The organism is Micromonospora sp. LOL_014 (genome assembly GCF_048060245.1).
In the GTDB taxonomy this organism is placed as follows: domain Bacteria; phylum Actinomycetota; class Actinomycetes; order Mycobacteriales; family Micromonosporaceae; genus Micromonospora_E.
In genome coordinates this window covers 55853-113115 of record NZ_JBHMIP010000022.1, presented here as the reverse complement: position 1 = coordinate 113115, position 57263 = coordinate 55853, and the positions used below count along the sequence as shown (strand labels likewise).

At 71.1% G+C, this 57263-nt stretch carries 51 protein-coding genes and 2 pseudogenes (2 of these 53 running past the window's edge); 21 read left to right on the top strand and 32 right to left on the bottom strand.

Going from position 1 to position 57263, the window contains the following annotated elements; genetic code table 11:
- The 5 genes from ACFHW1_RS19790 to murD form a co-directional block, all read right to left on the bottom strand.
- A protein-coding gene (locus tag ACFHW1_RS19790) for a Uma2 family endonuclease (protein WP_416554971.1) crosses the window boundary here: on the bottom strand, positions 1–550 show its 5' portion. The gene continues 17 nt to the left of window position 1, outside the view; 550 of the gene's 567 nt are visible here — the first part of the coding sequence; the start codon lies at positions 548–550; its stop codon lies beyond the left edge, outside the window.
- Positions 551–624: 74 nt separating this feature from the next.
- On the bottom strand, positions 625–2127 hold the full coding sequence (locus ACFHW1_RS19785) for a CoA-acylating methylmalonate-semialdehyde dehydrogenase (protein WP_416554969.1): 1503 nt from the start codon (positions 2125–2127) through the stop codon (positions 625–627).
- Positions 2124–3455: an aspartate aminotransferase family protein gene (locus tag ACFHW1_RS19780; RefSeq protein WP_416554967.1), complete on the bottom strand. Its 1332-nt coding sequence runs from the start codon at positions 3453–3455 to the stop codon at positions 2124–2126. Before ACFHW1_RS19780 ends, ACFHW1_RS19785 begins: the two co-directional genes overlap by 4 nt.
- Positions 3456–3598: 143 nt before the next feature.
- Positions 3599–3838, bottom strand: coding sequence for a hypothetical protein (locus ACFHW1_RS19775; RefSeq protein WP_416554965.1), 240 nt, complete (start codon positions 3836–3838; stop codon positions 3599–3601).
- 6 nt (positions 3839–3844) lie between these two features.
- Positions 3845–5242: a UDP-N-acetylmuramoyl-L-alanine--D-glutamate ligase gene (gene murD / locus ACFHW1_RS19770; protein ID WP_416554963.1), complete on the bottom strand. Its 1398-nt coding sequence runs from the start codon at positions 5240–5242 to the stop codon at positions 3845–3847.
- Positions 5243–5341: 99 nt separating this feature from the next.
- On the opposite strand from murD, the gene ACFHW1_RS19765 reads away from it, so the two are divergent.
- Complete coding sequence (locus tag ACFHW1_RS19765; RefSeq protein WP_416554961.1) at positions 5342–6700, top strand: hypothetical protein; 1359 nt, start codon at positions 5342–5344, stop codon at positions 6698–6700.
- A gap of 33 nt (positions 6701–6733) precedes the next feature.
- Here ACFHW1_RS19765 and ACFHW1_RS19760 read toward each other — a convergent pair whose 3' ends face one another.
- The 6 genes from ACFHW1_RS19760 to ACFHW1_RS19735 all read right to left on the bottom strand — a co-directional run bounded on the left by ACFHW1_RS19760 (position 6734) and on the right by ACFHW1_RS19735 (position 22874).
- The gene (locus ACFHW1_RS19760) at positions 6734–7036 is read right to left on the bottom strand and encodes a hypothetical protein (RefSeq protein ID WP_416554960.1); all 303 of its coding nucleotides are present in this window, start codon (positions 7034–7036) and stop codon (positions 6734–6736) included.
- A gap of 10 nt (positions 7037–7046) precedes the next feature.
- A complete protein-coding gene (locus ACFHW1_RS19755) occupies positions 7047–18185 on the bottom strand; it encodes a LamG-like jellyroll fold domain-containing protein (RefSeq protein WP_416615896.1) in 11139 nt (3712 codons plus the stop codon).
- 323 nt (positions 18186–18508) lie between these two features.
- Complete coding sequence (locus ACFHW1_RS19750; protein WP_416568346.1) at positions 18509–18634, bottom strand: hypothetical protein; 126 nt, start codon at positions 18632–18634, stop codon at positions 18509–18511.
- Between the two features lie 525 nt (positions 18635–19159).
- Positions 19160–20914 (bottom strand): SulP family inorganic anion transporter, encoded by a 1755-nt coding sequence (locus ACFHW1_RS19745; RefSeq protein ID WP_416615894.1) that lies wholly within the window; start codon positions 20912–20914, stop codon positions 19160–19162.
- Entirely contained in the window at positions 20911–21498 is a 588-nt protein-coding gene (locus ACFHW1_RS19740; protein WP_416568348.1) for a rhodanese-like domain-containing protein, read from the bottom strand. Before ACFHW1_RS19740 ends, ACFHW1_RS19745 begins: the two co-directional genes overlap by 4 nt.
- 47 nt (positions 21499–21545) lie before the next feature.
- On the bottom strand, positions 21546–22874 hold the full coding sequence (locus ACFHW1_RS19735) for an MBL fold metallo-hydrolase (protein ID WP_416615891.1): 1329 nt from the start codon (positions 22872–22874) through the stop codon (positions 21546–21548).
- A gap of 162 nt (positions 22875–23036) precedes the next feature.
- Here ACFHW1_RS19735 and ACFHW1_RS19730 point away from each other — a divergent pair, with 162 nt between their 5' ends.
- Positions 23037–23306 carry a metal-sensitive transcriptional regulator gene (locus tag ACFHW1_RS19730; RefSeq protein ID WP_416554949.1) on the top strand — a complete coding sequence of 90 codons (270 nt, stop codon included), beginning with the start codon at positions 23037–23039 and terminating at the stop codon, positions 23304–23306.
- Between the two features lie 89 nt (positions 23307–23395).
- Here ACFHW1_RS19730 and ACFHW1_RS19725 read toward each other — a convergent pair whose 3' ends face one another.
- The 3 genes and pseudogenes from ACFHW1_RS19725 to ACFHW1_RS19715 form a co-directional block, all read right to left on the bottom strand.
- Positions 23396–23539 (bottom strand): hypothetical protein, encoded by a 144-nt coding sequence (locus ACFHW1_RS19725; protein WP_416554947.1) that lies wholly within the window; start codon positions 23537–23539, stop codon positions 23396–23398.
- Positions 23540–23622: 83 nt separating this feature from the next.
- Positions 23623–23721, bottom strand: a pseudogene (locus ACFHW1_RS19720) (hypothetical protein); the annotation flags it as partial.
- Between the two features lie 202 nt (positions 23722–23923).
- Positions 23924–25735 (bottom strand): PucR family transcriptional regulator, encoded by a 1812-nt coding sequence (locus ACFHW1_RS19715; protein ID WP_416615889.1) that lies wholly within the window; start codon positions 25733–25735, stop codon positions 23924–23926.
- Here ACFHW1_RS19715 and ACFHW1_RS19710 point away from each other — a divergent pair.
- Positions 25628–26581, top strand: coding sequence for a TrmH family RNA methyltransferase (locus ACFHW1_RS19710; protein WP_416554943.1), 954 nt, complete (start codon positions 25628–25630; stop codon positions 26579–26581). The genes ACFHW1_RS19715 and ACFHW1_RS19710 overlap by 108 nt on opposite strands.
- Here ACFHW1_RS19710 and ACFHW1_RS19705 read toward each other — a convergent pair.
- The 3 genes from ACFHW1_RS19705 to ACFHW1_RS19695 form a co-directional block, all read right to left on the bottom strand.
- Positions 26578–27336: a hypothetical protein gene (locus ACFHW1_RS19705; protein ID WP_416554941.1), complete on the bottom strand. Its 759-nt coding sequence runs from the start codon at positions 27334–27336 to the stop codon at positions 26578–26580. The genes ACFHW1_RS19710 and ACFHW1_RS19705 overlap by 4 nt on opposite strands.
- Before the next feature lie 169 nt (positions 27337–27505).
- Positions 27506–28645 (bottom strand): SPFH domain-containing protein, encoded by a 1140-nt coding sequence (locus ACFHW1_RS19700; RefSeq protein ID WP_416554939.1) that lies wholly within the window; start codon positions 28643–28645, stop codon positions 27506–27508.
- A 47-nt stretch (positions 28646–28692) separates the two neighbouring features.
- Positions 28693–29151, bottom strand: coding sequence for an NfeD family protein (locus ACFHW1_RS19695; protein ID WP_416554937.1), 459 nt, complete (start codon positions 29149–29151; stop codon positions 28693–28695).
- A gap of 171 nt (positions 29152–29322) precedes the next feature.
- Here ACFHW1_RS19695 and ACFHW1_RS19690 point away from each other — a divergent pair, with 171 nt between their 5' ends.
- The gene (locus tag ACFHW1_RS19690) at positions 29323–30621 is read left to right on the top strand and encodes a serine hydrolase domain-containing protein (protein ID WP_416555021.1); all 1299 of its coding nucleotides are present in this window, start codon (positions 29323–29325) and stop codon (positions 30619–30621) included.
- Between the two features lie 59 nt (positions 30622–30680).
- On the opposite strand, the gene ACFHW1_RS19685 is transcribed toward ACFHW1_RS19690, so the two are convergent.
- Positions 30681–31505: a DUF3097 domain-containing protein gene (locus tag ACFHW1_RS19685; protein WP_416554935.1), complete on the bottom strand. Its 825-nt coding sequence runs from the start codon at positions 31503–31505 to the stop codon at positions 30681–30683.
- Positions 31506–31626: 121 nt separating this feature from the next.
- Between ACFHW1_RS19685 and ACFHW1_RS19680 the strand changes: the two genes are divergently transcribed.
- Complete coding sequence (locus ACFHW1_RS19680; protein ID WP_123602363.1) at positions 31627–32418, top strand: hypothetical protein; 792 nt, start codon at positions 31627–31629, stop codon at positions 32416–32418.
- Between the two features lie 42 nt (positions 32419–32460).
- On the opposite strand, the gene ACFHW1_RS19675 is transcribed toward ACFHW1_RS19680, so the two are convergent.
- From ACFHW1_RS19675 to fabG, 4 genes are all read right to left on the bottom strand, one after another.
- On the bottom strand, positions 32461–33297 hold the full coding sequence (locus ACFHW1_RS19675; protein ID WP_416555019.1) for an HAD-IIA family hydrolase: 837 nt from the start codon (positions 33295–33297) through the stop codon (positions 32461–32463).
- Positions 33237–34277 carry a ferrochelatase gene (locus ACFHW1_RS19670; protein WP_416554933.1) on the bottom strand — a complete coding sequence of 347 codons (1041 nt, stop codon included), beginning with the start codon at positions 34275–34277 and terminating at the stop codon, positions 33237–33239. The genes ACFHW1_RS19675 and ACFHW1_RS19670 overlap by 61 nt, the downstream gene beginning before the upstream one ends.
- 52 nt (positions 34278–34329) lie before the next feature.
- On the bottom strand, positions 34330–35097 hold the full coding sequence (gene fabI / locus ACFHW1_RS19665; protein WP_416554931.1) for an enoyl-ACP reductase FabI: 768 nt from the start codon (positions 35095–35097) through the stop codon (positions 34330–34332).
- A gap of 72 nt (positions 35098–35169) precedes the next feature.
- Complete coding sequence (gene fabG / locus ACFHW1_RS19660; protein WP_416554929.1) at positions 35170–35877, bottom strand: 3-oxoacyl-ACP reductase FabG; 708 nt, start codon at positions 35875–35877, stop codon at positions 35170–35172.
- Between the two features lie 89 nt (positions 35878–35966).
- Here fabG and ACFHW1_RS19655 point away from each other — a divergent pair.
- The 5 genes and pseudogenes from ACFHW1_RS19655 to ACFHW1_RS19635 all read left to right on the top strand — a co-directional run.
- Positions 35967–36683: pseudogene (locus tag ACFHW1_RS19655) on the top strand (histidine kinase); the annotation flags it as partial.
- A 71-nt stretch (positions 36684–36754) separates the two neighbouring features.
- A complete protein-coding gene (locus tag ACFHW1_RS19650; RefSeq protein WP_416555029.1) occupies positions 36755–37267 on the top strand; it encodes a sensor histidine kinase in 513 nt (170 codons plus the stop codon).
- 27 nt (positions 37268–37294) lie between these two features.
- Entirely contained in the window at positions 37295–37960 is a 666-nt protein-coding gene (locus ACFHW1_RS19645) for a response regulator (protein WP_416554927.1), read from the top strand.
- 73 nt (positions 37961–38033) lie between these two features.
- Positions 38034–38867: an alpha/beta hydrolase gene (locus ACFHW1_RS19640; protein ID WP_416554925.1), complete on the top strand. Its 834-nt coding sequence runs from the start codon at positions 38034–38036 to the stop codon at positions 38865–38867.
- Positions 38864–40081, top strand: a complete 1218-nt coding sequence (locus ACFHW1_RS19635; protein WP_416554923.1) for an acyltransferase family protein — start codon at positions 38864–38866, stop codon at positions 40079–40081. Before ACFHW1_RS19640 ends, ACFHW1_RS19635 begins: the two co-directional genes overlap by 4 nt.
- 215 nt (positions 40082–40296) lie before the next feature.
- Here ACFHW1_RS19635 and ACFHW1_RS19630 read toward each other — a convergent pair whose 3' ends face one another.
- From ACFHW1_RS19630 to ACFHW1_RS19620, 3 genes are read right to left on the bottom strand one after another with little or no spacing between them, the layout of a single operon-like run.
- Positions 40297–41247 (bottom strand): VWA domain-containing protein, encoded by a 951-nt coding sequence (locus ACFHW1_RS19630; protein ID WP_416554921.1) that lies wholly within the window; start codon positions 41245–41247, stop codon positions 40297–40299.
- A complete protein-coding gene (locus tag ACFHW1_RS19625; protein WP_416555017.1) occupies positions 41244–42227 on the bottom strand; it encodes a DUF58 domain-containing protein in 984 nt (327 codons plus the stop codon). Before ACFHW1_RS19625 ends, ACFHW1_RS19630 begins: the two co-directional genes overlap by 4 nt.
- Positions 42206–43345, bottom strand: coding sequence for an AAA family ATPase (locus ACFHW1_RS19620; protein ID WP_416554919.1), 1140 nt, complete (start codon positions 43343–43345; stop codon positions 42206–42208). Before ACFHW1_RS19620 ends, ACFHW1_RS19625 begins: the two co-directional genes overlap by 22 nt.
- A 318-nt stretch (positions 43346–43663) precedes the next feature.
- Between ACFHW1_RS19620 and ACFHW1_RS19615 the strand changes: the two genes are divergently transcribed.
- Genes ACFHW1_RS19615 through ACFHW1_RS19605 form a run of 3 tightly spaced genes read left to right on the top strand, consistent with a single transcriptional unit; the run spans position 43664 to position 45945 of the window.
- On the top strand, positions 43664–43888 hold the full coding sequence (locus ACFHW1_RS19615; RefSeq protein WP_416554917.1) for a hypothetical protein: 225 nt from the start codon (positions 43664–43666) through the stop codon (positions 43886–43888).
- 18 nt (positions 43889–43906) lie between these two features.
- Entirely contained in the window at positions 43907–44428 is a 522-nt protein-coding gene (locus ACFHW1_RS19610) for a PH domain-containing protein (protein WP_416554915.1), read from the top strand.
- Between the two features lie 35 nt (positions 44429–44463).
- Positions 44464–45945, top strand: coding sequence for a PH domain-containing protein (locus ACFHW1_RS19605; RefSeq protein ID WP_416555015.1), 1482 nt, complete (start codon positions 44464–44466; stop codon positions 45943–45945).
- Between the two features lie 33 nt (positions 45946–45978).
- On the opposite strand, the gene ACFHW1_RS19600 is transcribed toward ACFHW1_RS19605, so the two are convergent.
- Positions 45979–46752 carry an SIR2 family NAD-dependent protein deacylase gene (locus tag ACFHW1_RS19600; RefSeq protein ID WP_416554913.1) on the bottom strand — a complete coding sequence of 258 codons (774 nt, stop codon included), beginning with the start codon at positions 46750–46752 and terminating at the stop codon, positions 45979–45981.
- A gap of 92 nt (positions 46753–46844) precedes the next feature.
- Positions 46845–47315, bottom strand: coding sequence for a hypothetical protein (locus ACFHW1_RS19595; protein WP_416554912.1), 471 nt, complete (start codon positions 47313–47315; stop codon positions 46845–46847).
- Positions 47316–47483: 168 nt separating this feature from the next.
- Between ACFHW1_RS19595 and ACFHW1_RS19590 the strand changes: the two genes are divergently transcribed.
- The gene (locus tag ACFHW1_RS19590; RefSeq protein ID WP_416554910.1) at positions 47484–48269 is read left to right on the top strand and encodes a helix-turn-helix domain-containing protein; all 786 of its coding nucleotides are present in this window, start codon (positions 47484–47486) and stop codon (positions 48267–48269) included.
- Positions 48260–48448 (top strand): DUF397 domain-containing protein, encoded by a 189-nt coding sequence (locus ACFHW1_RS19585; RefSeq protein WP_416554908.1) that lies wholly within the window; start codon positions 48260–48262, stop codon positions 48446–48448. Before ACFHW1_RS19590 ends, ACFHW1_RS19585 begins: the two co-directional genes overlap by 10 nt.
- Before the next feature lie 86 nt (positions 48449–48534).
- On the opposite strand, the gene ACFHW1_RS19580 is transcribed toward ACFHW1_RS19585, so the two are convergent.
- Together ACFHW1_RS19580 and ACFHW1_RS19575 are read right to left on the bottom strand one after the other, a co-directional pair.
- Positions 48535–49248, bottom strand: coding sequence for a hypothetical protein (locus ACFHW1_RS19580; RefSeq protein WP_416554906.1), 714 nt, complete (start codon positions 49246–49248; stop codon positions 48535–48537).
- A gap of 9 nt (positions 49249–49257) precedes the next feature.
- A complete protein-coding gene (locus ACFHW1_RS19575) occupies positions 49258–49683 on the bottom strand; it encodes a hypothetical protein (RefSeq protein WP_416554904.1) in 426 nt (141 codons plus the stop codon).
- A gap of 78 nt (positions 49684–49761) precedes the next feature.
- Between ACFHW1_RS19575 and ACFHW1_RS19570 the strand changes: the two genes are divergently transcribed.
- From ACFHW1_RS19570 to ACFHW1_RS19555, 4 genes are all read left to right on the top strand, one after another.
- The gene (locus tag ACFHW1_RS19570) at positions 49762–49884 is read left to right on the top strand and encodes a hypothetical protein (RefSeq protein ID WP_416554902.1); all 123 of its coding nucleotides are present in this window, start codon (positions 49762–49764) and stop codon (positions 49882–49884) included.
- Between the two features lie 154 nt (positions 49885–50038).
- The gene (locus ACFHW1_RS19565; RefSeq protein ID WP_416554900.1) at positions 50039–50299 is read left to right on the top strand and encodes a substrate-binding domain-containing protein; all 261 of its coding nucleotides are present in this window, start codon (positions 50039–50041) and stop codon (positions 50297–50299) included.
- A 20-nt stretch (positions 50300–50319) separates the two neighbouring features.
- Entirely contained in the window at positions 50320–50766 is a 447-nt protein-coding gene (locus tag ACFHW1_RS19560; protein WP_416555013.1) for a thioesterase family protein, read from the top strand.
- Complete coding sequence (locus ACFHW1_RS19555; protein WP_416554898.1) at positions 50763–51593, top strand: MBL fold metallo-hydrolase; 831 nt, start codon at positions 50763–50765, stop codon at positions 51591–51593. Before ACFHW1_RS19560 ends, ACFHW1_RS19555 begins: the two co-directional genes overlap by 4 nt.
- Here ACFHW1_RS19555 and ACFHW1_RS19550 read toward each other — a convergent pair.
- Complete coding sequence (locus tag ACFHW1_RS19550; protein ID WP_416554897.1) at positions 51566–52060, bottom strand: RrF2 family transcriptional regulator; 495 nt, start codon at positions 52058–52060, stop codon at positions 51566–51568. The two genes, ACFHW1_RS19555 and ACFHW1_RS19550, sit on opposite strands and share 28 nt — an antisense overlap.
- Before the next feature lie 130 nt (positions 52061–52190).
- Here ACFHW1_RS19550 and ACFHW1_RS19545 point away from each other — a divergent pair, with 130 nt between their 5' ends.
- The gene (locus tag ACFHW1_RS19545) at positions 52191–53441 is read left to right on the top strand and encodes a globin domain-containing protein (protein ID WP_416554895.1); all 1251 of its coding nucleotides are present in this window, start codon (positions 52191–52193) and stop codon (positions 53439–53441) included.
- 39 nt (positions 53442–53480) lie between these two features.
- Here the strand turns inward: ACFHW1_RS19545 and ACFHW1_RS19540 are convergent, their stop codons facing one another.
- The gene (locus tag ACFHW1_RS19540; RefSeq protein WP_416554893.1) at positions 53481–54410 is read right to left on the bottom strand and encodes a carbohydrate kinase family protein; all 930 of its coding nucleotides are present in this window, start codon (positions 54408–54410) and stop codon (positions 53481–53483) included.
- Positions 54411–54774: 364 nt separating this feature from the next.
- On the opposite strand from ACFHW1_RS19540, the gene ACFHW1_RS19535 reads away from it, so the two are divergent.
- A complete protein-coding gene (locus ACFHW1_RS19535) occupies positions 54775–55881 on the top strand; it encodes a lytic polysaccharide monooxygenase auxiliary activity family 9 protein (RefSeq protein ID WP_416554891.1) in 1107 nt (368 codons plus the stop codon).
- 135 nt (positions 55882–56016) lie between these two features.
- Here ACFHW1_RS19535 and asnB read toward each other — a convergent pair whose 3' ends face one another.
- Positions 56017–57263, bottom strand: the 3' portion of a protein-coding gene (gene asnB / locus ACFHW1_RS19530; protein WP_416554889.1) for an asparagine synthase (glutamine-hydrolyzing). Its footprint extends 757 nt past the window's final position; only the last 1247 of its 2004 coding nucleotides appear in the window; its start codon lies beyond the right edge, outside the window; the stop codon is at positions 56017–56019.

Below are 57263 nucleotides of genomic sequence, written 5' to 3'. Positions count from 1 at the left end.
CGACCTCAACAGGAAAAGGCGCTGCCAGCTTCACGAGGCCGGTGAAGACTTCGTCGTCGCGGTAGCGGCCCGTTGCTGGGTCGAGCACGTACGTGTAAACGATGGGCGCGCCAGTGACTACCTGCTCAACACGCCAATAGAACTGAATTCCAGCCCGCGCATACTGACTTGCCTTGACGATCCGGTCGGTCGTCTCCGATCCGGGAGAGACCACCTCGACCACGAGAAGCACATGCTCGGGTCGTGTCGGCGTGACGTCGATGGTGTCCGCCCGGTAGACCGTCACATCCGGACGGCGGTTGTTCAGCGGCACGTCTTGGAGCCGGAGATCGAAGTCAGTGTCCGCGTTCCAATCCGGCCCCGCCGCGAGGTCCAAGGCGTTCGCCAAAATCCTGGCGAGGCGGTTGTGCCGCTTGGAGGCGCTCGGACTCACGAGGACCATCCCATCCACGATCTCGATACCCGCGCACTGCTCTTCTGTCCACGTCGCGTATTGCTCGGCCGTGACCTGCTCATGCATCCAGTCCGGCGCGACCATTTCTACAGTCATACACACCTCCTGAATGACGGTCGGCTACCAGGTCCAAGATACCGTGGCTCCGGATGACTCACCGAAGGGACCGGTCAGGTCTGGGTGGGAAAGCCGAGGTTGACGCCGCCGTGGCGGGGGTCGAGCCAGCGGCTGGTCACCACCTTGCCCCGGGTGAAGAAGTGCACCCCGTCACGGCCGTGGGCGTGGCTGTCGCCGAACAGCGACGCCTTCCAGCCGCCGAACGAGTAGTACGCCATCGGCACCGGGATCGGCACGTTTATGCCGACCATGCCGACCTCGACCTCGTGTTGGAAGCGCCGGGCGGCGCCGCCGTCGTTGGTGAAGATCGCCGTACCGTTGCCGTAGGGGTTGGCGTTGACCAGCTCCAACGCGGCGTCGTACGAGTCGACCCGCAGCACCGACAGCACCGGGCCGAAGATCTCGTCGGTGTAGACCGACATCTGCGGGGTCACCTGGTCCAGCAGGGTCGGGCCGAGCCAGAAGCCGGCGGCGTCGCCGTCGGCCGACACGCCCCGGCCGTCGACGACGACCTTGGCGCCGTCGGCGGCACCGGCGGCCACGTAGCCGGCGACCCGGTCCCGATGTGCGGCGGTGATCAGCGGGCCCATGTCGCAGCCGGGCCGGCGGCCGTCACCGGTGCGGATCCTGCCGAGCCGTTCGACGATCCGGGCGACCAGGTCGTCGCCGACCGGTTCCACCGCCACCAGGGCGGAGATCGCCATGCACCGCTCCCCCGCCGAGCCGAACCCGGCGTTGACCGCCGCGTCGGCGGCCAGGTCGAGGTCGGCGTCGGGCAGCACCACCATGTGGTTCTTCGCCCCGCCGAGAGCCTGGACGCGTTTGCCGGCGGCGGTGCCTCGCTGGTAGACGTGCCGGGCCACCGGGGTGGAGCCGACGAACGACACCGCCCGTACGCCCGGATGGTCCAGCAGTGCGTCGACAGCCTCACGGTCGCCGTGCACCACGTTGCAGACCCCGGGCGGCAGGCCGGCTTCGGTGAACCATTGCGCGAGCAGCACCGCCGCCGACGGGTCCTTCTCGGACGGTTTGATCACGACAGCGTTGCCGCATGCGACGGCGATCGGCACGAACCACAGCGGCACCATCGCCGGAAAGTTGAACGGTGAGATGACCGCGACGACGCCGAGCGGCTGGCGCAGGCTGTACGAGTCGACCTCGGTGGAGACGTTCTCGCTGAAGCTGCCGGTGAGCAGCGCGGGAATCCCACAGGCGTACTCGACGACCTCCAGGCCGCGTTGCACCTCGCCGGCGGCGTCGGCGAGGACTTTGCCGTGTTCGGCGGTGATCGCGGCAGCGAGTTCGTCGCGCCGGGCGTTGATGATCTCCCGGAAGGCGAACAGCACGTTGGCCCGCCGGGACAGCGACACGTCGCGCCAGTCGCGGGCGGCCCGCGCCGCGACCTGCACGACGGCGTCGACCTGCGCGGCGCTGGCGAACCCGACGGTGGCGGCGACCTGCCCGGTCGCCGGGTCGAACACGTCACCGTGGCGACCGTCGCCGCCGGCTGCCAATGTGGTACGGGTGCCGTCGACGAAATGCGGGATCCGGGTCATGCCGCAGCTCCTTCCACAGCGGCCGACACGGAGACGGCGCCGGACACCGACGCGATCGCGTCGACCAGGATCGCCAGGCCTTCGCGGGCCTCGTCGTCGGTGAGCGTCAACGGTGGGCCCATCCGCAGCACGTTGCCGTACAGGCCGCCCTTGCCGACCAGCAGCCCGCCGGCCCGGCAGGCCTCGAACACGGCGGTGGTCGCGGCCGGGTCCGGGTCGTGGGTGCCGGGCCGGACGAACTCGACGGCCAGCATCAGGCCCTTGCCGCGCACCTCACCGACGATCGGGTGCCGAGCCGCCGCCTCGACCAGTCCGGTGCGTAGCAGCTCGCCGGTGCGGGCGGCGTTGGCCTGCAGGTCGTGGTCGCGCAGATAGTCGAGCACGGCGACGCCGGCCGCCGTGCTGACCGGGTTGCCACCGAACGTGGAGAACGAGATCGCCGGTACGCAGTTGAGCACGTCGGCGCGGCCGACGACGCCGGCCAGGGCGAAGCCGTTACCGATGCCCTTGGCGAAGGTCAGCAGGTCCGGCACGACACCGTGCGCCTGGTAGCCCCAGAAATGATCGCCGGTACGCCCCCAGCCGGTCTGCACCTCGTCGGAGATCAGCAGGATGCCGGACTCGTCGAGGACCTTCTTCCACGCGCCGAGCAGCCCGTCGGGGCCGTGCACGAAGCCGCCGACGCCCTGGATCGGCTCGGCGATCAGGCAGGCGACGTCACCGGCGGTCTGGGTGGCGAGGACCTCGCGCAGGTCCTCGACGGCGGCGTCGAGCTGGGCGTCGGGGCCGAGCCGGGCCAGCAGGCCGCGCAGCCGGTCACCGGAGTGCAGCCAGGCCACCTGCAGCGGGTTGAGGGCGCTCGCCGACCAGCTGCGGTGCCCGGTGATGCCCATCGTGGCGTACGACCGGCCGTGGTAGCTGTTGCGGACGGCGAGGATCTGGTGTGAGCGGCGGTAGTTGGTGGCAGCCAGCAGCGCCGCCTCGTTGGCTTCGGTGCCGGAGTTGGTGAAGAAGACCCGGGCGTCGGCGATGCCGGACAGCGCGGCGATCCGTTCGGCCAGCTCCACCTGGTAACGGATCAGGTAGAGGGTGGAGGTGTGCACCACGCCGGTGCCGAGCTGACGCTGTACCGCTTCGCGGATCTCCGGGATGTCGTAGCCGATCATGTTGGTCAGCACGCCGCCGAAGAAGTCCAGGTAGCTACGGCCGTCGGCGGCGGTGACCCGCCGTCCGGAGCCGGCGACGATCTCCAGTGGTTCGGCGTAGTAGAGCGGCATCCAGTCGGGCATCACGGCCCGGTGCCGGGCCAGCAGGTCGTCGGAGGTCATCTGCGGCGCCACCCTTCCCCGGGAGAGTCGGTGCATGCACCTTCCCACCGGGGAACGGGCATCGGCAACTGCCAGCCTGTAGTGGCCGACCCGGCTCGACCTGACAGTCCGTCCCTGGGCTGGTTTGCGGCCTGCGGCTCGCCTCAGTCGTTCGAGGCGCTCGCCCCCGCATCTGCCTCTACTTCCGCCTCCGCGCCGCTGGAGCGTTGCCGCGCCGAGCGCACCCACAACCACACACCGGTCAGGCCACTCGTCACGGCCGCGACGGCGACCACGGCCTCCACCGCCAACGGGAAGTCGCTGAACGGGGACATCCGCTGCATCACCAGCCCGGCGAAGGCGACGGCGAACAACAGACAGGCGATCATCCGGTCACGAATCATGCCGTCCTATATAGCACCGGTGCCCCGTGCCGCCGTTGCCGGCACTGCGGAGTTGCCGGGTGCGGTGTCGCGGACGGCTGCGGTGAAGACCTCGGAGCGGTGTTCGAAGTTGCGGAAGTGCCCGTAGCTGGGGGCTGCCGGGGACAGCAGCACCACGCCACCAGCCGGGGTCAGTTCGCGGGCCAGCCGGACCGCCGCCGGGACGTCGTCGGCGAGGGCGGTGTGTACGCCGGGCAGCCCGGCCAGGGTGTCGACGATCCGGGGGCCGCTGTCCGGCACACCGATCACCGTCAGCTCAAGGTCGGCGACGTGCTCACGCAGCGGTGTGTAGTCGAGTCCCCGGTCGGTGCCGCCGACGATTACGGTCAGCGGACGGCCGACGTACGCGTCGATCGCGTGCATCGCCGAGTACGGGCTGGTGGAGATGCTGTCGTCGACGAAGGTCAACCCGGACGGGTCGGCGATCTCGGCGAGCCGGTGCGGCAGGCCGGCGAAGCCGCTCACGGCCTCGGCGATGGCGTCGCGTTGCGCGACGCAGTCGACGCCGAGCGCGTCGAGTACGGCGAGCGCGACGCAGAGGTTGCCTTCGTTGTGCCGGCCGGCCAGCGGCAGCACCGCCCGGGCGAACAGCGGCTCGCCGGCCCGGTGTAGGTACGGCCGACCGTCCGGCCCGGGTGCCAGGTGGTAGGAATCCGGTAGGCCGACGGTGACGGCGTCACCAAGCCGGGCGGCGGCACCGAGACGCTCGACCAACCTCGGGTCCGTACCGTTGAAAATAACCTTTTCCGGTCCGTACGCGATCAGGTTGAGCTTGTCGGCGTAGTAGCGTTCCTCGCCGCCGTGCGAGTCAAGGTGTTCCGGAAACAGCGACGTCAGCACGGCGATCCGGGGCGAGTCGGTCAGGTCGCTGCACTGGTACGAGGAGAGTTCCAGCACGTACAGGTCGGCTTCGGGCATGGCCAGCAGCGGCACGCCGATGTTGCCGCCGATGGCGTTCGGCCGGCCGAGCGCGGTCAGCAGATGGCTGATCAGGCTGGACGTGGTGGACTTGCCCTTGCTGCCGGTGACGCCGACGGTGCGGGCGGCGTGGTCGGCCATCCACAGCGCGGTGCCGCCGGTGATCGGCACGCCGCGCCCACGCAACTCGACCACCCACGGGTGGGTCTGCGGCACGCCGGGCGAGCGGACCACCACGTCGGCGGCGGCCAGTCGGGCGAAGCCGTCCTCGCCGGTGTGCAGCGGCGCGAGGTCGGCGTCCCAGTCCGGCGGGGCGGCGGTCGCGCTGTCGTCGACGGCGACCAGGGCGGCCGGGGCCTGGGCGGCGATCGCGGTCACCGCGGCCCGTCCCTCGCGGCCGGTTCCCCACACCGCGACGGATCGGCCACGCAGGTCAGCCAGGCGCACCGGTCATCTCCTCCAACGGCCAGCATGTCATCGGGCGCCGGATCATGGGCGCGAACCGGGACTAGTATGTCTGGTCGGTGATCAGTGGAGGAGGCACGGGTGACCCGCGACGAATTGCGACGCTGCACCGCGTTCACCTTTCCTACGCTGGAGTTCGATCCGGTGACCGGGGTGGCCGAGCTGGGCTATGCGCTCACCGGCGGTGACGGCGGTGAGCTGACCTTCGTCGAGCGGATCACCTTCCCGATGCCGCAGGATGCCACCCCGCCGCCGACCGGGCCCGGGTCGACGTTCCGTCGGGTGCTGGAGCTGCTGCACCTGGTCGCCGGGGTCAGCTACTACAAGGCGGCGGCCCCGCCTGCGCTGGTGGCGCCGGCACCGCTGGGGCCCGAGGCGGTCGCGCTGGTCACCGCCGCCTACACCAAGGGCCTGGCCGAGTACGCGTACCGCAACGAGCTGCCGCACGTGCTCGACCTCACCCCGGTGCTGCCGGACGGATCGCCGGCACCGCCGGAGCCGGTGGACACCGCCGACCGGCGGCCGTTGTCGGCGGTCGGCGGCGGCAAGGACTCGATCGTGTCGTTGGAGGCGCTGCGCCGGGCCGGCTTCGACCCGGTGCCGTTCTCGGTCAACCCGAATCCGGTGATCGTGGCGGTCAACGCGGCGTCCGGGCTGACCGCGCTGGCCGCCCGCCGGGCGTTGGACCCACGGTTGTTCAACCTCAACGCGTCCGGGGCGTACAACGGGCACATCCCGGTGACCGCGATCAACTCGCTGATCGCGGTCGGTACGGCGGTGCTGCACGGCCTCGGCCCGGTGGTGATGTCCAACGAACGGTCCGCCTCCGATCCGAACCTGATCTGGAACGGGCACGAGATCAACCATCAGTGGTCCAAGGGTGTCGAGGCCGAAGGGCTGCTACGCGACGCGCTACGCGGCCATGCCGGGCTGACCGAGCCGTACTTTTCGCTGCTGCGGACCCTGTCCGAGCTGCACATCGCCAAGCTGTACGCGGCGTCGACCGGCTACGACCCAGTGGTGACCAGCTGCAATGCCGCGTTCAAGTTGCGTGACCGCAGCGAACGCTGGTGTGGGGCGTGCCCGAAGTGCCGGTTCGTGTTCCTGGCGTTCGCGCCGTTCATGCAGCGGGACCGGCTGGTCGGCATCTTCGGGGTGGATCTGCTGGCCGACCCGGCGCAGTCGGCCGGTTTCCGGAAGTTGCTCGGCGTCGACGGGCACAAGCCGTTCGAGTGTGTCGGTGAGGTCGAGGAGTCACTGGTGGCGTTGCGGATGCTCGCCGAGTCGCCGCAGTGGCGCGACGCGCCGCTGGTGGCCGAGCTGATGGCGGCGGTGCCGGAACAGGCCTGGCCGGCGGTCGGTTCGTCCGACGTACTGCTGCCCGGCGGTCCGCACCACGTGCCGGCGGCGTACGCGAAGGTCCTCACCGCGTTGGGCTGAGACCCGCCACCGCCGGCACACCACACCCCGGGTTCAGGTTTCGGTCGTCCAGTGGCCGGACTGCCGGGAGGGCGCCGGCCGGGCAACCCAGTCTGACCGGTCGGCGTCGTCGCTCCAGTCCGGCACCTCGCCGAAGTAGATGATCATCGCCCAGTAGTGCCGGTCCTCGTGCAGGACGATCTCGTCGTCACCGGAGAAGTCCTGCCCGTGCCACTGCTCGTTGATCCGGGCGACGGCTTCGGCACGCGAGATGCCGAACAGCTCGACCATCTCGGCCGCTGTCGCGTCCAGCAACTCCCGGACCTCGACCGACAGGTCCATCTGATAGACGTCCATGATCATTCTCCTAGGGCTGCAGGGCGTCGGTGAGCACCCGGCCGGCGTTCCTGCCGTAGAAGACGACCTGGTTGCCGGACCAGCGGGGCGGAGCCCCCAACCTCAGGAATCCATCGACGTTCATGAGCATCGGACCCTCGACCACATCGTAGTTGTTGGACAGGTTTCCGCCGGCACCGGTGCGGTAGCGGCGCACGGTGTTGGTCAGGTCCCGGCCGCCGCGCCGGTTGAACGTCTTTGTGAACATGGCGTTGAGTTTCGCGGTCGGCACCCTGAAGTGAAGAACCACCCCGTCCCCGCCGAATCGCTTGCTGGCCCATTTCTGTGCCTGCTGCTGCGAACGGGTGGTGTAGAAACCCTTGCCGAAGTCCATTCTCGACCGGCTGGAGAAGCTCGGGTCCACGCCGTTGTTCCGGATGTTGTCCGCCGCCTGCCGGCTGGTGCCGTGGTACAGGTCCGTGTAGCCGTCGCAGTTGTGCACCAGAACCGGCCGGTCGGCTGCCACCACATAGTAGGTGTGGTCGCCGTCGACGGTGAGGTCGTTCATCCATTTCAGGCCGGTCCAGACCCGGACCGCCGCGACCTGCTGGGTGGTTTCGCCGTCCGGGCTGCGCAGCCGATCACCGGGTCGCAGGTCTTCGGCGTCGGTCCACCGCCCGGTGGTGGCGTTCCAGAACGGGTGGTGCGCGGTCGTCTCGACGACCGTGCTCTCACCGGTGACGGTGTCGGTGACCGTGACGTCGGTCAACTCCCGGTCGGCGTGGTGGTGCAGCAGCCGCACCGGCCGAGTGGAGCTTTGCCCCGTCTGCGGGTCGGTGGCCAGCACCTCGTCGCCGAGTTCGACCTCGCCGATCGGCTTGGTGGTGCCGTCGGCCATCCGTACCCGGGTGCCGGGGGCGAAACTGTGCCGCACGCAGCTGGCAGCCCCGTCGGCCCGGCTCCCGCCGGCGCGGACGGCGTCGTCGGCACGTTCGGCGGCTTCCCGGGTGGACCGGCTGGAGCCGCGCGACACCGCCCGGGACGCGTCGTCGGCCTTGCTGCTGACCGCCCGGCTGAACGACCGGGCCCCGGCGGCGGCCTTCGCACCGACACGGGCGCCGGCCTTGCCGACGCTCGTGCCGGCGACCTTCTTCACGCCGGTGGAGGCGGCCTTGCTCAACGCCTTGCCGGCGACCGGGCCCATCATCGGCAGGGCGGCACCGAGACCACCGGCCAGGCCGCCGATCACCGCGTCCTGCAGCAGATCCATGCCGGTCTTGCCCTGCATCCCACCGGTGACCAGGGCACCGGTGATGCCACCGACCATGCCGCAGGCGACCATGCCGACCCCGGTCCAGCCGATCGCGACCAGGCAGCTGGCCTCGACGACCATGCCGACGATCGCGCCGACGATCTCGGCCTTGTGTTCGACGATCCAGTCCCGGGCTGTACGGGCCCACTGGCCCACCTGTTCGGCGGCTACTTTCAGCGCCTCACCGGCCTTGATCAGATCCTGATAGCTCTGCTCCACCGTCTGCCTGATGGCGTTGGCCGCCTCGACGAGCTCTTCCTGCGTCCACGTGGTGGCCGCCGCCAGGCCGTCGCCGACCCAGTCGAGAAAGTCGGTAAAGTCGTCCCACGCGTCGCCGGCCCAGTCGACGGCGTCGTCCCACCTGTCGCCGGCCCAGTCGGTGAAGTCGTCCCACGACCTCGCAAACCGTTCTCCGAAGTGGCCGGTGGGGTCGACCACGGTCAACGGGTTGCCGTCGCCGTACTGGTACCGGTTCGCCCGGATCGGGTCCGGTACCGCACTGACAGTCAGGCTGTCGCGGGCACCGAACTGTGCGGTCGCCGGGTCGTACCAGCGGGCATGCATGTTGACCTGCCCACTACGCACGTCGGTCCACTCCGACTGGTAACCGAGGTCACCGAGCATGCCGCTGTCCGCGGTCACCTCGCCCAACGGCGAATAGGTGCGGCTGCCGGTCACCGTCGCCCCGGCCGGGTTCAACTGGGCGACCACGTCACCGTGCAGATCCGTCCACACCAACCGGCGCGTGTTGTTGTGCCGCGCCCCGACCACCCCACCGCCCGGATCCCGGGTGAAGAACGCGTTGGAACTGTCCCGGGCGAGGTGGTTACCGAGACCGGTGTACTCCCAACCGTCCCGGAACGCCCGACCCAAGCCGTCGTAGTCGAACACCCGGGCGTTGCCACCGGCCGGGGTGTGCTCCACCACCTGGTCGAACGCGTCCGACACCGTCCTCGCCGCACCGGCCGCGCTGCGGGTGCCCCGCGCCGTGTACTGGTAGCCGACACCGGTACTGTCCGAAACGAGGCGGTTACGGGCGTCGTAGACGTAGTCGATGTCGCCGACCCCGGTCCGGTTCCCCGCCTTGTCGTAGCGGTAACCGACCGTCGTGTTCCCGTCGTCCCACGACGTCAACCGGTCAGCCAGATCGTAGGTGTACGTGTTGACCGTCGTGGACGAGCCACGGGTCACGGTCTTACTGGTCTCGTTACCATTCGCGTCCCAGCCGTAGCTGATCGACGCGATCTTCGACCCATCCGACGACACCAGCCGGTCGCTGGTCAACCGATGCAGATCGTCGTAGGCGAACACCCGCCGGTTCCCCGACGTGCCGAACGTCATCGACGACACCGCCGACATCACGTCGTAGCTGTAGCCGATCGCCGTGCCCATGTCCGTGTTGTCCACCGACGCCAACCGGCCCGCACCGTCATACTCGTACTGCGTCAACCCGGCCGCGTCGTCCCGCCAGGCCATCAACCCGTCCGCCGTGTACCTGAACGACGCGTTCCCCGACGGACCGGTCACCGACAACGGCAGGCCGCGGTCGTCGTACACGACCTGATTGCTGCCACCCGGCGCCGAGAACTCCACGAGCCGGCCCGCCGCGTCGTAGCCGTACGTCCGGTCCTGCGTCGCGGCCTCCGCACCGGAACCGGACTGACGCACCAGCCGACCGGCGTCGTCGTAGACCAGGGTCCGCGCCACCCCACCGGGCACCCGCTGCGACACCGGCTGCCCGGCCGCATCGTAAACCGTGGTGAACGTCCGGTCCGCCGCGTCCGGGTACGCCGCCGTGGCCGGCTCGATCCGCGACTGCGGCAACCCCCACACGGTGTACGTGGTCCGGAACGCCCGCCCCTCCCCGTCGGTGAACCGGGTCGGATTCCCCGCCAGGTCATACCCGAACGACGACTCGATCGTTGTCGTCGCATCCACCGGCTCGGACTGCGTCCGCAACAACCCCGTCGCGTCGTAGCCGAACCGCGTCACCGTGCCGCGTGCGTCCGTCGCCGACACCACATTGCCCGCCGCGTCATACGACCAGGCCGCCGTCGCCAACGCCGCCCCACCGGCCGCCCGGTACGCCGCCGACGACACCGGCCGCGACAACATGTCATAACCCGTCGTCGTGTACGTACCGTCCGGATTGATTTCCTTAACCGGCCGACCCAGGCCGTCGTGGACGACACCGCGGGTCTGCCCCGCGCCGTCGACCACAACTGTCAGCTCACCGGCCGCGTTGTAGCCGTACCCGGTGGTCACCCCCGCCGGCGACCGCACCGACGACAACCGCCCGGCGACGTCGTAGCCCACCGTCGTGGTGTGCACCTGACCGGTCTGCCGCACCGCCTCACTCACACTCGTGACCCGACCCAGGAAGTCGTAGCCACTACCGGCCACCGCACCCGTCGGATCCGTCGTCGCCAGCAGGTTGCCCGCCAGGTCGTAGCGCGCCGTCGTCGTGCCGTCGTCCGGCGCCACCTGGGTCACCAACCGACCCAACTGGTCGTAGTCGAACTCCGTGACCCGGCCCAACGGATCGGTCTGCGACACCACCTGACCGAGGCTGTCGTACACCGCCGACGCCACCGGCGTCACCGACGACGACTCACCCGGCGGCGTGTACGCCGGCAACCGGACCTCCACCGGCCGACCCACCCGGTCCACCCCGTACGTCGTCACCGCCCCGTTCGGATCCGACTCCGCAACCACCTCACCGAACGTGTTGTAACCAACCCGCTCCACCGGCCGGGCCGTCACCACCGGACCATCCAACTCACCGGTTTCCGACTGCACCGCCGGACCCGTCGTCACCACCGGACGATCCGCCTCGTCGTACTCCACGAACGTGGCGTGACCCAACGGATCAATCACCGACGTCGCCAGACCAGCGTTGTCGACCACGTAACTGGTCCGCGACACCCCCGCGTCCGCCGGAGGCACCGCACCCGCCATCACCCCGGCGGCCCAGTCATCGTCGCCCGGCACCCCCTGATACACCTGCAGATCAGAGATCGCCCCCTCGAGGCCCGAGCCGATCCGCACCCCGCCGGCCGCCACGCTGTGGAAGCTGCTGCCGGTGAAGTCGTCGACTTTCTCGCCGTCGAGGAACACGATCCACCGGCCAGCCTGCGGGTCCACGCCCACCGCCAGGTGCTGCCACTCGCCCGCCTGCATCGAGCCCTGCCCGAAGGTGCGACGGCGGTGTAGTACGCCGCCGCCTTTGAACACGAGTTGCTCGGTCGCCAGCGCCCGCCACGCGTCGACGGTGTGGTCGTAGTGGAGTGCGAACGCGGGTGCGCCCCGCTCGGCCACGTTCGTCCGGGCGAGGCCCGGCATCGCCAGTACCGAGGCGGAGTATCGCAGATCGTCCAATCGCACCCAGGCAGCGACCGTGTACGGCCGGGTGGTGTCCACCACCGGCGCATCGGTGACGATCCGCGACGACGATCCATTGAACGACGCGACTCGACCCCGCTCGGGATCCGACGCCCAGACCACGTCCGTGGCCGTACCCGGACTGTTCCCCGCCGAGTCGACCGCCGTCGTCCCACCCGTCTCGGCCAACCGCCACCGCGCCACCGGCGTCACCGACCGGTCCGCCGACAGGTAGCCCGTCTGCGACACCGGCCGGCCCAACACGTCGTAGGCGTAGTCGACGACCGACAACGCCTCCCCTGCAGCGTCCCGATCCACCCGCGACAACACCTCGTCGGTCCGGGACAGCGTCACCTCGGTCACCCGATCCAGGCCGCCCGGATCCAGCACGCTGCGCACCTGCCGGCCCGCCGCGTCGTAGGCGTACGCCGTCACCGTCGCACCGTTGTCAGTGACCTGCTCGACCAGGTTCCCCGCCTCGTCGTAGCCGTTGCTCTCCAGCAGGAACGACGAGCTGTCACCGTCTGAGCGGGTCACCGTCGCGGTCCGCCCGTCATCGGTATACGTGTACCGCGTCACATAGCCCATCGCGTCCGTGGTCGACGCCAACCGACCCGCCGGGTCGTACACATTCGACTCCACCACCAGATCCACCGGATCCGTCGGATCATTCGGATTCCCGGTGAATCCCTTCACCGTCCGCGACAGCAGATTGCCGTTGACGTCCACCTCGTAGGCGTTCACCACCCCATCCGGATCGGTCTGCTCCGCCAGGTGCCCGTACACGTCATAGCCGTAGCTGGTCACCGCCCCCTCGGCGGCCACCGACGCCGACCGACGCCCACCCTCGTCGTACGACCAGGTACTGACCCGGGCCACATCCCCACCGGACGCGTCACTGACCCGCTCCTCCGCCAGGAACCCGTCCACGCTGTACGAGTAACGCGTCACCGCCCGATGCACCGCACCGGTCACCCGGTCCGTCACCGCCGGACCCGTCCGCGTCACCACCCGACCCACCGAGTCGTACGTGTACGACGTCGTCCGCCCCTGCGGATACGACGACGTCACCACCGTCTCCGTCAACGTCCGACCCAACCCGTCGTACGTGAACGTCGTCTCCGCAGTCGCCGCGTCCGACACCCACGCCACGTCACCCGCCGAGGTGTACCTGATCGTCTGCCATCCCTTCGACGCATCCAGCACATGCCACGGCAGACCGGCCGGGGCGGACCCACCGTCGACCGCGGGCACCTCCGTACCGTCGGTGTATTCGATCTCCGTCTTCCGGCCGAGCGGGTCCCGCACGGTGTGCAGGTTGCCGGAGTTGTCGTAGCCGTAGGTCGTCAGGTAGGTGTCGTCCTGCGCACTCTGCGAGCCCGGCCCCCGCACGTGGGTCAGGCGGTCGCTCCTCGGGTGCGTCGGGTCGCTGCTGTAGAAGGTGTAGGTGTAGTAGCTGCTGGAGCACTTGTCGGCGGCCTGGTCCTGGCAGGTCACCTCCTGGACCGTGTTGCCCCGCTCGTCCTGCACCGACCGGGTCACGTTTCCGTTCGGGTCGTACACCAGACTCGTGAACCCACCCGTGTCATAGCCGTACAACGTCGTCTGACCCAACGCGTCGGTCTGCGACACCTTCCGCCCCGACACCAGATCGTAGGAGTACGACACCTCGTTACCGCCCGGGTCGGTCACCGACACGATCTTCACCGGATTCGACACCGTCGTCGTCTGCGCGTGCTCCGCTGCCGCGTCGACATGCACCGCACCCGGCGGCAACACCTCGTCCGGCAACCCACCCGCCGCCGTCTCCGACAACCGGACTGCGGCAGCCCCGTCGCCCGCCGCCGTCACCACCAACGGCACGGTCCGACCCACCGACTGGTAGCGCAACGCCACCTCGTCCGCGCTCAACGCCCGGTCATAGAGCGCGACCTCCGCCAACGCACCCGCGTAGTACGCCGTCGAGTCCGAGGGCAGCCCCGACCAACCGTTCCCCGTGTACCCCGCACCCAGATATCCGTGACTGAGCCTTTCGACCCCGCCAGCCAGGGAGCCGGTGCTGGACTGCACCCGTACGCCGTCGAGGTACAACGCCTGGACGGTGTCGTTGCCGGCGGCGGTCTTGGTGAGCACCGCGTGGTGCCACTTGCCGTCGTTGACCGGCGCCGCCGAGACCAACGCCAACGCCCACCACTGATTGGCCTGGTCGTTGCAGTTACGGATCGCCAACTGGGTGCCGTCCGTGGTCGACGAGCCCGGCACCTCCAGACACCGGCCCGCCCCCGAGTTGCGCCAACCGTTCCCGGACGTTCCCCACTTCTGGTTCGCGCTGCTCGAACAGGTCTGCGCCTGGACCAGGGTGCCGTTGCCGGTCGCCTGACCTGCCAGGCCCAGACACCTGTCACCCCGACGCAACTGCCGGCTGCTGCCGACGTAACGCCAGCTCTGCGCCGTCGCACCGTCGCAGGTGGCCAGTTGCACCCTCGTGCCGTCGGCCGCCAACTCGGCGCACTTGCCGGCGAGCCCCGACGTCAACGGCCCGGTCGGATCCACCGACGCGGACAGCCCCCGCAGCCGGCCATCGGAGTCGATCCACAACACCGGCGATCCCACCGACGGCGTCCCGTCCACCGCCGCGTCCTGCACCCCCGCCAGCACATCGCCGGTACCGGTGGTCCTGAACCAGAGCTCCTGGGACCGCGTCCCGGCCGGTGCCAATCGCTCCCCCGGCACCGACACCAGCGACGCTGACCCGTCGAACGACACCGCCGTGCCGTCGGCGAACGGACCCGCCACTCCCAACGTCACCGAATTGAACGTCGCGGCCGTCTGCCAGGTCTCGTTGACCGCCTGAACCCCGGCCGCATCCCGCAACCGCCAGTAGTCCGTCGGCGCCGACCCCAGCACCGCCGCCGCGTACACCCCGCTCGTTCCCGCCACCCTCGGCGTCCCCAACGCCCAAGTCCCACCGTTGCTGTCGGTCACCGACGCCAGCTTCCCAGTCACCGAGTCCATCGACAACGACGTCAGCGTCCGCTCCTCGGCGCTGGTCACCTTCGACAACTGCCGGCTCTGACCCCGCGCCGTCGCGTTGATCTCAGTGACCTCGGCCGAGGTCAACGTCCGGTTGAAGAACGCCACATCGGCGATCTGCCCTTGGAAGAAGTTCGCATGCCCGTGGTAGTTCGGCGAACCATGATGCGGCTGGTCCGGCCAGTTCCCGCCGACGAACCCCGCACCCACGTACACATGCTCCGACCCGCCCACGTCGAACATCTCGATCAGGCCGTCGCGACGGACCGCTTGCTGGATGCCGTCCACATACAGCGACTGGCTCGTGCCGGCCCCGGCCAGCACGACGTGATGCCACTGCCCGTCGTCCACCCGACCGGACGACTGCATCGTCGTCGAGTTGCCGTCATAGAACTTCGCGTGCAAGTTCCCACTCGACCCGAGATAGATCGACGGAGTGTAGTTGCGCGACGTCGTCCCGTCCGAGATCGGATCATGCTGGTACGAGAACAACACCCCCGCCCGGGACACCGTCCCCGTCCGGAACCACAGACTGACCGACTGGTACGCGCTGTCGTTGACCAGCCCGCTCGGCAACCGCACCCGCGACGACGTGCCGTTGAACGACGTCGACGTCGACGTCGACCCCGGCCACACCCCCGGCACCCCACCCGCCGACGTACCCTCGTAGAACGCCACATCGGTGCCGCCGTTGTCCAGCGTGCTGCTGGCCGCCAGGGTCGCTCCGGAAGGTTCGTTCAACCGCCAGAACGACGACGGCGCGTGGTTCAGCACCGCGTTCGCCCCCTGGTTGGCGCTGTTACCCCAGGAGTACGTGGTGCACGACGCCGTCGGCGGACACACCTTCGTCAACCGGTCATGGTTGCCGTACGTGTACGTCCACACGTAGCCACTGCCACCGGCGGTCGGCGCGTCCGTCGTAACCTTCGTCACATGCGACCCGGCCGACGGACTCGCCGTCCCCGCCCACGTCAGCGTCAGCGACCGCCCCGACGCGCTAGTCAACTCCGACACCAGCCCACTGCCGTTGTACGTCAACGTCAAGGTCTGGTCGTTGGCGTCCGTCACCGACGTGACCTTGAACGCGCCACCCCCGGCCGCGCGGGAGAACACGTACGTCGTCCCGTGTTTGACGGTCAACCGGTACCCGGTTACCGACGAACCGGACTTCACCGCGGTCAACACCTCGTACCGACCCGGCGGCGGCACGAACGACCCGTTCAACGTCGGCCCGAACACCGCCTCCGACCCGTCCGGATACCGCACCACCGCACCCAGCACCGCACCCGCCGAGTTGGTCCGCTCGGTCACCCGCGCGTCCAACAGACTCGACCAGCCCTGCCCGAACGCCCCCGACCGCCGGGTGTCCAACGTGTTGTACGACCGGGTGATCTCCAACGCCGGCCCCACCCCCGCCACCTGCGCGTCCGTCACCGCCGACGTGTAGTTGCCGATCTCCGGGTGGTAACCCACCCCCGGGTTCTGCACCAACCGGGATCCCAACGCCGGCTGCGGCACCCGCGTGTAGAACACGTACTTCGGATACCGGGCGCCGTAGACAGCCCCGTCATACGGCTGCACCGCCCACGAGTACTGCTTGTTCGTCTCCAACAACCCGACCGGGACGTCGTAGTACGACTTGGTGCCCTCGTTGACGTGGATGAGGGTCCCGGTGCTGTCGTAGATCCAGACCTTGTAGCGCACAGTGCCGGACTCGTCGAAATCGCGGCCCCGCACGTACAACCGGGGCGTCAACGTCGACACCACCGCACCGTGGGTCGGAGCCCGCTGGTCCACCTGCGGCGGCAGGTTGTTCGACAAGGTCAGCTGCAACCGCGGCGCGTAGTCACCGCCGGCATAGTTGGCCGAAGCGAACAACGCCGCTGCCGCCTCAGACCGGTGTTCCTCGTCCAACAACGCCAGACCGAGATTGGGCTGACCGAGCGCCCAGCCCGAAATCAGGTCCCGGACGTCGATCTCGACCCACTGGCCGACGGACGGATTCGGGTTCGGGTTCTCACATGCCCGCCCGTTGTCGGTGTAGTACCGGTAGTGACCCGGCCCCAGGTCGATCTTCGGCCCCGGGTGGGCGGCGGTGCGCAGATCTCCGACGCTCCATTCCTCCTCGACCAGCCCGACCTTGATCCGTTGGACGTCACACCTCGCCCGGTAGTTCAGGTACAGCCGCAGGTTCGCCGAGGAGATGAACCAGCCCGACCTCGCAAGCTCCGATGGGACGGTGAACTTGAGAAACGTCCGGGACAGGACGCCGTCCTGGTTGCCGATCGCGAGACGGTCACCGTTCTGCACGGCCGGGCCGGTATCCGGATCGGTGTCAACGAACACGTCCCCGATCGTCGAGATCAGCGCGCCCACGTCCGCCCGCACCGGGAACACCCGCGCCGGATCCGTCAACCACTCCCGGTCAGCCACCAGCTTCAGCGCCCGACCGCCTTCGACCTCCACCAGCTCCATCGACACCGCTGGCGACCGCGCCGGCAGCCCCGTCTGCGGATCAACCGACGAATCCCGCATGACAGCTGGCGGGATCGACGCCACCACCGACCCGGCGTCGGCGACCACTTCGACCGACCCATCGTCACCGGAACGGACCGACACCCCGTCCAGCATCAGCGGAAACACCCACTCCGACCCGGCCTGCGGCGAGGCCAGCACCAGCCCCTGCTGCACCCCGTCCGGCCGCGCCACCACCTCCAGGTCGGTGTCCGCGACCACCTCCGGGTACGTGGCCGTCTTGCCGTCGACCGCCGGAGCCACCGCCGCCGCACCAGCCAGACCCCAGCCCACTGACCCATCACCGGGCAGCGACAACTCCACCAACGCCCCACCGGCAGACGTACCGGCCAGCGACACCCCCAGCGAGTTCTCCCTCACCACCCACCGGCCGCCCCGACGCACCAACGTCGAATCCACCGGCCGCCACGAACCATCCGCCGCCTCGTAGTTGACCTGCCCGGTGCTCAACTCCGCCGTCGTCGAACCATCCGCGTTGGCGTACACGTCGGCATTCGGCCCCGACGCCACCGCGTCCCGCACACTCGACTCCGGATCGAACCGGCCCACCGTCACCGGCGTCACCGACTCGCCCACCACCGGCTCCCCGGCATACCCCGACAGACCGTTCACCAACCGCTGCGCCGAACCCGCCCCACCCGACGCCCGCGTCGCCGCCGACCCCACATACCCACCCGAACCGGCACCGTCACCGACCCGCGCCGCCGGCAGCTCCACAGCCGGCCCGCCCCACGGCAACCACCCCGCCCGGCCCGTGAACCACGACGACAACCACCCCACCGGGAACTCACCGTCCGCCGGCACCGCACCCGGCGGCACCGACGACGACAACCCCACCAGCGCCGCGACCACCACCGCGACCCCACCAGCCCACCGCCGCCACCGGACGAACGTCCCCGCTGTCCTCAAGCGACGCCGACGGTGAACAGCACGACTCGTAGACATCAGCGGCCACCTCATTCCACACCGGAGCGTTGTCCCTGCGGACCAGGTCACATCATCCATGGGCGGAAATCGCCGTGACTTGGCGGAAATTTGAGGAACCGCTGAGGAACTGGTAGGGGATTTCAGCAGCAGGCCCTGTGGCGAAGACGCCGCAGGGCCTGCTGCTACCGGTGACCGTGCCGGACGTGGTCAGACACAGGCGTGGTCAGGCGGAAACGAAGTCCAGCACGTGGTGGACGAAAAGACGCGGGCCACACCAGGGCCTGCAGGATGCCCAGCACGACCACTCAGAAGCCGTCCGCCTGCTGAATGTAGTAGACCAGCGCGCCGATCAGGCCGAGTCCGTACACGGCGGCACCGTGGCCGCCACCGCCCCGGTTGTCCCGGCGGGGCCTGCGCTCCTTCTTGTCCATCTCATCACTCCTCGTCAGACGTGGCCGTCGCAACGTACATCCGAGCGTCGATCATCCGGTGATGAACTGGCTACCGATACCAGCGTGCTCCCGGCCGGGCTGACGCGACAGGCCGACGGGCCCGGATCCGAGGGTCCGGCGTCCCGGCCACCATTTTACTTTCCAGGAGGGACCTGACACATGCTCAAGTTCATCCGACACGCCATCGTCGCGACGGTGTTGGTGGTGTCCACCAACCTGGCCTTCACCGGTCCGGCGTAGGCCGAACTCCCCGCCCCACCGGTCGGCTCGCTGATCGATGTCCGGTTCTTCACGAACGCAGGCCACACCACCGAGGTCGGTAGGTGGCTCTACGGTTCGTGCGACGGCCAGTACCTGGACGAGCAGTGGAGTTCCCGGACCTCCTACTACGGCTGGCGAAGCGTGCCCTGCTGGTGACCAGTGGGCGCTGACCGGGGTTGCCGGCGCAGTCGGCGTGCCCGGCCGGCACCAGGGTGACCACGGTGGCGGACCGGTCCGGCACGGTCAGAGCACCTCCTGCGGCAGGCGCTTGGGCCGCTCGGCGTCGACGGCGGGCGATCCGGTGACCGTGTCGACGGCGTCGGCGACCTCGGGGTGCAGTTGCCCGGCGTCGCGCATCACCGACCAGAGCCCGGCCCGGGTGAGCAGGTCGCGTACCGGCCCCCGGACCGTCGCCAGATGCAGGGCTGTCTCACGGCCGGCGAGCCGCTGCCGGGTCTGCGCCAGGGCGTGCGCGCCGTCAGTGTCGGCGTCGCTGATCGCGCTGGCGTCGAGTACCACGGCCCGCAGCTCGGGGCGGCTCTGCGTCAACGTCAGCAACTGGTCGGCCAGGTACTGGGCGTTGGCGAAGTACAGCGGGCCGTCGAAGCGCAGCACCGCGACCCGTGGGTCGGTGACCAGGCCCTGGTAGCGGGCGAGGTTGCGGAAGGTCGCGGTGCCGGGCACCCGGCCGAGTTCGGCGGTGTGCGGTCGGGCCGAGCGGCGCAGGAACACGGCGAGGCTGAACGCGACGCCGACGGCCAGCCCCGGCTCCACCCCGGCGACCAGGGTGACCAGGAAGGTCAGCCCGAGGGTCAGCCCATCGGTACGCCGTACCCGCCAGGCCGACCGGGCTTCCCGCCAGTCGACCAGGCCGAGGACGGCGACGACGACGATCGCCGCGAGGACGGCTTTGGGCAGGTGGTGAAAGGCCGGGGTGAGCAGCAACGCGGTGGCCGCCACCACGGCGGCGGTGACCAGGGAGGCGACCGGAGTCCGGGCGCCGGCAGAGAAGTTGACCGCGCTGCGGGAGAATCCGCCGGCGACCGGAAAGGCGTGGAACGCCCCGGCGGCGAGGTTGGCCGCGCCGACGGCGACGAGTTCGGCGTTCGGTTCGACCTGCTGGCGTGAGCGGGCGGCGAGCGACTTCGCCACCGCGATGCCTTCCATGTAGGCGACCAGGGCGATCGCGACCGCCGCTGGCAGCAGCGCCCGCAGGTCGGCCAGGGCGATCGACGGCAGATCCGGGGTTGGTAGCCCGCTGGGCACCTCGGCGAGGATCGGCACACCGCGGGCGCCGAAGGCCAGGGCCGCGCTGGCGATGGTCACTGCGGCGACGACGAGCAGCGCGCCGGGCAGTTTCGGCAGGTAGTGGCGGAGCAGCAGCAGGCCGGCGATGCTGGCCGCGCCGACCGCGACGGTCAGCGGGTGCACCGTCGGAGCGGCCTGCCAGAGGCTGCCGACGATGCCGGGCAGGTTCTCGGCCCGGTCGGCGCGCAGCCCGAGCAGGTCCTTGACCTGGCTGACGGCGATGACGATGGCCGCCGCCGAGGTGAAACCGGACAGCACCGAGTGAGACAGGAAGTTGACCAGAGCGCCGAGGCGCAGCACCCCCATCAGGACCTGAATGGCACCGACCAGCAGGGCAAGCAGGCCGGCAAGGGCGGCGTACCGGCCGGGGTCGCCGTCGGCGAGGGGGGCGAGCGCGGTGGCGGTCATCAGCGCGGTGATCGCCACCGGGCCGACGGCGAGCGAGCCTGAGGTGCCGAGCAGGGCGTAGACCAGGACCGGGACGACGGCGGCGTACAGGCCGGTGACCGGTGGCATGCCGGCGAGGGCGGCGTACGCCATGCTCTGCGGCACCAGCATCACCGCGACGGTGAGCCCGGCGATCAGATCGTGCCGCAGCACGTGCCGGTCGTAGCCGCGCCGCCAACCGAGAATGGGCAGGACCCGCGCCGGGCCGGTGCGCTGCTGGCGGGGGTACGCGGTGGTGGTCATTTCGCTGCGCCGGCCCGGCTGATCCGGGTGAGCGAGGCGTCGATGTCACACCCGGCGCCCTGGTTGTACGGCAGGCGGGCCAGCAGCATGCCCATGGCGCAGGTGTTGCTCAGCGCCGCGACGGTCAGCCCGGCGCCGATGAGTCCGGCGACGTACCGGGCCGGCGGGTACCAGATGCTGGCCAGCACCGAGACCAGCACGATCGCGCCGGCGACCAGCCGCACCTGACGTTCCAGGCTCCAGCGTTGCCGGCCCCGGTTGACCGGGGCGCCGGCGGAGATCCAGGCGTTCATTCCGCCGTCGAGGACGGTCGCGCCGTCCAGGCCGGCGCCGGCGAGTTTCGCGCAGGCCTGGTTGGCCCGGTTGCCGGACTGGCAGATCAGCAGGATGCGGCCGCCGGCGTCGGCGACGATCCGGTTCAGGTGCGCGTCGACCTGGTCCAGTGGCAGGTTGATCGCCCCGTCGATGTGGGCGGTCTCGAATTCGGCCGGGGTGCGCACGTCGACGACCAGGGTGTCGGGGTTGTCGGCCAGCAGGGCGCGGGCGGCGGGCACCTGCATGTTCGGGTTGGTGGTGGGGAACATGTCATTCCTCCGTGCGCTGGTGTTCGTTCGGGCTCGTGCGGTGGTGGTCAGGATTCGGTGGTCAGGTCGGCGACGCCGGCCCCGCTGAGCACGGCGGGCCGGTGGCCGGCGCGGACCAGCAGGCTGGCGGCGATGGCGGCCCGCCGGCCGCTGCCGCAGGCGACGAGGACCGGTCGCTGCGGGTCGAGTTCGGCGGGGATGCCGTCGGTGACCAGGTCGGCGAGGAAGCGTTCGACCGACCCAGGCCAGCTGACGCGCGCCCGCTCGCCCGGCATCCGTACGTCGAGCAGCTGTGCGTCGGGCTGGGCCAGCCGCTGCCGGAAGCTGTCCAGGTCGAGCAGTTCGTAGCCGGGGCCGAGCTGGTCGGCGGGGGCCGGCCGGTGGACGCCCTGGACGGTGTCGAGCCCGATGCGGGCCAGCTGGACGACGGCTTCGGTGACGTCCTGGCCGGATTCGGCGATCAGCACGACGGGTGCGCCGTACGGCAGCAGCCAGCCGGCCCAGCTGCCGAAGTCGTCAGTGAGCTCGATGCCGACGGAGCCGGGCAGCAGGCCGGCGGCCTGGACCGGCCGGGGCCGGATGTCCAGCAACTGGGCGTCGTCGGTGGTCGGCAGGTCGGCGGCGGTGATCTCCGGGATCTCGACGGCCGGCATCGGCTCGCCGCCACGCAGATTGGCCGGGCCCATGTACTGGTAGAAGGCCGGGATCGGCATCGGCGCGGCGAGCAGCCGGTCGGCGAACGTCTCCGGGTCGCCGACGCCGAGCAGCGGGTTGGTGTCGACCTCGTCGCCGATGGTGGAGGTGAACCGGCCGGCGCCGGTGGCGGTGCAGAACGAGCCTTCACCGTGGGTCGGGTAGAGCTCGACGGCCCGGGGCAGGCCGGCGAGGCGGTGCAGCGAGCCGTGCTGCAGCCGGGCCAGGGTGCGGGCCCGGTCGGGGCCGAGCAGGTCGGGTCGGCCGGCGGAGGCGACGAGCAGGCTGCCGCCGGAGAAGACGGCGACCGGCTCGCCGTCGATCAGCACCAGGTAGCTGGTGTGTTCCGGGGTGTGACCGGGGGTGTGGACGGGGCGCAGGGTGAGGTTGTCGGCTTTGATGTCCTCGAGGTGGAAGGCGGGAGTGTGCCGGTAGGTCGGTGCCGCGCCGGCCGGGAGGACCAGCTCGGCGCCGGTCCGTCGGGCGAGCTGCGGTCCGCCGGAGACGTAGTCGTTGTGCAGGTGGGTCTCCAGGACGAACCGCAGGTCGACGTCGCGTTCGGCGGCGGCGTCGAGGAACCGGTCGATGTCGCGCTGCGGGTCGACGAGCACCCCCTTGCCCTCGTGGACCAGCAGGTAGGACTGGTCGCCGAGGCCGGGGGTACGGAATGAGATGAGTTCCACGGGTGCTCCTCCGCTCTCGCGTATACCCCTGGGGGTATCTACGGACCCAGTATGTTCGAATGAACGGACATCTGCAAGTGATACCCCCGGGTGTATCGTGTAAACCCAGCTGGGCAGGCCCGAAGCACCAGCGGGAGACCCCCGGACCAGGAGGAACTCGCCATGCAGGTCGAGGAGAACACCACGGCGGACGTGGTCAAGCGGCTACGGCGGGCCGAAGGGCAGATCCGCGGCATCATCGCGATGCTGGAGTCCGGCCGGGACTGCGCCGAGGTGGTCACCCAGCTCGCCGCCGTCTCCCGGGCGCTCGACCGGGCCGGCTTCAAGGTCATCGCCAGTGGGCTCGAACAGTGCATGGGTCCCGACGCCGACGCCACCGAGCGCAAGGCCAGCCTGGAGCAGATGGAGAAGCTCTTCCTCTCCCTGGCCTGACACCGGAGCCCGACGGACGGGCCTGACACCGGGGCGCGACGACCCGCCGGGGCCCGGTGGGTCGCCGTGCCCGGGGCAGGGTCGTGGGGTCAGCTCCGGTCCGGCCGGGTGGCCAGGTACCAGTCAGTCAGCTTGACCGTGTCGTCGGTCAGCCGCGCGTCGAGGTCGGCCTCGGTACGCGGCGCGCCGAGCACCACGTCGTCACCGGGTCGCCAGTTCGCCGGGCAGGACACCCCGAGTAGTCGGCCTCGGCCTGCCGGCCGTAGCCGATCCACGCGCCGGTGCGCGCGGCGAGTTCGAGGTGGCCGGCGATGAAGTCGGCGTGGAAGTGGGTGTTGACGACGCCTTCGATGGTGAGGCCGTGCGCCTGCGCGTCGGCCAGGTACTCGGTGACGTCGCGACGCGGATCGACCACGATGGCGGCTTCGTGGTCTCGTCAGCAATCAGATAGGACGCCTGGGACAGGCAGTCCAGGTAGTACTGGGCGAAGAACATGCCCGGGACCTCCTTCGGCGGTGGTTCACGGCTGCCGGATTCAGTCCCAACATACCCCCAGGGGTATAAGTGGAACGGCGGCTCAAGGTCCCAAGATTCAGCACCTTCGACCCGGTGGGCGGTCAGGCCGGTGGCCGGGGCCGTACCTCGTCCAGTGCCAGCACCGCGACGTGCAGCGACAGGCACGCCTGCACCGAGTCCAAGTCGACGCCGAGAATCTGCCCCAGCCGGGTCAACCGCTCGTAGAACGCCGGCCGGGACAGGTGCATCGCCGCGGCCGCCGCCGACTTGTTGCGGCCGAGCTCCAGGTACGCCCGCAGCGTGGCCAGCATCCGCTGCCGGGGATGACGCGCCTCGTACGCCAGCAGCGCGCCCAGCTCACGCTCGACGAAGACCTGCAACCGGGGTTCCTCCCGCAGCAGGTGCAGCAGCCCGGCCAGGCCGACGTCCGGCAGCCGCAGCACCTGGTCTGCGCGGCGGTCCCGGCGGCCGGCCTCGGCCACCTGGCGGGCCTCGACCAGGGTCCGCCGGGCCTCCCGGACGCCGTCCACCCCGCTGCCGGCGGCGACCACCACCGGCACCGGCTCGGACCGGCGCAACCGGTGCAGCGCGGCCAGCAGACCGTTCAGCGCCGGGTCCGCCGCCGTGGCGTCGCGGACCGCCAGCAGTACGCCGACCGCGTGCTCGTCCAACGGGCTGGCCAGGCCGGTCAGCCCGGTTTCCCGCAACGCCAGGCCGACCGTCTCGGCGAGGTCGCGCAGCCGGGCCTGGACCGTCTCGGCGCTGACGGCCGACGGCACCGCCACAGCCGGCCCGACCCCGCCGACCTCGGTGGCCGCTCCGGGCTCGGCATCGGAGCCGGCGTCCCGGAACCGGACCGCAACGCCGACCAGATGCCGCCGGTCCAGGCCGACGCCGAGCGCCCGGGCCCGCATCGCCACCTCGTCGACCGGCTGCGACCCGTCCAGCAGCGCGGTCAGCAGCGTCCGGTGGATCTGGCGCTCCAGCCCTTCGGCGTCGCGGCGGATCAGCCGGCCCAACGCCAGAGTCGACGCGGCCCGTTCGAGCAGGATCGACCACCGCAGCGGCGGACCACCCGACCCTCCCGACCCTCCCGACCCTCCCGACCCTCCCGACCCTCCCGACCCTCCCGACCCACCGGACCCGCTGGACCCGCCGAAGACACCCAGGACACCCGAGCCGCTGGGACCGGCAGCCGGGCAGCGCAGCAGCAGCCGGCCCCAGTCCTGGCCTCGGGCGCCGACCATGGTCACCAGCCAGCCGGTGTCCGCGTGATACGCGGTACGCCCGGTCGGCTGGATCCGGCGCGAATGCTGCTCCCAGCCGTCCAGCAGCAGCCGGGGGTTCTCCCCGGCGGCGTGGTACGCCAGCACCCGGCGAGACAGGTTCTCCAGCACCACCGGCGCGCCGGCCAGCTCGGCCGCCTGGCGTACCACCTCGGTGGCCTCCGCACCCTCCACGGACAGCTCGGTGAACCGCTGATGGATTTCCTCGGTCGCCCGCAGCTCGGCCAGCTGGGCGTCCACGATCAGGGCATGCACCGCCTCGGTGATCAGAACGAACCGGGTCTCCCGGCGCAGCTCCACCAGCGGCAGCCCGCGCCGGTGCGCCGCCGCGACCATCACCTTCGGCACCCCGCCGTGATAGCGGCGGCCGAGCTCCACCACCAGACCGGATACGCCGACCTCGGCCAGGTCGGCGATGAAGGCCCGCACTCCGGCGTCGTCGGCGGGCAGCCCGATCCCGGTGGTCAGCACCAGCTCACCGCCGCGCAGCAGACTGGCGATGTCCGGCACCTCGGTGACATGCACCCAGCGGACCGGCCGATCCAGGCTCTCCTCGGCGGCGACCACCCGGGGTCCGCCGTTCCGCACCGGGTCGAGCGCCAGCACCTCACGGACGGTCGGGAACACCCGCAGAACGCTACCCGGGCGACCGGCACAATGCCCGGTGTGCCAACAACGGAGATCATGGACCCGGACGACGAGCGGATCGCCGACTACCGGGCGCTGACCGACGTCGAGCTGCGGACCCGGTGGGAGCCGCCGAACGGCCTGTTCATCGCCGAGGGCGAGTTGGTCATCGGGCGGGCCCTGCGGGCCGGCTACCGGCTACGGTCGGTGCTGGTCGACGCCAAGCGGGTCGACCAGCTCGCCGACCTGCCGGCGGAGGCGACGGTCTACGCGGCGACCCCGGCGGTGCTGGAGTCGATCACCGGATTCCACGTGCACCGGGGAGTGCTCGCCTCGTTCCACCGCCGGGCCCTGCCGACCCTGGACGAGGTGCTCGACCGGGCCCACCGGCTGGTCGTCTGCGAAGGGATCAACACGCACACCAACCTGGGTGCGCTGTTCCGCAGCGCGGCGGCGCTCGGCATGGACGCCGTGGTTCTCTCCCCCACCTGCGCGGATCCGCTGTACCGGCGGTCGGTGCGGGTCAGCATGGGCGAGGTGTTCGCGGTGCCGTACGCCCGGGCGGCGGCCTGGCCTGCGGCGCTGGCCACCGTCCGTACCGCCGGGTTCCGGCTGCTCGCGATGACCCCGGCACCGGACGCGGTGCCGGTCCAGCGGCTGGACGCCGCGGCCCGGGCCCGGCCGGCGCTGCTGCTCGGCGCGGAAGGGCCGGGGCTGAGCACCGCGGCGGTCCAGGCCGCCGACGTACGGGTAGCGGTGCCGATGCGGCGCGGCGTCGACTCGCTCAACGTGGCGACGGCGGCGGCGGTCGCCTTCTGGGAGCTGTGCCGCGACGACCCGGCCTAACGGGAGCTGGCCGGGGCGGTCGCCGGCACCTGCACACTGGGCACCATCCGGCCGGCGGACCAGGCCAGGCCGATCCCGGCGGTCAGGGTGAGGACCGCACCGACGGTCTGCAGCGGCCCGGAGAGCAGCCCGACGAACCCGAGCAGCGGGGACGCGACGATCAGCAGCCAGCCGTCGAGCCGGTTGAACAGCTCCGAACGCAGCACCGCGGCACCGGCCAGCAGCCAGCCGAAGCTGTACAGTGCGGCGCCGACCAGAGCGATCGACCGGGCCGACGTACCGTAGACGGTCGTGCCGTCGGGCAGCCCGACGAACGGCACCGTCGACGCTGTACCGGCCAGACCGACCAGCAGCGCCGAAACGGCGGTGCCCCGGCTGCGGGCGGCGGCGTGGATCCCGGCGATCGCCACCAGCGTGACCAGCCCCAGCCAGCTGGCGATCACCCAGGAGGCCAGGTACGCCGGCCGGCCGTCAACCAGGTCGGGTGCCGGGCCGCCGCCGCGCAGTCCGCTCAGGCTGCCGATCCCGAACGCGATCGCGTAGAGCGGCAACGCCCAGATGGCGAACCGGCTGAACCGACGGATCGACCACGCCCAGGCCGCGTTGGTGGCCGGGCCGGCCGGGGTGTTCTCCGGTGCGGCGGCGGCCACCACGGCGACCCCGGCGTCGCTGCGGGAGACCACCCGCACCGGGCCGGACCGGCCGGCGTTGGACGCGGTGGTCCGGGGTCGGGTGTTCCTGACGGCACGCGTCACGGTGTCGCCTCCCCGCGCTGCGGGGCCCGCGGCGGGCCCTGTCGGCTGTGCTCACTGACCGACCGATCGTGACAGCCGACGACAGCGGTACGCGCGGGTTCCTCGGATTTCCACCGGTCGGGTCGGCTGACCCGGCCTCGATCGGCTCGGGCCGGGTCCCGGCCTTGGGTCAGCCGCGTTCGGCCTGCGGGCGCCGCTGCTCGGAGTTCAGCTCGCCGAGCAGCTCGGACGCAGGCACCGGCTCGGGCGCGGGCAGCCCGGGCGGCCGGGCCTTGGCGCCGCCGGCCGCCGTACCACCGCTGGTGACCTGCTCGGCTGCCCGCACCTCGTCGTTGACCCGCTGCGCCTCGGCGGCGGCGGCCTCGGCGGCCTCGGCCGCCTCCCGCTCCACGGCGCTGGAGTCGACCTGCTGCGACGGCGCGTCACCGACCATCTGGCTGAGCCCGCCGAGCGCCCCGCCGAGACCTTCAAGGGCCTTGGTCAGCTCGGCCGGGACGATCCACATCTTGTTGGACTGGCCGTTGGCGATTTGCGGCAGCGCCTGCAGGTACTGGTAGGCGAGCACCTTCTGGCTCGGGTTCGCCTGGTGAATGGCGTCGAAGACGGTCCGGATCGCCTTGGCCTGGCCTTCGGCCTGCAGGATCCGGGCCTGCCGGTCACCGTCGGCGCGCAGCACCGCGGCCTGCTTCTCGCCCTCGGCGCCGAGGATCTGTGACTGCTTGTGCCCCTCGGCGGTGAGGATCGCGGCGCGGCGGTCCCGCTCGGCGCGCATCTGCTTCTCCATCGAGTCGCGGATGCTCGGCGGCGGCTCGATCGCCTTGATCTCCACCCGGGTCACCTTGATGCCCCATCGGCCGGTGGTCTCGTCCAGCACGCCGGACAGGTGCTGGTTGATCTCCTCGCGGCTGGTCAGCGCGCGCTCCAGGTCGAGCGAGCCGATGACGTTACGCAGCGTGGTGACGGTGAGCTGCTCGATCGCCTGCAGGAAGTTGGCGATCTCGTAGGTGGCGGCCCGAGGGTCGACGACCTTGAAGTAGAGGACCGTGTCGATCGACACCACCAGGTTGTCCGAGGTGATCACCGGTTGGGGCGGGAAGCTGACCACCTGTTCCCGCATGTCGACCTTGGCCCGTACGGTGTCGATGAACGGGACGAGCAGGTTGAGACCGGGCGTCAGGGTGCGCTGGTACCGGCCGAGCCGTTCGACCAGGTCCATCCGCTGCTGCGGCACGATTCGCACCGCCCGGACCAGGGTCAGCACCGTGATCAGGGCGACCGCCCCGACCAGCACCGCGATCACTAAGTCCATCGTCGTTCACCTTCTCGGCTCGAGATACTGATGCCGGCTCGGGGTGTTCATGCCGGTCCGCCGCCGGTGACGTCGTCCCGCCAGACCAGCGCGGTGACGCCTTTGACCTGGATCACCTGTACCCGTTCGCCGGGGGCGAAGACCTGGGTGCCGTCGTACGAGCGGGCGCTCCACAATTCGCCGTCGATCTTGACCTGGCCGCCGTCCGCGTCCACCCGCTCCAGCACCAGTGCCGACGCACCCTCGATCGCCTGTACGCCGAACGGCTCTTCGCCCGCGCCGAGCGCGGACTGCCGGTGCCGCTGGATGACCGGCCGGACGGCGACCACGGTCAGCGCTGAGACGGCGGCGAAGACCAGGGCCTGGGCAGCCACCGGGGCGCCGAGAGCGGCGGCGACCGCCGCGGCGAACGCGCCGGCGGCGAACATGACGAGGAACAGCGTCGCGGTGAATAATTCCGCGACCGCGAGCACGACGCCCAATACGATCCACAGGACGGGTTCCACACACCGATCGTGACATGTACGCGCACCACCGGCGACCTTTAAACCGACAAATCGGGCAGCTATCGGTGAGCCGAACCGATCCGGCCACCCTAAGTCACAATCCCTTCTACCTGAGTAACGATCAAGGAGCAGGTACGCGTGTCCGCACCCCTGTCCCCCGACACCATCAGCATGATCGACACTGCGGTCGCCGAGACCCAGTCGTACGGTCGGGCACCCTCCGTCGTCCTCGGCGTACTCCGGGACCGTCGACTGGTGCACGTCGCGTCCGCCGGTGACCATCCGCTACCCCACCCCGACCTGCAGTACCGGATCGGCTCGATCACCAAGACCTTCACCGCCACCCTGGTGCTGCGGCTGCGCGACGCCGGCCGGCTTGACCTCGACGACCGGCTCCGCGACCACCTGCCCGACGTCCCGTTCGAGCGGATCACCCTGCGTCAGCTCCTCGGCCACGCCGCCGGCCTGCAACGCGAACCGGACAGCGACGGCTGGTGGGAACGCCACACCGGCACCGACATCGCCACCCTGCTGGCCGGGCTCGGGCCGGACAAGGTGGCCTTCCCGCCGCACCGCACGTACCACTACTCGAACCTGGCGTACGGGCTGCTCGGCGCCGCCCTGCACCGGATCACCGGCACGCCGTGGGCCGAACTGGTCGCCACCGACCTACTCGGCCCGCTCGGCATGACCCGCACCACCTACCACCCCACCGACCCGTACGCCGCCGGCTACGTGGTGCACCCGTGGCACGGCACGCTGCGCGAGGAGCCGCGTACCGACACCGGCGCGATGGCCCCCGCCGGCCAGCTCTGGTCCACCGTCACCGACCTGAGCCGGTGGGCGGCGTTCCTCGCCGACCCGGACCCGGCGGTGCTGGACCCCGACACGATGGCGGAGATGTGCCTGCCGGTGGCGATCAACGACCCGCACCGGTGGACCGGCGGCCACGGGCTCGGCCCCGAGCTGTACCGGGTCGGCGAACGGGTCTTCGCCGGCCACGGCGGCTCGATGCCCGGCTACGTCGCGCTGCTCGCCGTGCACCGCGACACCGGCAGCGCGGTCGTCGCCTTCGCCAACTCGTACGGCTTCGCCCGGGGCACCATCCGCGAGCTGGGGCTACGGGTGCTGGCCGGGGTGCTCGACCGGGAACCGGCCGCGCCACGACCGTGGCGGCCGGGCACCCTGCCGCCGCCGGAGATCGACGCCATCTGCGGCCGGTGGTGGTGGATGGGACGGGAGACGGAGGTCTCCTGGGACGCCGACGCCGCCGAGCTGGTCCTCACCCTGCTCGGGCCGGTGCGGCCGGTGACGTCGCGGTTCGCCGCAGCGGACGCGGACCGCTGGCAGGGCCGCAGCGGCGCCCAGCAGGGCGAGCTGCTCACCGTACGGCGTGGACCGACCGGCATCCCGACGGCGCTGGACCTGGCCACCTTCGTCCTCACCCGCGACCCGGACGACCTCGGCTGACCGGCCGCCGGCGCACCACTGCGGGGGGCACGGTCCGCTCACTGTCACCGCACGGCGGCTCACTGCGGCGGTACGGTAACGAAGTCGATCAGCCGCTCCATCGCATTGATCAGCGGCGTCTCCACGTCCTGGTAGCTGTGCACACTGGACAAGATGCGGCGCCACAGCTGTGCCGGATCGGAAACGCCAACCGCCGCGCAGACGCCTTCCTTCCACGGCTGTCCGGGCGGGATCCGGGGCCACTGCCGCAACCCGATCCGGTCCGGTCTGACCGCCTGCCACACGTCCACGTACGGATGCCCGGTGACCAGTACGTACGGCGAGGTGACCGTGGCGACGACCCGGCTCTCCTTGGACCCGGGGACCAGGTGGTCGACCAGCACGCCGAGCCGGCGCTGCGGGCCGGGCGCGAACCCGGCCACTGCTGCGGCCAGGCCGTCGATGCCGTCCAACGGTTCGACGACGACACCCTCGACCCGCAGGTCGTCACCCCAGATCCGCTCAATGAGCGCGGCGTCATGCACCCCCTCCACCCAGATCCGGCTGGCCTGGGCGACCCGGGCCGGCCGGTGGCCGACCGCGACCGACCCGGAGGCGGTGCGCTGCCGCTGCCGGGGCGCCGTGGGTGCCCGGGACGGCCGGCGCAGCGTCACCGGCTGGCCGTCGAGCAGGAAACCGGCCGGGACCAGCGGGAAGTGTCGTCGGCGGCCGTGCCGGTCCTCCAGCGTCACGGCGCCGGACTCGAAGCCGACGACCGCGCCGCAGAAACCTGAGTCGGTGTCCTCCACCACGAGATCCGGCTCGGCGTCGACCTCCGGCACCACCCGCCGGCGGCGCCAGTTGCCCGCCAACACGTCGTCGCCGTACCGCCGGTCACCGCCCACGTCCGGCAGGCTAACCGCATCGGCCGGCGGTGGCCCGCCGACGCGCCGACCGGACACCCCCGACGGTGACCTGCCGCCCGGCGTCGAGACAACCGGCGGCGCGGCACGTACCCTAGCGTGCATGTCCCCCGCAGCAGGCGCGGCGACCCTCGCGACGCGCCGCTCCAGCCGGTTCGTGGCCTGGGTGCGCGCGTGGCGCGCCGGCCTGGTGCCGTACGACGAGATAGCCGACGAGATAGCCGGCGACGAGGAGCATCTGGTCGCCGACGCACCCGGTGCCTGGACCGACCTGCCGTTGCGCGACGCACTGTCCTGCTTCGCGAAGCTGCCGCCGGACGAGATCCGGCTGGCGTTGCCGGCGCCCGGCGACCCCCGTGGCCTGCCCGGTCCGGGCGAGTTCACCGGCGCCGCGCTGCTCGCCGGCGAAGCGGTGGTGGCGCGCGGGCTGGGCGTCATCCCCGAAGTACGCTCGCACACGTCCGGGTCCGGGGTCACCTTCGAGACGGTGCTGTGGCGGATCTACCCGCTGCCGCAGGAGCTGCCCGCCGCCGGGCACGCCGGGCCGAGCGCCGCCGAGGCCGAGGCCGAGTTGTCCACCGCGCTGGCCGAGACGACCACGGCGCTGACCCGACTGGACGTCGCCCACTGGCGGCCGGAGCTGGCCGGGGCGCTGGCCGCGCTGCGCCGCCCGGACGGTGGGATGGACCTGCCACCCGGATTCGATCCGCGGGCCCGCCGGTTGTTCGCCCGGGCCAGCGTGCTGGACCAGGTCCTGGCGCTCGCCGAGCACGTCGCCCCCGGTGGCGCCGTCAACGGCTACGAGGCCCAGCAGCGCGACGCCGCGCTACGGCCGCTGACCACCGCCTGCCGCCGGGCGCTGGTCGCCGCCTGCAACGCCCCGCTGCGGCCCTGACTGCCGATCGCGGCCGGACGCCCCGACCAGATCTCGTCTCGGTCAGATCTCGTCGATCAGATCGGCCACCGATGCGACGATTCGCGACGGCCGGTACGGGTATCGGTCGATGTCGGTACGGCTGCTGATCCCGGTGAGCACCAGGATCGTCTGCAGCCCCGCCTCCAGCCCGCAGAGCACGTCGGTGTCCATCCGGTCACCGATCATCGCGGTACTCTCCGAGTGTGCATCGATCGTGTTCAACGCCGACCGCATCATCATCGGGTTCGGCTTGCCGACGAAATACGGCTCCACCCCAGTCGCCTTCGAGATCATCGCCGCGACCGAGCCGGCCGCCGGTAGCGCGCCCTCGGTCGACGGCCCGGTCGGGTCCGGGTTGGTGCAGATGAACCGGGCACCGCCGTTGATCAGCCGGACCGCCTTGGTGATCGCCTCGAAGCTGTAGGTGCGGGTCTCCCCCAGCACCACGTAGTCCGGCGCGTAGTCGGACAGGATGTAGCCGACCGCGTGCATCGCCGTGGTCAGCCCGGCCTCACCAATGACGTACGCGGTGCCACCCGGCCGCTGGTCGGCGAGAAACTGCGCGGTGGCCAGCGCCGCTGTCCAGATCGCCTGCTCCGGCACGTCGAAACCCATCCGGGTGAGCCGGGCCTGCAGATCGCGGGGGGTGTAGATGGAGTTGTTGGTCAGCACCAGGAACGGTTTACCGGAAGCGCGCAACCGGTTGATGAACTCCGGCGCACCGGGGACCGGTTGGCCCTCGTGCACCAGCACACCGTCCATGTCGGTCAGCCAACTCTGGACGGGTTTACGGTCGGTCACGAGGATCTCCGGGGGGTGGAAGAGGCAATGCAGCAGTTCACCGGGCAGGTGTCCCAGACCGGCAGCGTACCGAGCCGTACCCGGGCGAGGGAGCCGTCCGGGCGCAGCCGTTCCGACACCAGGTCCCGGACCATCGACACGAAGGCCGGGTGGGTGCCGGGGCTGGCTGCCCGGGTGTACGCCAGACCGAGCTCCTTGGCGGTCGCCGCCGCCTCGGTGTCCAGGTCCCAGACCACCTCCAGGTGGTCGGAGACGAAACCGATCGGGCTGACCACCACCGCGTCGACCCCCTGACCGGCGAGTTCGCGCAGGTGGTCGTTGACGTCCGGCTCCAGCCAGGGCACCTGCGGCGGCCCGGACCGGCTCTGCCAGACCAGGTCGTACGGCAGGTCCGGGGCGGCGTCGGCGGCGACCAGCCGGGCGGTCTCGGCCAGCTGGGCCTGGTAGCGCCCGCCCTCCGGGCCGGCGGCGGCCGCCGCGCTGGTCGGGACCGAATGGGCGGTGAACACCAGCCGGGTACGCTGACGCAGCGCCGGGTCGATGGTGTCCAGCGCGGCCCGGACCGCTTCGACGTGCGGGACGACGAACCCGGGATGGTCGTGGAACTGCCGCAGCTTGTCGATCACCGGGGCGTCCGGGCCGACCGCGGCCCGCGCCGCCGCGATGTCCTCCTGGTACTGCCGGCACGACGAGTAGCCGCCGTAGGCGCTGGTGGCGAAGGCGAGGGCGCGGCGGACCCCGTCGTCGCGCATCCGGGCCACCGTGTCGGCCAGCATCGGATGCCAGTTACGGTTGCCCCAGTACACCGGCAGGTCAAGCCCGTGGGCGGCGAAGTCGGTGCGAATCGCGGCAAGCAACTCCCGGCACTGCTGGTTGATCGGCGACACGCCGCCGAAGTGCTGGTAATGCTCGGCGACCTCGGCCAGCCGCTCCGGCGGCACGTTGCGGCCCCGGGTCACGTTGCGCAGGAAGGGCAGCACGTCCTGCGGACCTTCCGGGCCGCCGAACGACAGCAGAACCAGTGCGTCGTACGCCATGGGCCCTATTGTTCCTGGTCGGGCCGGACCCCACGGCGGCGCACCCCGAAGATCAGGCGCCGATGGCGTGGAACCCGCCGTCGACGTGCACGATCTCACCGGTGGTCGCCGGGAACCAGTCCGACAGCAGCGCCAGGCAGGCCCGGGCGGCCGGCTCCTGATCGGTCAACTGCCAGCCCAGCGGCGCCCGCTCGGTCCAGGCCTGCTCGAAGGCCTCGAAGCCGGGGATCGACTTGGCCGCCATGGTGCGCAGCGGGCCGGCGGAGACCAGGTTGCTGCGGATACCCTTCGGTCCCAGGTGCAGCGCCAGGTAGCGGGACGCGGACTCCAGACCGGCCTTGGCCACCCCCATCCAGTCGTAGACCGGCCAGGCCAGGGTGGCGTCGAAGGTCAGCCCGACGACCGCACCGCCGGTACGCATCAACGGCAGCGCCGCCATCGCGAGCGACTTGTACGAGAAGGTGGAGATGTGCAGCGCGGTGGCCACATCGTCCCAGGGAGCGTCGAGGAACCCGCCACCGAGGCAGCTCTGCGGGGCGAACCCGATCGAGTGCACCACCCCGTCGAGGCCGTCGACGTGACCGCCGACCTTGTCGGCCAGCCCGGCCAGGTGCTCCGGGTTGGTCACGTCGAGCTCGATCACCGGCGCTTCGGCCGGCAGCCGCTTGGCGATCCGCTCCACCAGCGACATTCGGCCGAACCCGGTGAGCACCACGGTGGCGCCGTTCTCCTGGGCGAGCTTCGCCACCGAGAAGGCGATCGACTGGTCGGTGATGACGCCGGTGACGAGCAGCCGCTTACCGGCCAGCAGTGCGGACACAGGTTTCTCCGTTCGGTGTTTCGTAGCCAGGTCGGGTCGGTGCGGGGTGTCGCAGGTCTTCGGCGTCGACGGTCAGTGCCCCATGCCGAGGCCGCCGTCGACGGGAATGACCGCCCCGCAGATATAACCGGTGGAGTCGCCGGCGAGCCACGTCACCGCGGCGGCCACCTCGTCGGCGGTGGCGAACCGGCCGGCCGGAATGGCCTTGCGGTACTCGGCCTTGCGCTCCTCGGGCAGCGCCGCCGTCATGTCGGTCTCCACGTAGCCGGGGGCGACGACGTTGGCGGTGATGTTGCGTCCGCCGAGTTCGCGGGTGATCGACCGGGCCATGCCGACCAGGCCGGCCTTGCTCGCCGCGTAGTTGACCTGACCGGGCGAGCCGAGCAGGCCGACCACCGACGAGATGAAGATCAGCCGGCCCCAGCGGGCCCGTAGCATCTTCGTCGAAGCGCGCTTGGCGCAGCGGTAGGCGCCGGTCAGGTTGGTGTCCAGTACCGAGGTGAACTGCTCCTCGGACATTCGCAGCAGCAGCGTGTCGTCGGTGACGCCGGCGTTGGCGACCAGCACCTCGACCGGCCCGAGCTCGGCTTCGACCGCGCCGAAGGCCTGGTCGACCGAGTCGGCGTCGGTGACGTCACACCGTACGCCGAGCAGGCCGTCCTGCTCGGCGAAGCTGGACCGGTAGGTGACCGCGACCCGGTCGCCCTGCTTCGCGAACGCCTGCGCGATCGCCAGACCGATACCCCGGTTACCCCCGGTGACCAGTACGGTGCGGGCCACGTTTCCCCCTCGTCTCGGATGATCCGGCTTGGAGACTAGGTGCTACCCCCGGGTAAGCAGTAACCCGGGGGTACTAGCCCCACGGTGTCATGACATCGGCACGATCCGGTCGTAGCCTCGCACGGGTGAGCGGCTCGGTGGTCCCCCAGACAGTTCGAGCCCTGCGACGACTGGTCGTCGGACCGGACTATCCGCCAGCGCCGGCCGCCCGGCCCCACGGCTGGTGGCATGCCGTCGGACGATGGCTGGCGTTCGGGCTGTTCCTCTACATCAGCGCGGCCGCCGCACTCGAGCTGCAGGACGCCAACCACCTGCTCGTGCCGCTCGGACCGATCCTCGGCTTCGCCACGGTCGCACCGGCGGCGCTCGCCTTCCACCGACCGTTGTGGGCCTGGCGGTCGTCGTTCGTGCTGCTGTTCGTCAGCGGTACGTGGTACCCGCACCCGGAGCCGTGGAGTCTGCTGCAGGTTCTGGCGCTGCTTTTCGTGTTCGCGATACTCGCTGGCCGGGCCGACCTACCGGTCTCGGCGGCGGCGGGGGCCGTCACCGGATTGCCGGTCCTGGCGCTCGCGAGCCAGGACGAGAGCCGCTTGCTACTCATCCTGATCACGGTGGTCGTCGCGGTCGCCGACCAGGTGCGCCGGCGGCGCGCCAGCCAACGCGCGCTAACCAACCAGACCGTCGTCACCCAACAGGAGATCGAGCGGCGGGCGGTGCTGGAGGAACGCGCCCGGATTGCCCGGGAGATGCACGACGTGGTGGCCCACCACATGTCGATGATCGCCGTGCAGGCGGAGACCGCGCCGTACCGGCTGACCGGGATGACCGGGCCGAGTTCACCGCGATCGCCGACGCCGCCCGATCCGCGCTCAGCGACATGCGCCGGCTGCTCGCGGTGCTGCGCAGCGATACCGAGCAGGCGGCGCGCAGCCCGCAGCCTGGGCTTGCCGACATCGCCGGGTTGGTGGCCGCCACCCGGCGGGCCGCGCTGGACGTCGAGCTGGGGTGGGACCCCCGGCTCATGCCGGACGCGGTCGCCGAGCCGGTCGGGCTGGCGGCGTACCGGATCGTGCAGGAGGCGTTGGCCAACTCCGGCCGGCACGCGCCAGGGGCGAGGGTACGGGTGGAACTACGGATGACCCCCGCCCGGCTGGTGGTGCGGGTCGGCAACGGGCCCGCCCAGCTGGCCACGGGTGCGCAACGCTCCGCTGGCGGCCACGGCGTCATCGGCATGCGGGAACGGACCGAGTTGCTGGGCGGCAGCTTCGCGGCCGGCCCGGACGACCGATCCGGGTTCGTGGTCACCGCCTGGTTGCCGTACCGCCCGAACAACACCGCCGCCGCCGCAAACCCCCACGCCGTCGCTGACCGGGACCAGCCGGCCGGGTAGCGTGCGGACGACGATCTGAGGACGACATTGATCAAAGTATTGATTGCCGACGACCAGGCGATGGTCCGACAGGGCTTCGGCGCCATGCTCGGTGCCCAACCGGACCTGCTGGTCGTCGGTGACGCCGCCAACGGCGCGGACGCGGTCAGCGCCGCCCGCCGACTCGACCCCGACGTGGTGTTGATGGACATCCGGATGCCGGTGCTCGACGGAATCGCCGCCACCCGGCAACTGCTCGCCGGACGATCCCGCGACGAACCGCCCCGGGTGCTCATCCTCACCACGTTCGACCTCGACGACTACGTCTACGAGGCGCTGCGGGCCGGGGCCGGCGGGTTCCTACTCAAGGACGCGCCGGCCGCCGACCTGGTCAACGCGGTCCGCGTGGTGGCTGCCGGGGAGGGTCTGCTCTCACCGTCGGTGACCCGGCGGCTGATCGCCGAATTCGCCACCCGGCCCGGGCAGGAACGTCCCCGCCCGGTGTCGCTGACCACGTTGACCGTACGGGAGACCGAGGTGCTGCGGCTGATCGCCCGCGGCCGGTCCAACGGCGAGATCGCCGCCGACCTGATCGTCGCCGAGCAGACGGTCAAGACCCACGTCGGGCGGATTCTCAGCAAACTGGGTCTGCGTGACCGGGCGCAGGCGGTCGTCGTCGCGTACGAGTCGGGGCTGGTCGCCGCCGGCGAATAGCTCCGCGGTACTACGTGGCTTCTGGCTCCACGGCACGACGCGCGCCCATACACCGACACCGCAGGCTGTCGGCATGCGTATCCGCCTGATCGCTCTCGCCACGTTGTGTGGCGCCGCACTGGCCACCGTGCCGGCCGACCACGGCGACCTGCTGCCGGTCACCGCCGGACGGCAGTTCCTGGCCTTCGACACCACCGGGGACGGCACCGCCGTCGAGGTGGTCGGCCACCTGCCGACCGCCCGCCGGATCACGGTGCTGGTACCGGGAACGGACCACACCCTGGCCACCTTCGACCGCGGGCTCGGTGGATTCACCCACCGCGCACCGGCGGTGCAGGCCCGGGTGCTGTACGGGGCGGCGCACCGCCGTGAGCCGCGTACCGCGGTCATCGCCTGGCTCGGCTACGACGCGCCGGAAGGATTCGGGCCGTCGGCGCTGCGGTCGGACCGGGCCCGCGCTGGTGCTGTCGAGCTGGTCCGGTTCCTCGCCGAAGTGTGCCGACAGCAGCCGGACGCCACCGTCGTAGTCGTCGGGCACAGCTACGGCGCACTCGTCACCGGACGGGCGGCGGCGGACCTGGCCGACTGCGTCACCGATCTGGTCGCGCTCGGCGCTCCGGGCATGGGCGCGTCACACGTCGACGAGCTCGCCACCGGCGCCCGGGTGTGGAGCGCCACCGCCGACGGTGACTGGATCAGTTGGGTGCCGCAGGTACGGCTGGCCGGATTCGGCCACGGAACGTCCCCGGCGGACCCGTCCTTCGGTGCCCGGCCGCTGCCGGCCGAGAGGGTCGACGGCCACGATGGCTATCTACGGCCCGGCAGCGACACGCTCAATGCCCTCGCAGACCTGGTCACCGCCGACCCGGACCGGTCCGGCACGCAGGCCATATCGGTGGCCCGGTGAACGGGGCGCAGACGGTGGTGGCGACCAGGACACAGCGTGACCCGGTCATCGATCTGATCCGGGCGTTCGCCATCGTCGGAGTCGTCGGCGGACACTGGTGGGTAACCGCGCTACTGCTGGACGACGACGGCGTACTGGTCGCGGCCAGCCCGCTGGTCGACCTGGCCTGGCTGAGTCCGCTGACCTGGCTGGCGCAGACTCTCGGCCTGCTGTTCTTCGCGGCCGGGTTCGCCGCCGCGCGGACCACCCAGCGAACCGGCTCCGGCGGGACCGGCGGCTTCTGGCGTGGCTGGCCCCGGGCGCTCGGCGGCCCGCTGTCGGGGCTGGCCGGCTGCCTGGCGCTGGCGCTGCTCGTCGGCTATCTCGTCGGCGCGCCCACCGGCACCCTGCTGACCGTCGCGAAGCTCACGATCAGTCCCTTGTGGTTCCTGGTCGTGCTGCTGATCCTGCGGGCGGTCGGCGGGCCACTGCGCCGCGCCATCCGGCAGAGCCCGGAGCAGGCGTTCGTGATCGTCACGCCGGTGATCATGGCGGCGGTCACCACGGTCACCGCCACCGACGCCGGGCACCTGCCGTCGGCGCTCGCCGTACTCGCTGCCTGGTTGTTGCCCTTCCTCGCCGGCATGGTGATGGCCGAGTACGGTCCTCCGCCGGCCCGGTGGGCGTTGGGGATGACCGTCGGCGGCGTGGCGCTGCTGCTCGCCCTGACCGTCGTCGGCGGGTACCCGGCCAGTGCGGTGGGCGTACCGGGGCAGATCACGTCGAACCTGGACCCACCGTCGCTGGCGACCCTGGCGTCGGTGGCGGCGCAGATCGGTGCCGCCGCGCTGATTATCAGGTGGCTGCGTGGTCGGATCGACACCACCGCCCGATGGTGGGCACCGATCGCCGGGATCAACCGGCACGCGCTGGGCATCTACCTGTGGCACCAGCCGGTGCTGGTCGGGTTGACGTTCATCGCGCTGTGGATCGCCGGCGGCACCGCCGTCGCCGGGGTGCACACCCGGCCCGACGATGCCGGATGGCTGGCCGACCGGGCCGTCTACCTGCCGCTTCTCGCCATCGGTCTCGCAGCGATGCTGCGGATTGTGCCGACCCGGCCGCCCGGGTGTACGCTCTGGCCCGGTTCAACGGCCGGACGACCTACGGAGGTGATCGCTGTGCGAGATAGCGATCCTCCCAGTCGCCGCCGGGCCGCCGGCCCACCACACTGATCCGGTGTGGCTCCGGTGCGCCCGCGCGACTCACCCGTGTCGCCCGTCAGCCCGCCTGCCGGTCGCCCCGCCAGGGGTGCCCACCCGTCGCCGGAGCCAGTCCCATGAACCGTTACGTCGCGCCGCTAGGATTCACCCTCGCCGCAGTCTGGATCGCCGTCATCTTCGTACTGGCCAGCGGCGCCCGGTGAGACGCGGTGCCGCTGATCGTTCGGTCACGGCAAGCGTGAGGTCCACAGCAGACTCAGCACGGCGGCACCCAGCGCCAGCAGCAACGCCAGGGCTGCGTACCACTGGGTTATCTCCCGCGGCACGGTCCGCTGACCGATCGACGATCCCATGTCCTCGTACACCTGGTTGAGCTCGCCCACCGACGCCGCCTCGTAGAAGTAGCCGTTGGTCGCCTCGGCCAGCTCGGCCAGCGCGAACCGGTCCACCGGCACCCGCTGCACCTGGTTGCCGATCTGCACCTGGCCGTCGTCGGTGCCGAACGCGATCGTCGACACCGGTACGTTGGCCGCCGACGCCGACGCAGCGGCCTCCTCGACCGACCGGCCCGAGGTGCGGTAGCCGTCCGACAGCAGCACGATCCGGGCCGGCGGCGGACCCTGCGCGCCGTCGGTCGGCACCAGCCGGATCGCCTCCAACGAGGTGAACACCGCCTCGCCGGTGGCGGTGGCCTCGGCCAGCACCAGACCGTCGATCGCCTGGGACACCGCAGCCCGGTCCTTGGTCGGCGAGACCAGCACGTTCGCCGACTTGGCAAACGCGACCAGCCCGATGTTGTAGCCCTCCGGCAGCTCAGCGACGAACTCCTTCGCCGCCTGCTGGGCCGCCTCGATCCGGCTGGGAGTCACATCGTCGGCCTCCATCGACAGCGACACGTCGATGGCGAGCATGACGGTGGCCCGCTCCAGCGACTCCTCGGTGTCGATCGACGGCCGGGCCAGCGCCGACGCCAGCACCAGCAGGCTGAGCAGGAACGCCCCGGCGGCCAGGTGACGGCGCCAGCCCAGACCACGCGGAGCCAGCGTACGCAGCAGGTCCACGTTGGTGAACCGGACCGCGTACGCCTTGCGGCGGAACTGACGCCACACGTACATCCCGGCGATCGCCAGAACCGGCAGCAGGGCGAGCAGCCACCAGGGCTGCAGGAAACGGATCATCGAGCTTCGCTTTCCGGGCGCGGGGTGGGGGCCGGGCGGGCGATGCCACGGGTACGGGCGTGCCGCTGCCCGGCGACGAACCGGACGATGTCCAGCAGCCAGTCCGAGTCGGTCCGCAGCCGCAGGTGGGCCGCGCCGGCACCGCGCAGAGTCTGCGCGATCGCCGCCCGCTGGGCCCCGGCCGCCTCGGCGTACCGCCGGCGCAGCCGGGGATCTGCGGTCTGCACCTCGTGCAGCGTGCCGGTCTCCGGGTCGGCCAGGGTCAGCACGCCGGCGTCGGGCAGCTCCAGCTCACGCGGATCGACCACCTCGACGGCGAGGACGTCGTGCCGGACGGCGAGTTTGCGGACCGGCCGGCCCCACTGCTGCGGCGGGGCCAGGAAATCGGAGATCACCACGGCGACACCGCGGCGACGCGGCGGCCGGTTCAGCATGTCGATCAGGGCACCGAGGTCGCTGCGGCCGGGTCGGGACTGGGTGCCGGCGATCGCCCGCAGCAGCCCGTGCGCCTCCTTGCGGCCGGTCCGCGCCGGCAGCCGGGTGAGGACGCCGCCGAGCGCCGGATCACCGGTGCCGATCACCGCGCCGACCCGGTTGCCGCCCCGCGCGGTCAGGTGCACCATCGCCGCCGCCGCCGAGACGGCCAGGTCCCGTTTGAGGCACCGGGCGGTGCCGAAGTCCAGGCTGGCCGACAGGTCCACCGCCACCCAGGCTTCCAGCTCCCGGTCGGCGACGGTACGCCGAACGTGCGGCACGGTGGTCCGGGCCGTCACCGGCCAGTCCATCCGGCGTACGTCGTCACCGGGCCGGTACTCGGTCGACTCACCGGCCTCGCTGCCCGGACCGGGCAGCAGCCCCACGTAGTCGCCCTGCAGCAGGCCGTCGAGCTTGCGGGTGACGGTCAGGTAGAGCCGGGACAGCACCGCCTCCGCCCGGCCCGAGCTCGGCACCGCAGCGGTCACTGCGACTGCCCGGGCCAGCCGGCGCCACCGGGCGGGCCGGGCACCGCGGCGGCCGGCGCGGCATGTCCCATCGGTCCCACCGGCTGCGGCGTCGCGTTCTGCCGGGGAGCGACCGACGGCAGCGGCACCATCTGCATGATCCGCCCGACGACGTGGTCGGCGGGCACGTCGTCGGCGAGCGCGTCGTAGCTGAGCACCAGCCGGTGACGCAGGATGTCCGGGGCGATGTCCTGCACGTCCTGCGGCAACGCGTAGTCGCGCCCGCGCAGCAGCGCCAATGCCCGGCTGGCCCGTACGATGCCCAGCGAGGCACGCGGGCTGGCTCCGTACTGGATCAGCTGCGCGACGTCCGGCATGCCGTGCTCGGCCGGCGCCCGGGTGGCCAGCACCAGGCGTACGGTGTAGTCGACCAGGGCGTTGTGCACGAACACCTTGTCCGCCTTGCGCTGCAGGTCGACCAGGTCGGTGGGCTTGAAGACGACGCTCGGCTGCGGCGCCTCCACCCCCATCCGGTAGACGATCTCCCGCTCCTCCGCGTCGGTCGGATAGCCCACCACGATCTTCATCAGGAACCGGTCGCGCTGGGCCTCCGGCAGCGGGTAGACGCCCTCCTGCTCAATCGGGTTCTGGGTGGCCATCACCAGAAACGGATCCGGTACCGGGTGCGTCTGCCCGCCCAGCGACACCTGCCGCTCGCTCATCACCTCGAGCAGCGCCGACTGCACCTTTGCCGGCGCGCGGTTGATCTCGTCGGCGAGCAGGAAGTTGACGAACACCGGCCCGAGCTCGATGTCGAACTTCTCGCTGGACTGCCGGTAGATCCGGGTGCCGACCAGGTCGGCGGGGACCAGGTCGGGGGTGAACTGGATCCGGGCGAACGAACCACCGACGACGGTGGCCAGGGTCTCCACGGCGAGCGTCTTCGCCACCCCCGGGACGCCTTCGAGTAGGCAGTGACCTCGGGCGAGCAGCGCGACGAACATTCGCTCAACCATCCGGTCCTGACCGACGATGACCCGTTTGACCTCGAACATCGCCCGCTCGAGCAGGGTCGCGTCGATGGCCGGTGTCGCCTCGGGGGGCGACGGCGGCGCAGCGGTCGGTGTCGACGATTCGGGCGTGGTCGGCTGGGCCACCGGTCCTCCACAGCGTGCTCTGGCGTCGTCAGGGTTCTGGCGTCGTCGGGTCGAAAAGGTCGTGCCGCACTAAGCGTCGCACGCCGGTCCGAACCGGCGGGCAGGGGCTGAGAAAGCACCGCCCGGTGGGTAGACACGAGGGGGATCGGCGTGTGTACGATTCAGCCGTCGCCGGGCGGCTTCCCCCGTGGCCGCCCGGCGCTCACTCCTTCAGGTGCGTGCCGCCCCTGTCCTGGTGCCTTCCCGGCCTGCTCCCAGCCTCGTCTGGCGCCTTCCTGCCTAGCGCCGCCTCGCCTGGTACCGACCTAGACTCGTACCGTGGCCGCACCCCCCGATTCCGCCGACACCGCACCGGGCGAGCAGTTGACCTGCTCCGCCAAGGGCTGCCGTGCCCCGGCGATCTGGGCGCTCAACTGGAACAATCCCCGGCTGCACCAGCCCGAACGCCGCAAAACCTGGCTGGCCTGCGCCGACCACCGGGACCGGCTCGGCGACTTCCTGCACGTACGCGGATTTCTCCGCGACGTGGCACCGCTTGGCTGATCGCCTACGCTCGTAAGGGTGACCGAACAGTCCGCCGCACCCGCAGCCCCGATCAGCCCGTTGGAGCCCTGGCCGGAGACGGTGCAGTGGCAGCCTGTCTCCCGTGACCTGGTCTGGGTGGAGCTGATCCGGCTCGCCATCGGGATGAGTTTCCTGCTCGTCGGGCTCGGCATCGGCTGGGCGATCACCGGCTTCTGGTTCGTCGGCGTCGGCTTCGCCGCCGCCGTGCTGCTCACCGTGCTGCGGGTGGTGGCGACGATACGGGCCGTCTACGCCTGGGGGTACGCCGAACGCGACGACGACCTGCTGGTGCGGCACGGGCTGCTGGTCCGCCGGATGTCGATCGTCCCGTACGCCCGGATGCAGTTCGTCGACGTCTCCGCCGGCCCGCTGGAGCGGGCCTTCGACCTGGCGACCGTGCAGTTGCATACGGCCGCGGCAGCCAGCGACGCCCGGGTGCCCGGGCTGCGGCCCGCCGAGGCGTCCCGGCTACGGGACCGGCTCACCGCGCTCGGCGAGATCCGGGCGGAGGGTCTGTGAGCCAGCCGCACGAACCGGTCCTGCCGCCGCACCCGCTGCCCGGCCAGGCCTACCCGCTGCCCGGCCAGCCGTACCCGCCGTACCCGCCGCCCGGCCCGGTCGAGGAGCCCCGCCAGCGGCTGCATCCGCTGAGCCCGATCCTCAAGGGCAGCAGGGCGCTCGTGGTGATCATCGCCGGCCTGTCCTGGCAGACGCTCGGCCGGGTCGGTTTCGGCCGCTTCGCGCTGCTGGTCGTGCTGTGCCTGCTCGGCTACCTGGCGGTGGCGGTGATCAGCTGGTACAACACCGGCTACCACGTGGTCGGCCGTGAGCTGCGAATTCACGAAGGTCTGCTGTGGCGGCGGACCCGTGCCATCCCGCTGGAGCGGCTGCAGGCCGTCGAAGTGGTCCGGCCACTGCTCGCCCAGCTGACCGGTCTGGCCGAGCTGCGGCTCGAAGTGGTCGGCGGCGGCCAGACCGAGGCGCCGCTGGCGTACCTGACCGTCGCCGACGCCGCCGCGCTGCGGGCCCGGCTGCTGGCGCTCGCCGGCCGCGCCGGCCGCGCCGGCCGCGCCGGGCCGGCACCGGACGCGACAGCCCCCGGCGGGACGGCACCGCCGCCGGACGGCGCCCCGGCCGGCCTGCCCGACCCATCGGCGCCGCCACCCGGCCGGCTGCTGCACACCGTGGTCAACCGGGACCTGCTGATCAGCCAGCTGCTCACCCCGCAGACCATGTTCCTGCCGTTCGGTGTCGCGTTCGTGATCGCCCAGTTCGCGATGGACGCCACCTGGTCGTTCGTGGCGGTCGCCAGCACCCTGACCGCCACCGCCGGGGTGATCCTGCAGCCGATCCGGCGGGTGCTCAGCGACTGGAACTTCCGGCTGGCCCGCGACGAGGTGGGTCTGCGGGTCCGGCACGGGCTGACCGAGACCCGGTCGCAGACCGTACCGCTGCACCGGATTCAGGCGATCGGGGCGACCTGGCCACTGCTATGGCGGGGAAAGAAGTGGCTGCGGATGCGGCTGCACGTCGCCGGCTACGCCGCACCGGACGGGCAGGGCGGCGGCACCCAGTCCGACCAGTTGCTGCCGGTCGGCGTACTGTCCACCGCCAACCACATCCTCGCCGACGTGCTGCCCGGCATCGCGCTCGACGCGCTGCCGATGACGCCGCCGCCGCGCCGTGCCCGCTGGCTCAACCCGCTGGTGCAGCCGAAGCTCGGTGCCGGGCTTGCCGACGACGTGTTCAACGTCCGCGGCGGGCTGCTGACCCGGCAGATGCTGGTCGTGCCGTACGCGCGGATGCAGAGCATACGGGTGGTGCGCGGGCCGTTGCAGCGGCTGCTCGGGTTGGCCACCGTGTACGCCGACACCGCCGGTGGGCCGAGCGCCGCCGCCAAGGACCGGGACGTGGCCGAGGCATGGTGGCTGGCGGCGGAGCTGAGCGACCGGGCCCGCGCCGCCCGTAGCACGCCGGCTGAGCCTCGGCCGTCGGCTGAGCCAGCCGCACCGGTCGAGCCACCGCCGTCGATCTAGAAGAATTGTGGTCGATATACCGGCCAAATCCTTCTAGATCAGCTGCCGGACGAGTGCGGGCAGCACCGTACCGATGGGTTCGCGCAGCACCGCGTCGGCGATCGGGTCGTACGGCGTCGCCGCCGCGTTGACGATCACCACCCGGGTGCCGGCTTCGGCAGCGATCTCCACCAGCCCGGCGGCCGGCTGCACGGTCAGCGACGTCCCGACGGCGAGCAGCAGGTCGCAGCGTTCGGCGGCACGCACCGCCCGGCGCAGGGTAGGCCCGTGCAGCGACTGGCCGAACGAGATCGTCGCCGCCTTCAGGATGCCGCCGCACAAGCGGCAGTCCGGGTCGTCCTCACCGGCGGCCACCCGGGCCAGCGCCTCGTCCATGCCGGTCCGGTCGTCGCAGCTCAGGCACTCGACCTCGGACATGGTGCCGTGGATCTCGATCACCTTGTCCGGGCTGTTGCCGGCGCGTTGGTGCAGGCCGTCGATGTTCTGGGTGACGATCGCGGCGAGCCGGCCGGACCGCTCCAACTCCACCAGGCTCGCGTGGCCGCCGTTCGGCTGTGCAGACCAGGCCGGATGGTCCCGGCGGCCGATCCAGGACCGCCGCCGCACCGCCGGGTCGGCGACGTACGCGTCGAGGGTGAACAGCTTGGCCGCCTCCGGGTCCCGGGTCCAGACGCCGTTGGGGCCCCGGAAGTCGGGTATCCCGGAGTCGGTGGAGATGCCGGCTCCGGTCAGCACCAGGATGTCCCGGGCTGCGGCCAGCCACTGCACCACCTCGTCGGCAGGTGTCGCGCTCGATCGGTCGGACATGTCCCCGACGGTAACCGCCGTTCGCGGCGTCGGCCGCCGCGATCCCTGCGGGCGAGGGCGAGCCGCGTCCACCGCAGGTGCCGATCGCCGGGTCACCCGTCACCGTCGTCGTCCGGCTCGCCGGCCGGCATCAGCCCGGACAGGTGCAGCACAGCCCGGATGCGCCGGGCGGAGCTCGCGTCCCACCGGTTCAGAATGGCGAGTGCCTGCAGGAACGGTCGACACGGTGCCGGGATGCCGCCGCACCGGTGACACTCCCCGGTGGTGCGGTTCGGGATGTGGGTCCGGGCGGTGGAGTTCGCATCATGGACGACTCGGGCCAGCTCCGGTGACCAGGTAGGGTCGCCGCCTCGCGCCGGGTCGTCCAGGACGCCAGCGGGAGTTGGCGCGACGCCGCGTCCCCCGGCGAGCTGGAAACGGTCGTCCTGGTCCGGATCTGTCTCCCCCGGGTTGCGCTTTGGCAGCGGCGGCCGGTTCGGTGTCGGATCGACGTTCCGCGGCACGCCGATCGAGGTGTAGCGGGCCAGCCTCGGCGTCCCACCGATCCCGTCGTTTCTGATCATCATTACCCCCTCGGATCGATTACGAACAGCGTGTATCTTTTTGCTGAGTTCCACCCTGGATCGCTGACGATGCTCAATGAAAGAAGGCGTTAGACACAGGGAATGTACGTGCTGTCCAGGCCAGCAAAAGATCAACAAGTTCGAGTGATTTGAGGGATGTGAAGGTCTATGGCTGGGAACGATTATCTGATATCGGAGCTACGCCGGCTGCGCGAGTCGTTCGGGCTGACCCAGGATGCGTGGGCCGACCGAATCCACTTCTCGGCGAAACACGTGGGTGCCATCGAGCGCGGCGAGCGACCCGCGCTGCCGGACTACCTGAAGGCCGGCGACAAGGTGTTCGGCACCGCGCTGGTCAGGTTCTATCGGGAGTTCGTCCGGGGCGACTGGACACCCGTGTGGTACCGACCGTTCGTCGAGTACGAAGGTCGGGCGACCCTGCTGCGGATCTACCATCCGACGCTGATCCCCGGACTGCTGCAAACCGAGGCGTACGCACGCGCTCTCCTACCGGCGATGAACGTCCCGGCCGAGGACGTCGAACAGACGCTCGCGGCACGGCTGGACCGGCAAGAGATCATCACCCGAACCACCAGCCCCTGCCGCCTGGTCGTGATACTCGACGAAATGGCGATCCGCCGCACCTCCGGCGGGCCGGAAGTGATGCGCGAGCAGCTCAAAGCACTGACGGAGGTGGGCGATCGACCGAATGTACAGATCCACGTGGTGCCACTGGCCACCCCGGCGTATGTCGGGATGTACGGCCCGATCGTCCTAGCCTCGGTTGAGGGTCGCACAGTTGGCTTCCTCGAAGGCCACCAGGAAGGCCGGGTGGTGGAGTCGCCCGACCGCACCGCGAGCCTGGAGAGCGACTGGGAGTCGATCCGGCAGTACGCTCTACCCTGCGCGCAGTCGCTCGAACTGATCACGAAGGCGGGAGAGACATGGACCTGACCAAGCCTCGTTGGCGTAAGAGCACCAAGTCCGACACAGCGGCCTGCGTCGAGGTGGTCGACAACGTCGCCGGGCGCGTCCTCGTACGGGACACCAAGGACCGCGACGGCGCGATGCTGACCTTCGGACCGACCGCGTGGCAGTCCTTCGTGTCGACGGCCGCCGCCCTGAAGCCCTGAGCCATCGGACAGCGCCAAGTCGGCCGTAGGCCGGACAACCCAGCCTTCGGCTCCGCTCTCACGGTTGGAGCCGAGGCTGGGTCGACCTATTGGGCTGCGGTGCTCTCGTTCTCCGGCAGCTGGTCCGTCGCCCGCAGCGGCGACAGCAGGGCCGGCAGGAAGGCGGCGGTCATCCCGGCCGTGCCGATCCACAGTACGGCGGACGCCCCGAACAGGCCGCCGAGCGCACCGCCGAGCAGCGCCGCGACCGGCATGCTGCCCCACTGGACGAACCGGACCGTGGCGCCGCTCATCCGCCCGAGTAGCCGGTCCGGGGTTACCCGCTGTTGCAGGCCGGCCTGTGCGATCAGCCGGACCACGCCACCGAAGGACAGCAGGGCCAACCCGGCCACGGTGAGCCAGCGGGGTACGCCGGTTGCGGTGGCCGGCAGCAGCGCAGCGGCCGGTGCGGTGCACAGTGGTGCCAACCAGATCGCCGGACCCGGGCCGATCCTGGCGATCAGCCGGCCGGCCAGCAACGCGCCGACGAACCCACCGCAGGCCATCGCCGAGAGCACCGAGCCGATGCCAGACGTACTCAGATCCAGATCGGTTGCTTCCGGCCGCACCACCTCGACGGTACGGATTCGCAGCGTGCCGAGCGCGGACAACAGCATCCCGGCGGCGCTCACGATCAGCGTGAGCGGTGCACCGAGCCAGCCGACCGGGGGACCCGCCAGACCGGGGCCGCTGATGCTGACGGCGGAACGGGCCGCAGCGATCCTGCTGTTCGCCTCGACCAGGTGGTCACGACCGACCAACGTAGGGACCTAGCTTGTATATCCGACCTCGAACAGTACGGTCAGCAGTCCGTGGCCGAGAGCAATCGCGTACAGCAGCCAGATCGACAGCGCATCGGCCCACCAGGCCAGCGGTAGCGTCATCAGCAGCGCGGCCCGGAGCAAATCCGTGTTGACCATCACCGGGCGCTTGCGCCACCGGTCGACCCACGCACCCGCCGGCAGCCCGATCAGCAGCGACCCGGCCGTGGTCATCGCGGTCAGCACGCCGACCTCGAACTCGTCCGCGTCCAGCCAGAGGATCGCCACCAGCGGCAGCGCGAGGTAGACGAACCGATCGGCGAGTTGCCCGGCGACGGTCGCACCGAAGATCCATCGGAAATGGTCACCGGAGGCGCCCGGGGAATCGGTCGCGCGATTGCAGAACGCCTCGTCGACGGGGGTCAGACGGCGCAACGGGCGGCGGCCACCGCCGAGTCCGCCGGTCCGCTGCTCGGTTGGGTCAACAACGCTGCGGTCCTCGCTGACGCGGGTATGAGTGACGCGTCGGCGGCCCGAATCCTGGACGTGATCTCCACCAACCTGGCCTTGGCGGTCGCCGGCTGCCACGTCGCGGTCAACCACTTCCTGACGCAGGGCGTAGCGGGGCCATCGTGAACGTCTCGTCCCACCAGGCCCAGCGCCCGGTCCGCAGAGCGCTGCCCTACGCGACCGTGACGGCGGTGGTGCGTTCGATGTGTTCGAACGGCCAAGCGCGGTGGTCCACCCGTGCAAGTTGTGCGAACCCGCCTGACCGTGCTGGGGAGATGTGGTGGTCGTCGAGGAGGGACGGTACGCCAACCCGAGCCTGACCAGTATCTCCCCGGACAAGGCGGCGGTCGCCCGGCTGGCGGTCCGACGGCTCGTCGACCGGATCGAAGGGCGTCCGCTCCGGCCGCCGTACGACGTGCAGACCCGTTCACACTGGCGGTCCGGCAGAGCACCGCCGGGGACGGCCCGGACGGCAGCGGTGACCCGGACGCGGCCGGCGCGCGGTCCGGCTTTCGTGGTTCGACGCAGGTCGAGCACCTAGGCTGATTGGTCATGGGACACATGCCGGAAAACAGTTTCCGCCCGGGTGCCACCGCCCGGGTCGAGCTGACCGTGACCGATTCCGACACCGCCCAGACGGTCGGCTCGGGCGACGTACCGGTCCTCGGTACGCCGCGGCTGCTCGCGCTGGCCGAGGCGGCGACGGTCGCCGCCACCGCCACCGGGCTGCCACCCGGCATGACCACCGTCGGCACCCGGGTCGAGCTGGACCACCGGGCGGCGACCCCGGTCGGCCGTACGGTGGCCGCGATGGCCCGGCTGACCGAGGTCGACGGGCGGCGGCTGGTCTTCGAGGTGGTGGTGTTCGAGGGGAGTACGACCGTCGCGCAGGGCCGCATCGAGCGGGCTCTGGTCGACCGGCACCGGTTCGTCGAGCGGGCCTTTGACCGCACGCCGGCACCACGCGTCGGCGACGACCCCACCGGTGAGCGGGCAGTCTCCGGATGAGCGCCCGGTTCGTCGAGGTCGGCGACCGGGTGTACGTGCTGCGCCGGACCCGGCTCGACGTCAACTCGACGCTGGTCGTCGGCGCGGCCGCCGCCGTGCTCGTCGACACCGGCGCTACGCCGGCCGAGGCCGCCGAGCTGGTCGAGGCGGCCCGACGGATCACCCACCTACCGTGGTCGGTGGTGAACACCCATCACCACTTCGACCACTGCTTCGGCAACCAGGTGGCCGCCGGGGATCCGCCCGCGCCGGTGTGGGCCCATCAGGAGGCGGTCCGGCTGCTGGCCCGCCCGGTCGAGGTGGTCCGCGACGAGGCGTACCGCGAAATGATCGGCCACGATCCGCGGCTGGCCGAGCAGCTCAGCCACGCGGTGGTTCACCCACCGGACCGTACGGTGACCCGCGCCGCGACGCTCGACCTGGGCGGCCGGGCGGTCGAGCTGTGGCATCCCGGGCGCGGGCACACCATCGGCGACCTGGTGGTGCACATCCCGGACGCGGACCTGCTGGTCGCCGGTGACCTGGTCGAGCAGGGTGCCCCACCGTCGTTCGACGACGCGTACCCGCTGGAGTGGCCGGACACCCTCGCGGCGGTGCTGCGGCGGCTCGGCCCGGTCAGTGTCGTGGTGCCGGGCCACGGCGCCTGCGTCGGTGTCGACTTCGTCCGGGCCCAGCACGCCGAGCTGGTGGCGTTGGAGTGGCTGATCCGCGACGGACACGCCGACGGCGCGCCGCCGGCACGGGTCGCCGCACGGGCACCGTTCGGGCCGCGGGCGGCGGGCACCGCGATCGTCCGCGGCTACGCCGAACTGTCCAACCGGGCCTGACCGCCCTCGGCTCGGCCGTCGAGGGCTGGCGACGCTGGCCCGGGGCCGATGCTGAGGAGTATGGGCAGTGGACCGGCGTCGACGTCGACCAGGTCACCGAGACGGATCTCGTCGAGCGCGGTGAGGAAAGCCGCGCGGGCCCGGCGCAGCTCGACCCGCAACCGGCAGCCGGCGCGCAGCGGGCAGGCCGGCTGTTCGCAGGAGACGACCTCACCGTCGCCTTCGAATGCCCTTACCACCTGGGCCACGGTCATCTCGGCGGCGGCTGGGGCGAACGCGGTGCCGCCTGCCCGGCCCCGCACGGTGACCAGAACGCCGAGCCGCTGCAACCGTTGCACGACCTTGGCGACGTGGCTGCGCGGCAGGGCGAGCCGGGCGGCCAGGTCGTCCACCGTGGTACGGGTGCGGGATGCGGCGGCGAACATGGCGACCCGTAACGCCATGTCCGTGGACCGGTTGAGCTTCACGTCCCGACCCTAATCAGCCACGGCAGACCGGCAGGCCCGGCGCGGTGTGAACGGGCTCGGGACCAATGGCCCTAAAGAGGAGTCACAGATTCCTGTTTAGTGACGTCGTACCCGTCCAATCCCCAAAGGAGTGATTGTGCTCTCGGAGTCCTCAGCAGCGGTGGTGACCGCGACCCTGCCCGCCGTGCAGGCCCACGGCGAGGCCATCACCAGCCGGTTCTACCAGCGGATGTTCGCCGCCCATCCGGAGCTGCTGGATCTGTTCAACCGGGGTAACCAGGCGACCGGCCGCCAGCAGGCGGCGCTGGCCACCGCAGTGGTCGCCTATGCCGAGCACCTGACCGGGCGCAGCACGCTGCCCTGGGCGCCGATTCTGGACCGGATCGCGCACAAGCACGCCTCGCTCGGCATCACCGCCACCCAGTATCCGATCGTCGGACGGCATCTGCTCGCCGCCGTCGCCGAGGTGCTCGGCGATGCCGTGACGCCCGAGGTCGCGGCGGCGTGGGACGAGGTCTACTGGTTGCTGGCCTGCGAGCTGATCGCCCGGGAGGCCCGGCTGTACACCGTCGCCGGCCTTCCCTTACGGGCCGGTGCCGGCTGGCGGCCGTGGCGGGTCGTCGAGAAGGTTCCGGAGACCGCCGACGTCGTGTCGCTGATCCTGGCCCCGGCCGACGGCGACGCGGCACCCACCTTCACGCCCGGTCAGTACGTCTCGGTCGCGGTCGATCTGGGAGGCGGACAGGGACAGCAGATCCGTCAGTACAGTCTGTCCGGTCGGCCCGGTGCCGTCACCTGGCGGATCACCGTCAAACGGCTCCGGGGCGGGGCCGGCGCGGCGGGTGGGTCAGCCGGGTCGCCGGCACCGGACGGGACGGTCTCCAGCCAACTGCACGACCGGACCGCCGTCGGTGACGTCCTGCGGCTGAGCCCGGCGTTCGGCGAGGTCAGCTCGATTGGCGACACCGGCGCGCCGCTGCTGCTGGTCAGTGCCGGAATCGGCGTCACCCCGGCGATGGCGGCCCTCGCCCAGCTGAGCACGGTCGCGCCGGCCCGCGAGGTGGTGCTGGTGCACGCCGACCGGTCGGCGACCGCGCACCCGCTGCGCCACGAGTTGCCGGAGCTCCAGCAGCGGCTGCCCAACCTGTCGGTGCACCTGTGGTACGAGGACGCCACCGACGGCGAGAGTGTCGGGCTGAAGGCGACCCTCCACGCCGGGCGGGTGGATCCGGCGCTGATCCCGCTCACGCCGGGAGCCTGGGCGCACCTGTGCGGGCCGGTGCCGTTCATGGCGCAGGTCCGCAGCGGGCTGCGCGACCGAGGCCTGCCGGTGGACCGGATCGCGTACGAGGTGTTCGGTCCGGGCATGCTCAGCGGCTGACCGGCTGAGCACCGGCGGTTTGGGCCGTGACGCCGGTGATCAGTCGAAGCGTTCGGCGACGGCTGACCGGGTCGGCATCGACACCGCGCCGCCCGGTGACTCGCACACCAGCCCCGCCACCTGCAAGGCGAACCCGACCCGGGCCGCCCAGCCGGCCGCGTCGGCCGGCAACCCGGCGTCGAGCAGTTCGGCGATCAGGGCGGCCATCACCGAGTCACCGGCGCCGGTGGCGTCGACCGCGGCCACCCTCGGGGCGGCCACGGTCAGCACCTCGCGGCCGGCGCTGACCAGGGCGCCGGCCGCGCCCCGGGTGACCACCACCGCGCCCGCGCCAAGATCGTGCAGCAGCGCGGCGGCGGTCACCGGATCGGCGCCGTCGTAGAGCACCTCGGCGTCGGCGGCGCTCAGCTTGACCAGGTCGGCGGTTGCCGCGAAGCCGGCGACGACCTGCCGGTACGCGGACAGCGACTCGGCGTCGGGCAGCAGTCGGGGCCGGACGTTGGGGTCGAAGACCCGAAGCCCGCTGGCACCCGTCCAGGCCTGCCGGGCGGCGGCCAGGGTCGGCTCGCACAGCAGCGCGATGGAGCCGCAGTAGAGCACAGCGGCGTCGCCGACCAGTTTCCCGTCGAGGCTGGCCGGTTCGAGCAGTCCATACGAGGGCGGGTCACCGTAGAAGCGGAAGTTCGGCTCGGCGCCGGTGAAGGTGGCCACCGCAAGGGTGGTGGGCGCGGGCACGGTGACCAAGCCCCGGTCGCCGACCCCGGCGGTACGCAGGAAGTCGCGGATCCGGTCGGCGAGCGGATCGTCGCCGAGGGTCCCGGCGAACTCGACCGCGCCGCCGAGCCGGGCGACGCCGACCGCGACGTTCAGCGGTGCCCCGCCGATCACCTGGCGGTAGACCGGCTGGCCGGCGCATTCGCCGTCGAGCAGGTCGATCAGTGCCTCGCCGAGCACCACCGCGTACCGCATGGATCTCCTCCCACCTGCAGTTGCGCCGCTCCGAAGTTTGCCAGGTCGGTGCCCTGGTGCCGGTCGCCACCCCGCACCCGCAAGCACATCGAGCAGCGACTATTGCACTTCCGATCGATGTATGGTGGGATATCGATTACCGGGACAGCGTGGGGGCAACTCGCTGTCCCTTGGACTCGCCGGGAGCTGCGCGAGCGCGCTAGACGTCCATCGGACGGCACGTCGGTCAACCGCGTCCGCGGCACGGCTGGCCAGTCGCCGTTCCTCCTCATTTTTCCTGACGTTCCGCCATGTCGGAACCCATCGCCCTGTCCGCCGGCCCGGGTTTGTCCCGCGCCGTGGACCGGTTCACGAAGGAGTCTCGGTGAAAGCTCTACGCAGAGTGGCGGTAGTTGCCGCCGCTTCCGCGCTCACCGCCGGCCTGCTCACGGTGGTGACCCCCAACGCGGCTTCCGCGCACGGTGCCGCCATGGCACCGGGCAGCCGCACCTACCTCTGCTGGGTCGACGGTCTGTCGCAGACCGGCCAGATCATCCCGCAGAACCCGGCCTGCTCGGCCGCCGTCGCCCAGAGCGGGGCCAACTCGCTGTACAACTGGTTCAGCGTGCTGCGCTCCGACGCGGGTGGCCGCACCACCGGCTTTATCCCCGACGGACAGCTGTGCAGCGGTGGCAACTCCGGCTTCTCCGGCTACAACCTGGCCCGCAACGACTGGCCGCTGACCCACCTGACCGCCGGTGCCCGGATGGAGTTCAAGTACAGCAACTGGGCCCACCACCCTGGCACGTTCTACTTCTACGTGACCAAGGACAGCTGGAGCCCGAACCGGGCGCTGGCCTGGAGCGACCTGGAAGCGACGCCGTTCCTGACGGTGACCAACCCGCCGCAGCGCGGCGCGGTCGGCACCAATGACGGCCACTACTACTTCAGCGGCAACCTGCCCAGCAACAAGAGCGGCCGGCACATCATCTACTCGCGGTGGGTCCGCTCGGACAGCCAGGAGAACTTCTTCGGCTGTTCGGACGTCACGTTCGACGGTGGCAACGGTGAGGTCACCGGGATTGGGGGCAACCCGAACCCGACCCCGCCGCCGACCACCGCTCCGCCGCCCACCACGGCCCCGCCGACCACCGCGCCCCCGACCACCGCGCCGCCGACCATCAACCCGCCCACCGGTGGCTGCTCGGCAACCTACCAGACCACCAGCTCCTGGTCCGGTGGATTCCAGGGTGAGGTGACCGTCACCAACAACAGTTCCGCGAGCATCGGCGGATGGACCACGACCCTGAACTTCGACAGCGGGGTCACCATCAACAGCCTGTGGAGCGGCACCCACACGGTGAGCGGATCGAGTGTCACCGTCCGCAACGCGACCTGGAACGGGTCGCTGTCGCCGAACGGGTCGACCACATTCGGCTTCGTCGCCAACGGCAGCCCCGGCACACCGTCGACGGCCTGCTCCGCGAGCTGATCCACCGCCACACACGGCAGATTCCCACCTGGCCGGGCCCGGCAGCGCGAAACGCTGCCGGGCCCGTCGGCGCGTGGCCGCGCAGGTCGAGTCGACGCGTGACTCGGTAGTCCCGGCGACGCGGACCGCAGTGGGTCAGGCCACCATCGACCCGACCACCGGCTTGGTGAGCAGCGCCGACTGGTTGCGCCGGATGCCGGGGTCGAGCGAACGCTCCACGAAGATCGCGTGCCAGATGCAGAACACCAGCACCGTCCACACCTTGCGGGAGTGGTCGGCCTCCTCACGCTTGTGCTCGTCGAGCAGCCGCATCGCGTACGACAGGTCGAGCAGGTCACCGGCGCCAGAGGTGGCGAAGATGTGCCGGGCCCACTCGTACATCTCGCCGCGCAGCCACACCCGGGTCGGGGTCGGGAAACCGAGCTTGCGCCGGTTCACGATGGCTGGCGGCACCACGCCCTGCAGGGCCTGGCGCATCGCGTACTTGGTGGCATCGGAACGGGGCGGCAACCGCAGCTCTACCGGGATCTTCGCGGCTACGTCGAAGACCTGCTTGTCCAGGAACGGCACCCGCACCTCCAGCGAGTGCGCCATCGAGATCCGGTCCGCCTTGACCAGGATGTCGCCGCGCAGCCAGGTGTACAGGTCGACGTACTGCATCTTGGTGACGTCGTCGAGCTCGGCGCACTCGGCGTAGATCGGCGCGGTCACGTCGGTGTAGCGCACCGACGGGTCGTAGCGGCGCAGCAGGTGCCGCTTCTCCTCCTCGGTGAACATCCGCGCGTTGCCGTAGTAACGCTCCTCGATCGGGGTGGTGCCCCGCTCCAGGAAACTCTTGCCCTTGACCCCCTGCGGGATCACCTTCGAGACGGCGCGCAGCCCCTTCTGCATCGGATCCGGCAGTCCGTGCACCGCGCCCAGCGACAACGGCTCCCGGTAGATGGTGTAGCCGCCGAAGAACTCGTCCGCGCCTTCGCCGGAGAGCACCACAGTCACGTGTTCGGCGGCCTTCTGCGCCACGAAGTACAGCGGCACCAGCGCCGGGTCGGCCACCGGGTCGTCCAGGTGCCAGACGATGCGCGGCAAAGCCTCCATCATGTCCTGCGGCCCGATCTTCGTCGGGATGGTGGTCACGTTCAGGTGCCGGGCCGAGTCCTGGGCCACCTCGATCTCCGAGTAGCCCGACACGTCGTACCCGACGGTGAAGGTCAGGATGTTCGGGTTGAACTCGCGGGCCAGCGCCACCACCGCTGTCGAGTCGATGCCGCTGGACAGGAACGCTCCGACCGGCACATCGGCCCGCATGTGCATGCGTACGCTCTCCCGCAGCGTTTCGCGGATCTCGTCGTAGAGCCGCTGCGGGTCCGGCGTCGGCGCCGGCC

Excerpts from the sequence above, each read along its gene's own strand:
- ACFHW1_RS19760 (WP_416554960.1), bottom strand. The coding sequence starts at position 7,036 with ATGGACGTCTATCAGATGGACCTGTCGGTCGAGGTCCGGGAGTTGCTG.
- ACFHW1_RS19730 (WP_416554949.1), top strand. The coding sequence starts at position 23,037 with ATGCAGGTCGAGGAGAACACCACGGCGGACGTGGTCAAGCGGCTACGG.
- ACFHW1_RS19775 (WP_416554965.1), bottom strand. The coding sequence starts at position 3,838 with ATGATTCGTGACCGGATGATCGCCTGTCTGTTGTTCGCCGTCGCCTTC.
- ACFHW1_RS19680 (WP_123602363.1), top strand. The coding sequence starts at position 31,627 with ATGTCCCCCGCAGCAGGCGCGGCGACCCTCGCGACGCGCCGCTCCAGC.
- ACFHW1_RS19590 (WP_416554910.1), top strand. The coding sequence starts at position 47,484 with ATGGCTGGGAACGATTATCTGATATCGGAGCTACGCCGGCTGCGCGAG.
- ACFHW1_RS19785 (WP_416554969.1), bottom strand. The coding sequence starts at position 2,127 with ATGACCCGGATCCCGCATTTCGTCGACGGCACCCGTACCACATTGGCA.
- ACFHW1_RS19780 (WP_416554967.1), bottom strand. The coding sequence starts at position 3,455 with ATGACCTCCGACGACCTGCTGGCCCGGCACCGGGCCGTGATGCCCGAC.
- ACFHW1_RS19595 (WP_416554912.1), bottom strand. The coding sequence starts at position 47,315 with ATGATCAGAAACGACGGGATCGGTGGGACGCCGAGGCTGGCCCGCTAC.
- ACFHW1_RS19745 (WP_416615894.1), bottom strand. The coding sequence starts at position 20,914 with ATGACCACCACCGCGTACCCCCGCCAGCAGCGCACCGGCCCGGCGCGG.
- ACFHW1_RS19670 (WP_416554933.1), bottom strand. The coding sequence starts at position 34,277 with ATGGCGTACGACGCACTGGTTCTGCTGTCGTTCGGCGGCCCGGAAGGT.
- ACFHW1_RS19540 (WP_416554893.1), bottom strand. The coding sequence starts at position 54,410 with ATGCGGTACGCGGTGGTGCTCGGCGAGGCACTGATCGACCTGCTCGAC.
- ACFHW1_RS19630 (WP_416554921.1), bottom strand. The coding sequence starts at position 41,247 with ATGATCCGTTTCCTGCAGCCCTGGTGGCTGCTCGCCCTGCTGCCGGTT.
- ACFHW1_RS19640 (WP_416554925.1), top strand. The coding sequence starts at position 38,034 with ATGCGTATCCGCCTGATCGCTCTCGCCACGTTGTGTGGCGCCGCACTG.
- ACFHW1_RS19690 (WP_416555021.1), top strand. The coding sequence starts at position 29,323 with ATGATCGACACTGCGGTCGCCGAGACCCAGTCGTACGGTCGGGCACCC.
- ACFHW1_RS19600 (WP_416554913.1), bottom strand. The coding sequence starts at position 46,752 with ATGTCCGACCGATCGAGCGCGACACCTGCCGACGAGGTGGTGCAGTGG.
- ACFHW1_RS19650 (WP_416555029.1), top strand. The coding sequence starts at position 36,755 with ATGCGCCGGCTGCTCGCGGTGCTGCGCAGCGATACCGAGCAGGCGGCG.
- ACFHW1_RS19700 (WP_416554939.1), bottom strand. The coding sequence starts at position 28,645 with ATGGACTTAGTGATCGCGGTGCTGGTCGGGGCGGTCGCCCTGATCACG.
- ACFHW1_RS19740 (WP_416568348.1), bottom strand. The coding sequence starts at position 21,498 with ATGTTCCCCACCACCAACCCGAACATGCAGGTGCCCGCCGCCCGCGCC.
- ACFHW1_RS19555 (WP_416554898.1), top strand. The coding sequence starts at position 50,763 with ATGAGCGCCCGGTTCGTCGAGGTCGGCGACCGGGTGTACGTGCTGCGC.
- ACFHW1_RS19750 (WP_416568346.1), bottom strand. The coding sequence starts at position 18,634 with ATGGACAAGAAGGAGCGCAGGCCCCGCCGGGACAACCGGGGCGGTGGC.
- ACFHW1_RS19570 (WP_416554902.1), top strand. The coding sequence starts at position 49,762 with ATGAGTGACGCGTCGGCGGCCCGAATCCTGGACGTGATCTCCACCAAC.
- ACFHW1_RS19560 (WP_416555013.1), top strand. The coding sequence starts at position 50,320 with ATGCCGGAAAACAGTTTCCGCCCGGGTGCCACCGCCCGGGTCGAGCTG.
- ACFHW1_RS19710 (WP_416554943.1), top strand. The coding sequence starts at position 25,628 with ATGCACCCAGCGGACCGGCCGATCCAGGCTCTCCTCGGCGGCGACCAC.
- ACFHW1_RS19585 (WP_416554908.1), top strand. The coding sequence starts at position 48,260 with ATGGACCTGACCAAGCCTCGTTGGCGTAAGAGCACCAAGTCCGACACA.